Raw genomic sequence first — 57,671 nt, 5'->3', positions numbered from 1 at the left:
GCAGGCAGACCTTCATCAACCTCGACATGGAGGAGTACCGCGACCTCGACCTCACGATCGCGGTGTTCACCCGCATCCTCGAAGACCCGCGGCTGCGCGACCTCGAGGCAGGCATCGTGCTGCAGGCCTACCTGCCCGACGCCCTGCCGGCGCTGCGCGAGCTGACCGCCTGGGCGCGCGAGCGGGTGGCGCACGGTGGCGCGCGCATCAAGGTGCGTCTCGTCAAGGGTGCGAACCTCGCGATGGAGCACGTCGACGCCGTCATGCACGGATGGACGCCCGCGCCCTACGACACCAAGCTCGACACCGACGCGAACTATCTGCGCTGCCTCGACGAGGCGCTGTGGCCGCGGAACACCGAGGCCGTGCGGATCGGCGTCGCCGGGCACAACCTGTTCGACATCGCCTACGCCTGGCTGCTGGCGGGGGAGCGCGGAGTCCGCGAGTCGATCGAGTTCGAGATGCTGCTGGGCATGGCGCAGGGGCAGGTGAAGGCCGTCAGCCGCGAGGTCGGGCCGGTACTGCTCTATGTGCCGGTCGTCGCGCCCGCCGAGTTCGACGTCGCGATCAGTTACCTGGTGCGCCGGCTCGAGGAGAACGCGTCCTCGTCGAACTTCCTCTCCGCCGCGCTCGAGCTCGGCACCGATCCACGGCTGTTCGAGCGCGAGAAGATGCGGTTCCTCGACTCCGTCACCCGATCGCGCGACCATTCGCTGCGCATCGGCCCGCGTCGCACGCAGGACAGGTCGGCGCCCGCGCACGAGTCCGTGCGCCCGGCATACGCTGCACCCGCCGCCGACGCCGATCTGACCGGAGTCGTGCTCGGGATCGCCGCAGGCGCCGAGACGGATGCCGAGGACGACGACTACCTGCAGACCGCCGTGTACGCCCGGCGCGAGGCGACAAGGGCGCAGCAGGCGGACGGCCGGCGCAGCGGCCGACGCGGCGCCGAGCCGGGCGAGGGCGCGCCCGGCTTCGCGAACACCGTCGACAGCGATCCGTCGCTTCCGGCGAACCGGGAGTGGGCGCGCGGCGTGTTCGACCGCATCACCGCCGCAGGCGTGTCGCAGCTGGGGCTGTCGACGCTCGCCGCGGCACGTATCGACGACGCCGACGTGCTGGCAGGCACCGTCGGGAGGGTGCGGGATGCCGCGGCATCGTGGGGCTCCCGCTCCGCCGCCGAGCGCTCGGAGATCCTGCTGCGGGCAGCCGCCGCCCTCGAAGCGCGACGGGCGGATCTGATCGAGGTCGCCGCGATCGAGACCGGCAAGGTGTTCTCCGAGGGCGACATCGAGGTCAGCGAGGCCGTCGACTTCGCCCGCTACTACGCATCGACGGCCAAGGAGCTCGACGCGATCGCGGGCGCCGCGTTCACACCGGCGCGCGTGACCGTCGTCACCCCGCCGTGGAACTTCCCGCTGGCGATCCCGTCCGGAGGCGTGCTGGCCGCGCTCGCCGCAGGCTCGGGCGTCGTCTTCAAGCCCGCCCACCAGGCGCGTCGCTGCGCCGCCGTCATCGCCGAGTGCCTGTGGCAGGCCGGCGTGCCGCGCGACGTGCTGACGCTGGTGGACATCTCGGAGAGCGGGCTGGGCAAGCAGCTCATCACGCATCCCGACGTCGACCGGGTGATCCTGACCGGGTCGTGGGACACCGCCGCGCTGTTCCGCTCCTGGCGCCCCGACCTGCCGCTGCTGGCCGAGACCAGTGGCAAGAACGCGATCATCATCACTCCGACGGCCGACCTCGACCTGGCGGTCGCCGACCTGGTCAAGAGCGCTTTCAGCCACGCGGGCCAGAAGTGCTCGGCCGCCTCGCTGGCGATCCTGGTCGGGCCGGTCGGGCACTCCAAGCGGTTCGCCCGCCAGCTGGTCGACGCCGTGCAGTCGATGCACGTCGCCTGGCCCTCCGACCCCGCCGCGGAGATGGGCCCCGTGATCGAGAAGCCGCAGGGCAAGCTCGACTGGGCGCTGACCACGCTCGAGGGCGACGAGAAGTGGCTGATCCAGCCGCAGCGCGTGCCGGGCGATGACACCGGGAGGCTCTGGACACCCGGCATCCGCACGGGTGTGCGACCCGGCTCCCGAATCCACCTGGAGGAGTTCTTCGGGCCTGTGCTGGGCATCATGCACGCGCATACGCTGTCGCAGGCGATCGCCCTGCAGAACCAGGTGGCCTACGGGCTGACCGCGGGCCTGCACACGCAGGATCCCGACGACCTCGCGGTCTGGCTCGACCGGGTGCAGGCCGGGAACCTCTACGTGAACCGCGGCATCACCGGTGCGATCGTGCAGAGGCAGCCGTTCGGCGGCTGGAAGCGCTCCTCGGTGGGCGCGGGCGCGAAGGCCGGCGGACCGAACTACCTGATCGGGCTCGGCACGTGGCGGGCGCAGTCCCGCGGCAAGACCTCGAAGACTCTGCACCTGCGCGGGCTGGACAGCCGCATCTCCGCCGTGATCGAGGCCGCGCAGCCCTCTCTGGAGTTCGAGCAGTTCGAGCGCCTGCGTCAGGCGGCGCTGTCCGATGCCGTGGCGTGGGATCGCGAGTTCGGCCAGGTCCGCGACGTCTCCCGGCTGGTCGTCGAGCGCAACCTGTTCCGCTATCGTCCTGTGCCCGTCGCGGTGCGCGCGACGGCGGATGCCGGGCTCGCCGACGTGCTGCGCGTCGTGATCGCCGGCATCCGCGCCGGAGCGCCGTTCCTGCTCTCCGTGCCGGACGGTCTGCCCGCCGCGGTGCGCCGTTTCCTCGGCATCCTCGATCTGCCGATCTCGGTTGAGACGGATGCCGAATGGATCGACCGCATGCGCGGAGCGGATGCCGCGGAGCAGGAGGGCGCCGAGGCCGTGATCGAGCAGACGCCGATGCCCGGCCGGGTGCGGCTGGTCGGGGGTCGGGCGTCGGTCGCGGCGCTGCACCGCGCGCTGGCGGTCGCTGTCGCCGGCGATCCGGACATCGCGGTGTACGACGGCGAGGTCACGACGGCCGGCCGCATCGAGCTGCTTCCCTTCGTGCACGAGCAGTCGATCTCGATCACCGCACACCGTTTCGGCAACCCCGACGACTGGAGCGCCGGCATCATCTGATGTAAAAAATTCTTGACATCTACGCTGCGGCGGGTCTACCTTCCATGTAAAGAATCTTTGACATGGAGGTGCTGGTCATGGTGTACCAGGAACGCGTCGCGTGGGCCCAGCTGATCGCTTCGGTCATCACCCTCGCGGGCTACGTCGTCGTCGTGCTCGTGCAGGCCGACGGCGGCGATCTCGCGTCGGTCGACTGGCTGCCGCTGATGCTGTGGACGATCGGTGCGGGCATCGTGCTGAGCATCCTCATCTCCGTCGTCTGGGGGATCATCGCCGGGATGCGCGACCGTGAGGCCACCACGGCATCCGACATCCGCGACCGCGACATCAGCCGGCTGGGCGGACGGGTCGAACATGCGTTCCTCGTGATCGCGGGTCTCGGGGTCATCGCACTGTGCGGGATCGGCGCCGGCCTGTTCTGGATCGCGAACACGATGTTCCTCGGTTTCGCGGTGTCCGCTCTCATCGGCGGGATCGCGCGCGTCATCGCATACCGCCGCGGGCTGGTCTGATGGTCAAGCCCACCCTCGTGACCAACACGATCCGCGCTCAGCGCGAGCAGGTCGGGATGACCCAGGCCGAGCTCGCCCGCCTGATCGGCGTCACCCGGCAGACGCTCATCGCGATCGAGCAGGGGAAGTATTCGCCCACGCTCGAGATCGCGTTCCAGATCGCGCGCGCCTTCGACGTGCGCCTCGAGGACCTGTTCCAGTATCCGGAGGAATGACATGCCCGAGACGATGGATGCCTGGGTGCAGAACGCGTACGGACCCGCGGCGGCCATCCACCGCGCCGAACGGCCGACACCCGTCCCGAGCAAGGGGCAGGTGCTGCTGAAGGTGCGCGCCATAGCGCTCAACGCCGGTGACGTGCGGATCATGCAGGGCGACCCCATGCTGGTGCGCCCGGTGTTCGGCTTCGCGCGGCCGAGGCAGCCGATCCGGGGCATGGACGTGGCCGGGACCGTCGTGGCGCTCGGACCGGGAGCTGACGCCGTGCGCGTCGGCGACGAGGTCGTCGTCGAGCTCCCCGGCGGGGGAGGGCTCGCCGAATACGCCGTGGCGCCCGCAGCGCGGCTGGTTCCGCGCCCGTCATCGGTGTCGCCGAGGGATGCCGCCTGCCTGCCCATCGCCGCCGGCACGGCCCGCCAGGCGCTCGACGCCGCAGGTATCGCAGCAGGCGGTCGCGTGCTCGTCATCGCCGCATCCGGCGGCGTAGGCACCTTCGCCGTGCAGCTCGCGGCGTCCGTCGGCGCCGAGGTGCACGCGACGTGTGCGGCCCGCAACGCCGCCTCGATCGGACGACTCGGGGCGACGACGGTGCTCGATCGCGACCAGCCGCTGCGGGAGCTGCCCGCCGGGAGCTACGACGCCGTGATCGACATCGCCGGCACAGCGCCGCTGCGCGACCTGCAGCGGCTGATCGTGGACGGCGGCCGTGTCGTGCTCGTCTCCGGGCAAGGCGGCCGTGTGCTCGGACCTGTCGGCCGGATGCTGCGCGCGGCCGTGCTCTCGGTCGGCTCGCGCCGGCGGATCCGTCCGCTCTCGGCGGTGGCGAAGCCCGAGATGCTGCGCGAGCTGCTGGCGCTCGTCGAGGCCGGCACGATCTCCCCGCTGATCGAGGCCGAGTACCCGTTCGATGAGGCCGGGGCGGCGCTCGCACGCGTCGAGGCCGGTCATGTGGTGGGCAAGATCGTCGTCCACGGCGTGTGAGATCCGTCGGCCGGGGTGTTGGCGTGCAGAGCATCCGTCGTGCGAAAATGGAGCATGGCGTGCCCTCGCGCATCTTCCCCGGCTCTGAGTCGAGTACGGGTCGAACTTCCGCCGGGCCCCTGGACAGCGTCCGCCGCATCCTGATTTCGAGGAGCACCCATGTCCACGCCTGAGACCGCGACCGCCGTCGCACCGGCGCGCATCGCCCACCACCGTCGCTACCTGATGTGCCGTCCCGAGCACTTCACGGTGAACTACAGCATCAACCCGTGGATGGAGCCGGCCAACCCGACCGACACGGCCAAGGCCCTCGAGCAGTGGCAGAAGCTGTACGACCTGTACCTCGAGCTGGGCCACGAGGTCGAGCTCATCGAGCCGCTCGCCGGCTACCCCGACATGGTCTACACCGCCAACGGCGGCTTCGTCATCGACGGCCGCGCCTACGTGCCGGACTTCTACTACGAGGAGCGCAAGGGCGAGGCGCCGGCGTTCGCCGAGTGGTTCCGGGCGAACGGCTTCGACACCGTCATGCCCAAGGAGATCAACGAGGGCGAAGGCGACTTCCTGCTCGCGGGCGACGTGATCCTGGCCGGCACCGGCTTCCGGTCCGCCGGTGACAGCCACCGCGAGGTGCACGAGGTGTTCGGCCGTGAGGTCGTCACGCTCACCCTCGTCGATGCGCGCTTCTACCACCTCGACACCGCCCTGACGATCCTCGACCCCGTCGTCGAGCCCGGCCAGACCGCGGGCATCGCCTACCTGCCGCACGCCTTCGACGAGGCATCGCAGAAGATCCTCGCGGAGCGCTTCCCCGACGCGATCCTCGTCGCCGACGAGGACGGCGCGGTGTTCGGACTGAACTCCGCCAGCGACGGCTACAACGTCATCATCTCGCCGCGCGCCACCGGCTTCGAGAAGCAGCTGCGCGAGCGCGGCTACAACCCGCTCACGGTCGACCTGTCCGAGCTGCTGCTCGGCGGCGGCGGCATCAAGTGCTGCACGCTCGAACTGCGCGGTGCCTGACATGGGCGGCATCGTGGACACGGCACTCGAACCGCACGTCGCCACCAACTACGCGCCGTTGCCGGTCGTCATCGCGCGCGCTGAGGGCGCGTGGGTGACGGATGTCGAGGGCAAGCGCTACCTCGACCTTCTGGCCGCCTACTCGGCCGTGAACTTCGGCCACCAGCATCCGGCCGTCGTCGCCGCGCTCACCGAGCAGCTCGGACGGGTGGCGCTCACCAGCCGCGCGTTCATGAACGACCGGCTGGAGCCGTTCGCCGCGGCGCTCTCCCGGCTGAGCGGCAAGGAGATGGTCCTGCCGATGAACACCGGCGCCGAGGCTGTCGAGACCGGCATCAAGGTCGCACGCGCCTGGGGCTACCGGGTCAAGGGCGTCGAGGACGGCAAAGCCCGCGTCGTCGTCGCCAAGGGCAATTTCCACGGTCGCACCACCACCATCGTCAGCTTCAGCGACGACGAGGAGGCGCGCGCGCCGTTCGGACCGTTCACGCCCGGTTTCGACCAGGTTCCCTACGGCGATGCGGATGCCATCGCCGAGGCCATCACCGACGACACGGTCGCCGTTCTCGTCGAGCCGATCCAGGGCGAGGCCGGTGTCATCATCCCGCCGGAGGGCTACCTGCGCCGCATCCGCGAGATCTGCGACGAGCGGAACGTGCTGTTCATCGCCGACGAGATCCAGTCCGGCCTCGGCCGCGTCGGCGAGACGTTCGCCTGCGACCGCGAGGGCGTCGTGCCCGACCTGTATCTGCTGGGCAAGGCGCTCGGCGGCGGAATCCTGCCCGTGTCGGCCGTCGTGGGCAACCGCGACGTGCTGGGCGTCATCCGCCCCGGCGAGCATGGTTCCACCTTCGGCGGCAACCCGCTGTCGGCCGCCGTCGGTCTGCGCGTGGTCGAGATGCTCGAGACCGGCGAGTTCCAGGAGCGCGCCCGCGCGCTCGGCGAGCACCTCGCCGGCGCGCTGCAGCCGCTGATCGGTCACGGTGTGACCGCCGTTCGCATCGCTGGCCTCTGGGTCGGCGTCGACATCGACCCCGCCCGCGGCACCGGCCGCGAGGTGGCCGAGAAGCTGATGGAGCGGGGCGTGCTGGTCAAGGACACGCACGGTCAGACCATCCGCATCGCCCCGCCGCTCGTCGTGCGTGCCACCGAGCTGGACTGGGCCGTCGAGCAGCTCCGCCTGGTGCTGGAGGGCTGACCACCCGTCATCCGACCGCGAGAAACGCCTCCCGGCGCGAGACAGGTGCGCATACACCGTTTCTCGCGCCGGGAGGTGTTTCTCGGCGAGGCGCGGGGTCGTTCAGGCGGGAGTGTCGTCGGGGTCGAGGCTCTTCAGAGCATCGGCTTCGACGGCGTTGTCCGCCTCCAGCTGCTCCTCGGTGTTCTCATCGCCGCCCAGCGGCGCATCCTGGTCATCGCCGGGAAGCTCCTCCTGGCCGCCGCCGAAGCGTCCGTCCGGAGCGGTGTTGTGTGCGGGGTTGTCCTCGGGAACGCCGGAGTGGCTGCCGGGCAGGCGGGGCTCGCCGCTGCCGAGCGGATCCTGGCCAGGGGTGTGCGGATACTGACCGGCATCCCGGTTTCCCTTGCTCTGCTGATCACTCATGGCTGGACGGTAACCGCTGTCGCCGGCGCCGGACAGGGCGTTGACAAAGTGCGTCCGTCGGCCTGCTGACCCGGTGCATCCCCGCCGGCCGCGTGCGCCGCCTGCGACGCTCGCGTACCGGGTCGATGCGTCTGTGCCGGGCGGATGCCGCGGTCGGTGCGGCGGGGCGCCGACGCCGGCCGTACCGCTCAGTCCTTGAGGAACGGGCCGGTGTCCTGCTGCGGAACCGTCGGATCGTCGAGGCCCGCCAGTTCGTCTTCGCCGACCAGCTCGTCGACGTCGAGCGTGGACGGGCTCGCGTCTCCATGGCTCTCCGCCGACAGCGCGCCCGCGGTGATGCGGATCGGTTCGGTCGGGGCGACCGGGAGTCCGAAGCGGCGCTGCATGCGCCGCACCCAGCGCGGCTGCGCGCCCAGCACGCCCTTCTCGTCGTGCGACTCGACCTCGAGGCCGTAGTACTCGCCGATCCGGTCGATGAACTGCGCGCGCTCCGCCTTCGCATATGCGCGCCGCTCACGGGTGAACGCGACGACCGTCGACCAGCACATCAGCAGCATCACCACGCTGAACGGCAGCGCGATCGTGATCGCCGCGGTCTGCAGCGCGGTCAGCCCGCCGGAGAGCAACAGCGAGATCGCCAGCAGCGCGGTGATCACGACGAAGAACGTGCGGATCCAGCGTTTCGGCTCGGGCTTGCCGCCGGTGGCGATCATGCCCATCACGAGTGCCCCGGAGTCGGCTGAGGTGATGAAGAAGATCGCGAGCAGCAGGATCGCGCCGACGCTGACGATCGCCGATCCGGGCACGTTCTGCAGCATCTCGAACAGTGCGCCCTGCAGGTCGACCGAGCCGTCCGGACCGGTGAGCGTGCCCGGGTTCGCCAGCTCCATCGCGAGCGCGGACCCGCCCAGCACCGAGAACCACAGGATGCCGAGCAGCGTCGGCACGAGGATGACGCCGACGACGAACTCGCGCACCGTGCGGCCCTTCGAGACCCGCGCGATGAAGATGCCGACGAACGGCGCCCACGAGATCCACCAGCCCCAGTAGAACGAGGTCCATGATGCCTGCCACTGCTCGCCAGCCTCGCCCTGGAAGGCGCTGACGTTGAAGGACAGCCCGACGAAGTTCTGGATGTAGTAGCCGATCGACTGCACGAAGTCGCGCAGCAGGAACTCGGTGGGGCCGACCGCGAGCAGGTACAGCACGAGAAGGCCCGCGAGCACGAGGTTCGCGTTCGAGAGCCACTTCATGCCCTTGGTCACGCCGGACAGCACCGACATCAGCACGAACACCGAGATGATCAGGATGAGGATGACCTGGGTCGTCTCGTCGGGGTCTGCGATGCCGGCGGTGTGCAGGCCCGAACTCATCTGCAGCACACCGAGGCCGAGTGAGGTGGCGACGCCGAAGAGCGTGCCGATCAGCGCGATGATGTCGATCGCATGCCCCCAGCCGCCCTCGACGCGCTTGCCGAGCAGAGGCTCGAGCGTCCACCGGATCGACACCGGGCGGCGCCGTCGGTGGATGGCGTACGCGAGGGCCAGGCCGATCACGACGTAGATCGACCAGGCATGCACGCCCCAGTGCAGGTACGTCTGCCCGAGTGCGGCCTGGGCCAGCTGCTCGGGGGTGCCCGTGACGCCGGGGCGCGGGTTCGCGAAGTGGCTCAGCGGCTCGCTCACGCCGTAGAACACCAGCCCGATCCCCATTCCGGCTGCGAACAGCAGCGAGAACCAGCTCATCAGTGAGAATTCGGGCTCTTCGTCGTCGCGGCCGAGCTTGATGTCGCCGAACCGGCTGAAGCCGAGGAAGAGGCAGAACGCGACGAAGAAGGCGGCGATCAGCACGTAGTACCAGTTGAAGGCGTTCACGATCGTCGTCTGGATCGTCTGGAACAGCGCTTCGGCGACCTTCGGGGCCAGAAGAGCGAACAGCACGAACAGCACGACGATCGCCGCGGACGGCCAGAACACCCACCCCAATACCTGTGGTTCATGGGGCGACCGCTGCGCGGTGGCCTTCGGACCTGATCCGTTCCCGTTGCCGCTCATTCCTCCACGCTATCCCGCGGGCACAGGGTGCGACAGAGGAATCCCTGGTCAGTCGGTGAGTCGGCGCTCGGCCCGCAGCATCTCCCACTCGTCGACGAGTTCCGGCATCCGCCTGGCCATGAAGCGGAAGAACTCGGCCATCTCCTCGGCGCGCTCCGTGGCTGCGTGGTCGGCGGAGTGCGCGGCGCCGATCGACTCGATGCTCGTGGCGAGACGCTCGTAGGTGGGCGCGTTGTTCGTCATCAGGCCGTACCAGGTGTCGGGGATGATCTCGTAGCGCGCCAGGCGATGGTCGGGGCGGGAGACCCGACGGATGACCATCACCGTCTGGAGATACCGGACGGCCCCGGAGACGGCCGCGGCGCTGACGCCGAGGCGCTCACCCAGTTCGGAGGCGGTGTACCCGCCGGCCGGTGCGGCGATCAGCGCCATCATGACTCGCGCGGGCATCCGGGGGAATCCGACCGCGGTGAGGATGGCTGCCGCATCCTCTGCGGCATCGACGGCGACGTGTCCGGCGTCGTCCTGCTCGGCCGTCATGTCGCTCTCCATGAGTCGATCCTCCCAAGGATTCCCTCGCTCCGCCGCGCGGAGGCCGTGCGGCGGAGCCGTGCTGTCATCACCCCGCCGGATGCAGCTCGCGCCGGCGCATCAGGCCGAGGGATGCCACGGCGGCGACCACCGCGGTGGCCGTGAGCCACCAGACGCCCTTGAGGTCGATGTCGCCGTTCCCCCCGAGCTCCGGCGTCTGGGTGAACGGCGACAGCCCGGTCAGCCAGTCCGGCAGCGAGAACAGCGGACCGAACATGCCGATGATCAGTCCCACCAGCACGAGCACCCAGCCCGCGACGATCGTCGCCCGCGGGACCAGGACGAAGACGAGGGCGGTGATCGACAGGAAAACGCAGGCGGCGATGCCCTGTCCGAGGCCGGCGACCACGGCGTCGTTCATGAGTTCGGAACCGGTCTCGCTGCGCGCGGCGCCGAGGGTCGAGCCGAGCAGCGCGCCCGCGATCGTGAGCACCACAGCTGCGAACGCGACCACCAGGTATCCACCCAGCCAGCGCACCCGGTCGACGGCCGACGCGAGCACGGGCTCGGCGGTGCCGTGCACCTCTTCCTGGCGGGCGCGGCACACCGTCTGCACGGCGGCACAGGCCGCGAGGACGCCGGCGATGATGTAGAAGATCACGACCATGCCCGACTCCAGACCGCCCTGCTGGGACAGCGATTCGAAGATCTTCTGCACCGCCTCGATCTTCGTGCCGATCTCGTTCACCACTGCGGCCAGGCTGGTGGCGAGCAGCCCGGTCAGGAACCCGCCGATCGCCCATCCGAGCACCGATCCGCGGGTGAGGTGCCAGACGAGGCCGATCGGGGTGCCGAGCGACGCCGGTGCCCAGCGGCGACCGTGCCGCTGGGGCACGATGCCCTCGCCGAGGTCGCGCACGGACTGCACCGCGAAGGCGACCGCGGTCAGCAGCGCGCCGACGCCGATGCCGAGCAGCGCCGGCCATACGGCGTCGTCGGCGTACGGGCGGGTGTTCTCCGCCCAGCCGAACGGCGACAGCCAGGCCAGCCAGCCGCTCTCCATGCGGGTGAGGTCGTCGCTGGGCGTGCCGAGTGCGTTGCCGAGTCCGGCCATCACGTAGGTCGCGACGAGGATCCACACCGCGAGGGAGTTCGCGCCGCGGGATGTGCGCATCAGCTGGGCCGAGAGCAGTCCGACCCCGAGGAAGCACAGCCCGACCGACGCGGTGGCGAGGCCGACGATCCACGACCCCGCCGCGGGATAGCCCGAGCCGAGGTACACCAGACTGATCAGCAGCCCGAGCACGACGTTCGCGAGCATTCCGTGCACGATCGTCGCCGCGAGCGGGGTGACCCGTGCAGCGGGCGTGGCCGAGATCAACTCGGCGCGGCCCTGTTCCTCCTCGGCGCGGGTGTGCCGCACCGCGAGGAACGTGCTCATGAAAGCGGCGAGCATGGCCAGGAACGGCAGGATGAGGAACAGGGCGACCTGCGCCTCGCCGGCACCGGAGGGCAGTCCGCGGAACATCAGGATGACGGGGTTGGCCATCACCGTGGCGAGCACGGCAGTGCGGTCCGCGAGGTCGCCGTACGATTCGGTGACGCCGCCGACGGCGGTCGCCGCGAGCGCGACGGTGCCGAGGATCCACAGCAGCAGCTGCACGCGGTCGCGCCGAAGCCGCTGACGCAGCAGCGCGTTCACTTCAGCGCCTCCTGTTCCTTCCGTTCGCGACGGGTCGCTGCGCCGTGGCCGTTCTCCAGCGCGTTCAGGTCGTCACCGTAGTGACGCAGGAACAGCTCCTCGAGGGAGGGCGGCTCGACACGCAGGCCTTCGACGCTGCGGCGCGCCAGTTCGGGGAGCACCCCGGCGACGCGGTCGCTGTCGACGGTGAATCGGGCGCGCCCTTCCGTGACGGTGCCGTCGTGCGCGTCGGGAATGCCCGCCAGAGCCTCCGCCGACGACGCATCGAACGAGATCTCGGTGCGGGTCAGGTGCCGCAGCTCCGCGAGGGTGCCGGTCTCGACGATCCGCCCCTCCCGGATGATCGACAGCCGGTCGCAGAGCTGCTCCACCTCGCTCATGATGTGACTGGACAGCAGCACGGTGGCGCCGGCGTCCCGCACCCGGGTGATCTCGCGGCGGAACATCACCTCCATCAGAGGGTCCAGGCCGCTGGTCGGCTCATCGAGGATGTACAGGTCGGCGGGCACGGCGAACGCCGCGACGAGGGCCACCTTCTGCCGGTTGCCCTTGGAGTACGAACGGCCCTTCTTCTGCGGGTCGAACTGGAAGGCTTCCATGAGTCGCAGCTTCTCGGTGCGGTAAGCCGGGTCCTTGGTGTGCGCGCCGCGCAGCCGGGCGAGGAAGTCGATGGCCTCGCCGCCGGACAGGTTGGGCCACACGCTCACGTCGCCGGGCACATAGGCGATGCGCCGGTGCAGGCGGGATGCCGCGTGCCAGGGCTCCTCGCCGAAGACGGATGCCTCGCCGCCGGACTTGCGCGCGAGTCCGAGCAGGATGCGGATGGTCGTGGACTTTCCCGCGCCGTTCGGGCCGAGGAAGCCGTGCACCTGGCCGGCTTCGACCTCGAGGTCGAGTCCGTCGAGCGCGTGCACGCGACCGTAGGTCTTCGTCAGACCGCGCGTGCTGATGATGGTGTTCATGAGAGGCGACGGTACGCCCATTTCATGAATTCGTGAACTATGTGAACGCGATCCTCGCGAAACCCTGACGGTGTGCGGAGCTTCCCCAGCTCCGGTCCCACTCGTTGCGGGTGTTCCGGGCGCGGCACCCGCATCCGCCCCGACCGGAGCCGCTGGGGATCGAGATCACGAGACGGTCACCGTGACCTCGTGCCAGCCGGTCGCGCCGTCGGGCGCCGGGGGAGCGGAGTCGCCGGTCTGGGGCTTCCCGTCGGAGCCGATCGCGCGGCACCGGAGCGTGTGGTCGCCGGCATCCGCGTCCCACAGCATCCGCCACTGCACCCAGGTGTCGTCGGAGATCGCTGCGGCGAGATCGGCGGCCCGCCAGGGGCCGTCGTCGATCTGCACCTCGACGCCGGCGACGCCGGAGTGCGGCTGCCAGGCGACGCCGGCGATCATCGTCTCGCCGGCGGGTATCGGAGTGCGCGGGCGCGGCACGTCGATGCGGGACTGAAGTTTGATCGGCCCCTTCGCCGACCAGCCGCGGTCGGTCCAGTACGCCGTCGCCCGGTCGAACCGGGTGACCTCGAGGTCGGTGACCCACTTCGTCGCCGACACGTACCCGTACAGGCCGGGGACGACCATCCGCACCGGGAACCCGTGCTCGAGCGGCAGCGGCTCGCCGTTCATGCCGATCGCGAGCAGCGCGTCGCGGTCGTCGGTGAGAACCTCGAGGGGTGTCCCGGCGGTGAAGCCGTCGGACGAGGTCGACAGCACCATGTCGGCGTCCGGGTCGGGCTGCGCCCGCTTCAGCAGCTCGCGGATCGGGTAGCCGAGCCAGACGGCGTTGCCGACGAGGTCACCGCCGACGGTGTTCGACACGCACGAGAGCGTGACGGCCCGCTCGACCAGGGGCAGGGCGAGCAGCTCGTCCCAGGTCAGCGTCACCTCCTGCGCGACCAGGCCGTGGATGCGCAGCCGCCAGTCCGCAGGGTCGACGGAGGGCACGACCAGGGCGGTGTCGATCCGGTAGAACGCGGTGTTCGGCGTGATCACGGGGGTGAGGTTGGGGATGCCGAGTTCGGCATCCGCCGGGATCGCCGGGGCGGGGGATGCGGCGCGGGGCAGTCGGATGGCCTCGCGGACCGCAGTCACGGCGGTCGATCCGGCGCGGGCCAGCCCGCCCGCGAAGGCCATCAGGACGCCGGCCGCGGCGGTGCCGCCGGCCCATGCGAGGAAGCGCCGACGGGAGGGGCCCTCGGATGCCGTGCCGGCTGCGACGGATGCAGGGACGTCGTCATCTCTGTCGGCGGACACGCCGGGGTTTCGGCCTGCAGGCGTACTCCCTGCCTGCATCCGTACCGGGGCGACGCGCATGAGCAGTCGCAGCGCGGTCGCGGCCACCACGCCGGCGATCACCGACGGCACCCAGGCCGAGAATCCGGCATCCGGCCGGGTGAGCGCCAGGATGCCGACGCCCACTCCGAGAACCGCGAACGCGATGACGCCGGAGCGCGGCCGGCGGGCCTCGGCGAGGCCCGCGAGCGCGGCCGCCGCGAGCAGCACGATGCCGATCCCCACCAGCAGGGCGGCCTTGTCGGCGGTGCCGAACCACGCGATCGCGGTGTCCTTCGCCCAGGCCGGCGCGACGTCGATCAGGGCGCCGCCGATGACCGCGAACGGGCTCGACGATGGCGCGAGCAGTGCGGCGACGAGTTCGCCGGCACCTGCGCCGACGACCGCCGCTGCGATTCCCGCCACGGCTGCGGTCCCGCGTGATGCTCCGTTCATGTCCTCAGCGTACGAGCGTCGCGACGCGGGCATCCCGTTTCTCACCGACTCGTAAGATCCGCTGTTCCGCACCCGCCCCGGACGCTCCGGTCTCAGCGGATGCGGGTCGGGCAGCGACACGCACCCGCAACGAGTGAGACCGGAGCCAGAGGCGGGTCAGCCGTGCGATGCCGAGCCGGATGCCGGGCGGCTCGTCGCCAGCGTCAGGACCAGCGCCGCGACGAGGGCGGCGACCATCGTCGCGCCGAGCAGCGTCGCGGAGACGCCGAACGACGACACCAGCGGCGGCACGAGCGCCCCCACCAGCAGTGTCATCGTGCCGAGCACCGCCGAGGCCGATCCTGCACCCCGCGTGATCCGCCCGAGTGCGAGCGCGGTCAGGGCGGGATTGTTCACGCCGTGCGTGGACACGGCGACGAACAGCGGCACGAGCAGCCACGGCAGTGCCGACGACGTCGCGGCCGCGAGCACCACGGCGATCGCGGCCGCGAGGCCGACCGTGAGCGCGAGCCGCACCATCCGCTCGCCAGGCACCCGCCCGGCCATGCGCCGGTTCAGCTGGGCGGCACCCAGGATGCCGAGTGAGTTCACCGCGAACACCGCCGCGAACCCCTGCGCGCTGAGCCCGTACTGCTCCTGCAGCACGAACGGCGACAGCTGCAGGTAGGTGAACAGCACGATCCCGGCGAGCGAGAGCGTCAGCGCGGTGAGCATGAAGCCGCGATTCGTCAGGGCAGCCCCGATCCCGCGGAAGTCGTTCCGGATGCCGCCGTCGGTGCGCTCGCCGCGGGGCAGCGACTCCGGCACGAGCAGTGCCGACACCGCCAGCAGCAGCGCGCCGATCACCGCGAGCGCGACGAAGACCCCGCGCCAGTCGCTGAACGTCACGATCGCACCGCCGAGGAGAGGCGCGAGCACCGGCGCCACGCCCATCACCGCGGCGAGGGTCGAGAACGCGGCCATCGCGTCGGCCCCAGAGAACAGGTCGTGCACGACCGCGCGGGCGATCACCATCCCGCCCGCGCCGCAGAGCCCCTGGATGAGCCGGATCGCGATCAGCGCGCCGATCGTCGGCGCGAGCGCGCACAGCACCGAGGTGATCACGAACCCGGCGACGGCGATGATCAGCGGCATCCGCCTGCCGTACCGGTCGCTGATCGGCCCCCACAGCAGCTGCCCCACCGCGAGGCCGATCATGCACGCGCTCATGGTGAACTGCGTCAGCGATTCGGATGCCCCGAGGTCGGCGCCCAGCTGCGGCAGGGAGGGCAGGTACACGTCGAGCGAGATCGGGCCGAAGGCCGTCAGGGCGCCGAGCGCCAGCATGAGGGAGCGGGGATGCCGGGTGGCCATGCGTCAGGCTTCGGAGGGCTCGGGGCCGGCCTTCGGCGCACGGCCCGGTTCCGTCTCGGGAAGGCGCAGAGGCGTCGTCGACGCGGCGGGATCGCTGTAGGAGGTCGGCTCCATCGCCCGCACCACCGAGACCGGGCGGGTCTCGTCGAGCGTGAGCAGGAACCGGGCGTCCTCGCGGCGGTGCAGGCGGCCCGACCACAGCATCCAGCCGACGCCGATCGCGCAGGCGAGCAGGCCCGCGACGCCGCCCACGACGATCGCGGTGCGCGCTGAGAACGTGTCGACGACCCACCCGGCGATCGGCGCGCCGATGGGTGTCGATCCCATCACGACCGCCATGTACAGCGCGAGTACGCGTCCGCGCAGCGCCGGGTCGGTCGTGGTCTGCACGTAGCCGTTTGCCGTGGTCAGCATGGTGACGGTCGAGAACCCGACGAAGGTCAGCACGACCGCGTACGCCCCGTAGGTGGGCATCATGGCCGAGATGATGGATGCTGCGCCGAACCCGCCTGCGGCGATCACGAGCACGCGCACCCTGGCGCGGTCGCGCCGTGCGGCGAGCAGCGCACCGGCGAGCGATCCGATCGCGAGCACCGAGCTGAGCAGGCCGTAGCCGTCGGCGCCGCGATGGAACTCGAGCGCCATGGTGGACGCGAAGATCGGGAAGTTCATGCCGAAGGCTCCGATGAGGAACACCATCACGAACACGACCTTCAGGTCGCCGCGGCCCATCACGTACCGGAAGCCGGCCGCCAGGCCGCCCCCACCGCGCCGGTTCTTCGCGCGCGGGATCAGCTCGCCCTTGCGGATCAGCAGGAGCGCCACGAGCATCGCCAGGAAGGTGATCGCGTTCGCGATGAACACCCATCCGGAGCCGATCGCCACGATGAGCACGCCGCCGACGGCGGGACCGATCAGGCGGGCCATGTTGAACGACGCGGAGTTCAGGGCGACGGCGTTCGACGTGTCCTCGAGGCTCACCATGTCGGACACGAAGGCCTGCCGGGCCGGGGCGTCGAAGGCGTTGGTGATGCCGAAGCACAGGGCGAACAGGAACATCAGCGGCAGGGTCATCACGCCGGTCAGCAGCAGCACGGCGACCGCGACGGCCAGCGTCATGAGGGTGGTCTGCGTGGCCAGCAGCACCTTGCGCCGGTCGAAGCGGTCGGCCACCCAGCCGGTGAGGCTGACCAGCAACAGCGGCGGACCGAACTGCAGGGCCATGGTGACGCCCATCGCGGTGGCATCGTTGTCGGTGAGCTCGGTCAGCACCACCCAGTCCTGGGCGGTGGCCTGCATCCAGCCGCCGATGTTCGAGATGACGGCGCCGAAGAACCAGGTGCGGTAGTTGAAGGTCGCGAACGACCGGAACATCTGGCTCATCGCTCGGCGACCTTCCGCATCAGGGCGCTGGCGTCGCGCAGAGTCTGCAGTTCGGCCTCGGTGAAGTCGAGTCCGGCCAGGGCGACGGCGAGAGCGGTGTCGCGCTTGTTGATCGTGTCGGCGACGACGGCGTTCCCCTCGTCGGTGATGTCGATCTGCACGCGGCGGCGGTCATCCTCGTCGGGCACGCGCACAACGAGGCCGGACTCCTCGAGGCAGTTCACCGTGCGGTTCATCGACGGGGCCGAGACGTGCTCGCGTTCGGCGAGCGATCCGAGCGTGGCCCGCCCGTGCGCCCGGAGGGTGGCCAGCACGGCGAACTGCGCGTCGCTCATTGAATCGACCGCGCGCTCGCGGCGCAGTCTCCTGGCCAGGCGGAAGGTCGCCAGCCGGAGGTCGACGGCGGCGGCGTGGAAGGAGTCTTCGGAAGCAGTCACTATTTAGCTAGTCTAACTAAATGTTGCCCGGAAAGCGATGTCCGATCTGAGATCGTGGTGCGGCCGCATGGACAGGAACCGGTTTCTCGACTACCGTGATGCGAGTGAACCTCGTCGACGATGCGAGCCGGTACCGCAACCCGATCATCGATTCCGACGTGCCCGATCCGGATGCGATCCGCGTCGGTGACAGGTTCTATCTGGTCGCATCGAGCTTCCACCGCGCACCGGGACTGCCCGTCTTCGAGTCGCGTGACCTGGTCGACTGGACCCGCATAGGCTACGCCCTGGAGCGCAACGAACCGGCAGCGTGGTTCGGGCTGCCGCGGCACGGCTGCGGCGTCTGGGCGCCGTCGATCCGCCACCACGACGGACGGTTCCACATCGTCTTCCCCGACCCCGATCAGGGCATCTTCGTCGTCACGGCCGAGAACCCTGCGGGCCCGTGGACGCCGCCGCGTCTGCTGCTGGCGGGACTCGGCCTGATCGACCCGTGCCCGCTGTGGGACGACGACGGCCGCACCTATCTCGTGCACGGCTGGGCCCGCTCGCGGGCGGGTCGCAAGAACGTGCTGACGGTCGTCCCGGTCGACGCCGGACTCACCGCGCCGACCGGACCCGCGGTCGACGTCATCGACGGCGACCTGCTCGACGGCTTCACGACGCTCGAGGGGCCGAAGTTCCACAAGCGCGACGGGGAGTACTGGATCCTCGCGCCGGCCGGCGGCGTGGCCACCGGCTGGCAGACGGCCTTCCGCGCAGACAGCCCGTTCGGCCCGTACCGACACCGGATCGTGCTCGCACAGGGCGACACCCCGGTCAACGGGCCCCATCAGGGGGCGTGGGTGGACGACGGCGAGGGCGGCGACTGGTTCCTGCACTTCCAGGACCGCGGCGTGTTCGGGCGGGTGCTGCATCTGCAGCCGATGGCCTGGGACGCCGACGGCTGGCCGCTCATGGGCCGCGCCGTCGCCGGCGGTCCGGCGGAACCCGTGCTCGACCACCCGGCACCGCTGCGCGGCAGGCAGGGCGCCCGCAGTCTCGCCCGCTCCGACGACTTCGCCGGCGGACTGCCGGGCGCCCACTGGCAGTGGGAGGCCGACCCCGACCCGCGCGCGATCGTGACGCAGGGCGAGGAAGGCTGGCGAGACGACGCCCTCACCCTGCGCGGCAGCCCCGACGGCGGCAGCATCCGCACCCTTCCGCGCGTGCTCTCGCAGCCGCTGCCCGGCTGGAGCAGCACCTCCTCCGTCGACATCGAACTGCCTGATGTGGCACCCGGCGCCCGCGCCGGGATCGCCGTGCTCGGCCTCGACTACGCCTGGGCGGGAGTGCGATGCACGGCGTCGGGCCCGGTCGCGGTCGTCGCCGTGCGGAGCCGCGACGACCAGGAGGAGCGCGTCGTGGCATCCGTGCCGCTGCGCGAGTCGCGCGTGCGCGCGACGTTCGACGTGGGCGACGATGCCCACGTGCGCGTGAGTCTGCAGGCGGACGGTGCCAGGATCGACGTGGACCCGCAGTTCCACGCGGTCCAGGGGCAGTGGGTCGGCGCGGCGATCTCCCTGTTCGCGGCTGGGGCTCATGGCGCGGACGAGACGATCGCCCGGTTCGCCGATTTCCGCATCACGACGGGAGATCGATGACCATGGCAGGCAAGCGTGCACGCACGACGCCGACTCGCGAGACGACGATCATGGACATCGCCCGCGCCGCCGGGGTGTCGAAGGCCACGGTGTCGCGGGTGCTGAACTCGGTGCCGACGGTGAATGAGGAGATCGCGCAGCGAGTGCGGCAGGTGATCGACGAGCTGGGCTACACGCCCAGCCAGACGGCCCGCTCGCTCTCGCTCGGCGTCAGCCGCACTGTCGGCGTGCTGGTGCCCGATCTGGGCAACCCGATGTTCCACCAGGTGCTGCACGGCTTCAACCGCGCCGCAGCCCGCGACGGCTACCGGGTCGTCGTCGCCGATGCGTTCGAGGATGCCGAGAGCGAGGCCGAGCTCGCCAGGGACCTGCGCGACCGCACCGACGCGGTCGCCCTGTTCTCGCCGCGGATGACCCGCGCCGAACTGCTCGAGCTGCTGCCGCGGGTCGGGCCGGTGGCGGTGTTCAACCGCACCACCGGACTGAACGCCGGTTCGGTGCTGATCGACTATCACGAGGGCGTCATGGTGCTCGCCCGGCACCTGATCTCGCTCGGCCACCGCAGGATCGCGTTCCTCGTCGGGCCCGCCTACGCGCGTGCCAACTGGGAGCGCGAGCGCGGGCTGCAGGAGATCCGCGAGCAGCACCCCGAGGTGGAGATCGTGGACGTGCCCTGCGGGCACTCCTTCGAGGACGGCTACATCTCGTGGCCGGCGATCCGCGAGACCGGGGCGACCGCGGTGATCGCGTACAACGACGTGGTGGCCCTCGGCCTGCTCGGCAGGCTCTCCGAGGAGGGCGTCGCCGTTCCGGCGGAACTGTCGGTCGCCGGCTTCGACGACATCCCGTTCGCGCGCTACTCGTCGCCGTCGCTGACGACCATGACGTCGCGGCTGGCCGAGATCGGCGAGCGGATCTGGACGGTGCTGCGCGCCGAGATGACGGATGCACCAGAGCGCGAGCCGATCATGTTCTCGCCCGAGCTCGCCGTGCGCGGCAGCACGAAGGAGTGCCCATGACGATCGACCTGCTGCCCTCCGGCGCAGTCCGCTATCACGAGGGAGCCGCGGTGCGGCGGGGGCTGTCCCCGCGTCCCTATCTCACCGCGACGGCACCGGGCGGTGCGCCCGCCACCGAGGTGTCGCCCGATGATCACCTGCACCACCTCGGGCTGAGCCTGGCGCTGCCCGACGTGAGCGGTGCATCCTTCTGGGGTGGCAGCACCTATCGGCGCGGCGAGGGCTCAGTCATGCTCGACAACCACGGCATCCAGCAGGTGACGGGGCGCGACAGCGCGCCGGGTCGCGTCGACGAGCGCCTGGTCTGGCGGGCCAGGGACGGGAGCGCCCTGCTGCACGAGGAGCGCACGATCAGCGCGCAGGCGGATGCCGGTCAGGTGATGGTCTCGTGGACCACCCGGCTCACCCCCGCCGCCGGAGGGGTCACGTTCGGCAGTCCCCAGACCAACGGGAGGCCCGGCGCCTTCTACGGCGGCCTGTTCTGGCGCACCGCGCTGCGCACCGCACGTGTCCGCACGGCGGACGGCGACGGCGTCGACGCCGCACACGGCTCGACGTCGCCGTGGATCGCACTGGACGGCGAAGACGCATCATTCGTCGCGGCGACCAGCACCGGGATGCCGTGGTTCGTGCGCTCCGAGGGGTATGTCGGCTTCCTGCCCGCCGTCGCCGTGGAGGAGCGCAGGGTGCTCGCCCCGGGGGAGACGCTGCTGCTGGACCTGGTCGTCGCGATCGCGGATGACCCGTTCGCCGATCCGGCGGATGTCGCCGGTCGGCTGCTCTCCGGCATCCGCGACGCGGTATGAACGCGCAGGAGTTCCTCGACGGGGCCGCGCAGCTCGGCATCGCGGTGCGCCACCTCTCGGTGAGCGTCGGCGGTCGGTGTGTCGTGCGCTTCGGTTCGGACGAGCCGCACCGAATGTACTCGGTGTCGAAGTCGCTCACCGGGCTCGCGATCCTGCTGCTCGCCGAAGAGCGGATGCTGCGCCTCGACGATCCGATCGTCATGCACTTCCCGGAGATGGTGCCGGTGCACCCCTGGCTCGCCGCGACCCGCATCGACGACATGCTCGCCATGACCGGCCCGCACCAGCGCACCACCTACGACGAGAACACGGCCGGCTGGCTGGAGTCGTACTTCCGGGTGCCGCCGGTGCGGCCGCCCGGCATCCGGTTCACCTACGACACCAGCGCGTCGTACACGCTGGCCGCACTGGTGGAGCGCCTGGCCGGCATGCCGCTGCTGGAGTATCTGCGCCCGCGGCTGCTCGATCCGCTCGGCATCGGGGCGGAGGCGCGGTTCGTCACCGGCCCCGAGGGCATCAGCCACGGCGGATCAGGGCTGATCATCCCACCCGGTGACATGCTGCCGGTCGCCGAACTGCTGAACGCCGGTGGTGGCGACGTGCTGCCGGCCACGGTCGTTTCCGCGCTGCTCGAGCGCCGCAGCGACCCGTCGCCGCAGAACTGGGGCATCCCGTTCCTCGCCGGCTACGGCCGGCAGACCTGGCTGCCCGGCGACGGCGCCTGGATGATGTTCGGCATGCACGGGCAGTTCGTCTACGGCGATCCGGCCCGCGAGATGGCAGTCGTCGTGGCATCCGATCCGCTGCCGGGGATGGCACCCGGCGCCGACCGGCGGGTCGCGCGGATGCTGTGCGAGGGGTTCGCCGTGCCGCTCAGCCCTTGACCGACCCGATCATCGCGCCCTTCACGAAGAAGCGCTGTACGAACGGGTAGACGATCAGCATCGGCAGGGTGGCGATGAAGATCACGGCCATCCGCACCGATTGCGCGGGCGGCACGACGTCCACCGCGGAGTCGTCGGCGTTCATGCCGCTCGCGACGATGACGATCTGGCGCAGCAGCACCTGGATCGGCCACTTCTCTGAGCTGTTGATGTACAGGATCGCGCTCTGGTAGGTGTTCCAGTAGTACACCGCGTAGAACAGGCCGATCGTCGCCAGCGAGGCCATCGACAGCGGCAGCACGATGCGCCAGAACACGCCCATCTCGGTGCATCCGTCGATGCGTGCGGCCTCTTCGAGGCTCTCCGGCATGGCCTGGAAGAAGCTGCGCATGATCACGAAGTTGAACGCGTTGATAGCGACCGGGATGATCAGCGACCACAGCGAGTCGATCATGCCCAGGCTCTTCACCACGATGAACGTGGGGATCATGCCGCCGCTGAAGAGCATGGTGAACACGACGAGGAAGTTGACGACCCGCCGCCCCTTGAGGTGCTTCTTCGACAGCGCGTAGGCCATGAACGCGGTCAGGATGAGGCTGATCATCGTGCCGCCGATCGTGACGACCGCCGAGACGCCGAGCGCCCGGAAGATCGTCGGCGTCGACAGGATGTACCTGTACGCGTCGAGCGAGAACTCGTGCGGCCACAGGATGAACGGGCGGGTCGCCAACTCACCCGGTGTCGCCAGCGAACTGGCCAGCACGTTCACGAACGGCAGCACGCAGACCAGCGCGAAAGCGGTCAGCAGCAGCGCGTTGACCACGACGAACACGCGGCGTCCGGGAGTGATCCGGCGGCGCTTGCGGTTCTCGCGGCGCACCTGGATCGGGATGGTCGCGCTGTCCACGCGAGGGGTGCTGGTCATCTCGGTCTCCGCTCTGCGGCGGGGCGCAGGCGCACAGCGGCTTCGGGTGCCGTGCTGTGCGCCTGCGTCCGGGTCATGGTCGGTTTACTTGCTGTCCTCGTACGACGCGGTGAACTCGTCGACGACCTTGTCCAGGCCCTTGCCGCCGAGATCCTCGATCGCCGCCTCGTAGCCGTCCATGTCGAGCTGGCCGACCATGAACTTGTTGTACGCGTCGTTCGCGCCCTGGGCGATCGTCGACCAGCTCTGGTCGAAGGTCGCCGACGAGAGCGGCAGCGACGGGTCGATGATCGCGAACTCGGTGTTCTCGTCCATCAGCTTCTGCGCCTCGTCGACGTACGGCGTGCTGCTCTTGAATGTCGTCACGATGTCAGACGGACGCGACGAGCCGTAGGGCTGCACCTCCGCCTCCCAGGTGGGCTGGTCGCTGATGGTGATCACGCCGTCGGCGTCGATCGTGTAGTGCTCGTCCTCGATGCCGTTGGTCATCAGGCCGAAGGCCTCCTCGTCGAGGAGCTTGTCGATGAACGCGAGCACCGACTTCAGCTCGTCCTCGCTCTTCACCTTGGTGGTGGAGATGCCCAGCCAGCCGCCGAAGCCGCCGTTGGTGTCGGACAGGATGCGGCGCGGCACGTCGTCGTAGGTCATGTCATTGACCAGCGCCCACGCCATCGGAGTGTTCGGGTCTGCGCTGGTGGCGAGGTTCATGTAGTTCTTCGCCTCGAACAGGCCGGTCACCACGATGCCGCCCTTGCCCTGGGCGATGGCGTCCTGCTGGTTCTGCTTCTGCATGGTGACGAACTCGTTGTTCACCGCGCCCTGGTCGTAGAGATCGCGATACCACTCCATGGCGTCCTTGAACTCGTCCGTGGTGAAAGTGGGGACGACCTCGCCGTCGTCGTTCACCTCGAAGTTGTTGCCGGCGCCGAAGTAGCCGGCGATCATCTTGAAGCCGAGCTTGAAGCTCTCGGCTCGGTCGATGAACCCGGTGGTGTCGTCCTTGCCGTTGCCGTCGGGGTCGTCGTTCGTGAACGCGACGGCGACCTTCGCCAGGTCTTCGAGGGTGTGCGGCGTCTCGAGGCCGAGGTTGTCGAGCCAGTCCTGCCGGATCAGCACGCCGTAGCGCGCCATCTGCTTCTGGAACGGCACGCCGTACAGGTGTCCGTCGACGCGTGCCGAGGCGATGGTCTGCTCGTCGATCTTCGACAGGTTGGGGTAGTCCTTCAGGTACTTCTCGACGTCCCAGAACTGGCCGGACTTCAGCGCCTGGCGCACCGAGGTGTTGGAGATGTTGGTGAGCGAGGTGATGTCGGCGAGCGAGTCGGATGCCAGGGCCGCGTTGATCTTCTCGTCCTTCGAGGCGTCGGGCACCCACTGGAACTCCAGCGTCGAGCCGGTGTACTTCTCGAGCGCCGTCTGGATCGGGCCGTCGGACTCAGGGGTGGTCGGCGTGTGCAGCATCGCCATCCAGCTGATCTTCTCGGCGGTCTTCGGCTTCTCCGCGCTCGTGTCCGCGTCGGCCGATCCGCACGCGGTGAGCGCGAGTGCGGCGACGGCGACGGAAGCGACGGCGATTCCGAGCCTGCTGTGGTTCCTCATTCTGATGTTCCTCTCGCAAGGTGGACACGGGCATGCGCGCTTTCGCGAGCCCTGGGGGGTGAGGTCTGGGGGTCGTCCTCGGTGAGCGCGCCGAACACGACGCGGGTGACGAATCCGATCGCAGCGGCCGGGATGCCGATCCCGAACAGCACCAGCGCGGGAAGGGCGCAGGTGGCCAGCAGCCACACGGTGCCGGCGACGGCGGCTCCGGCGATGATGGTCCACTGCAGCGAGCCGATGCCGAGCATCAGCGCCGCCGCGATCTGGCGGAGCGGGCCGCGGATGTCGGTGGCGGCCATCACCGGGAACACGTAGGCGGCGATGATGCAGATCACCACCAGCGCGACGATGTTCGCGAATCGCAGCATCCAGGTGCCGGCGCCGAGGATGTTGGTGCTCACGATCAGCGCCGCCGCGGTGAGGATCCAGCCCATCGCAGCGGCCCGCCAGTACTGCGCGCGGAAGTGGCCGAGGAACGCCCGGGTCACCGGCGGCGTCTCACCGAACCGGAACCAGCGGTCGACATACGCGGCGACGGCGTAGGAGGCGGGGCCGATGCCGAACAGCACCAGCCCGGCCAGGGTGGCCGCGATCCACAGCAGGTTCAGGTACGCCAGCTTGTAGGCGCCCCGCAGGAAGAGGTTGAGCTTGACGAAGGCTTCGAAGGAGAACATCAGAACACGCCCTCCTCGCCGAACTTCTTCGCCATCCGGTTCGCGCCGACCACGAGCACCAGTCCGACGAGTCCCTTGAACAGGCCGACGGCGGTGGCGTAGCTGAGTTGCCCGTTCTGGATGCCGGCGGTGTAGACGTAGGTGTCGAAGATCTCGCCGACCTCGCGGTTGAGCGAGTTCAGCATCAGGAACATGTGCTCGAAGCCCAGTTCGAGGAAGTCGCCGATCGCGAGGATGAACATGACGATGATGACGGGGCGGATCGCCGGCAGCGTGATGTGCCAGGTCTGCGACCAGCGTCCGGCGCCGTCGATCTCGGCGGCCTCGTAGAGCTGCAGGTCGACGCCGGTCATCGCGGCGAGGTAGATGATCGTGCCCCAGCCGGCCGTCTTCCAGATCTCCTGCATCGTGTACAGCGGACGCAGCCAGTTCGGGTCGGTGAGGAACGGGATCGCGGGCAGCCCCCAGGACTGCAGCAGCTGGTTGACGCTGCCGCCGTCTGTGGTCAGCAGCACGTAGAACAGCGACACGACGATCACCCACGACATGAAGTGCGGCAGATAGATGACGGTCTGGATGCTGCGCTGGAAGAACTTGAGGCGCAGCTCGTTCAGCATCAGCGCCAGGATGATCGGCACCGGGAACGAGAAGATCAGCAGCAGCAGCGAGATGACGACCGTGTTGGTCAGCAGCATCCCGAACGTGTCCTCGGTGAAGAACCGTACGAAGTGGTCGAAGCCGACCCACGGGCTGCCGGTGATCCCGCGGAACGGCGAGTAGTCCTGGAACGCGATCACCAGACCGGCCATCGGCACGTACTTGAAGATGATGAAGTACGCGATGCCGGGCAGCGCCATCAGGTAGAGCGCCTTGTGGCGCCAGATGTGCTGCCACCAGGTGCGGCGGCGGTGCTGCGGGGGCAGGTCGGCGGGCGGCAGCTCCGCGTCGGCGCGAACGCTGGTCGGTGCGAGATCGATCGCCATCGAGGGGCCTCTTCCTGCGCTCATCTTCGAGTCGGGGTGCGGGGTGCGGTGCTGAGAAAACGCTTCTTCAGTAACCGGTTTCCCGAGAGTAGCACGGGACCGGGGCGGCAACAACCATTGGTTTCGCACGGGATCTCCAACGTTATCCGAGAGCGCTCCCATCCATATCTGCGGCGGTCGCGCTCCGCGCTTCGGGGCGCGACGGGCCAGAATGGAACCCGTGACCATCGCGCTCGAACTCGCCGTCCAGGACACCGCCGGAGTGCGCATCGCCCGGGAGATCGGCGCGGCGCGCGTCGAACTCACCCAGGCGCTCGCGCTGGGCGGGCTCACCCCGTCGCCCGCGACGCTCGACCGGGCGGTCGAGGCCGCCGGGGGAGAGGTCGAGGTGCATGTGCTGGTGCGCCCCCGCGCCGGCGGCTTCCGCTACGACCACGACGAGGTCGCCCTGATGGCGCACGACGTCCGGCACGCGATCGCGGCCGGCGCCGCGGGCGCCGTGATCGGATGCCAGGGCGCTGACGGCGCTCTCGACCGCGACGCGCTCGCACGGCTGGTGGATGCTGCAGGCGGGGCATCCGTCACCCTGCATCGCGTGATCGACGTGACCCCCGATCCGCTCGAGAGCCTTCGCGTCGCGCGGGAGCTGGGGCTGCGGCGCGTGCTCACCTCCGGCGGCCGATCGGCGGCGATCGACGGCGTCGACCTGCTCGGCGACCTGGTCGCCGAGGCGGCCGGCGGCATCGAGATCATGGCCGGCGGGGGGATCGACGCCTCGAACGTCGTCGAGATCGCCAGGGTCGGCGTCGACGCCGTGCACTTCTCGGCGAAGAGGACGGTGTTCGCGAACGACGACGTGAAGCTGGGGTCGTCCGACGACGGCGGCCACGAGGTGACCGACCCGCAGGCCGCTCTCGCGATCGTCCGCGCGCTCGGCCTCTGACGCCTCCGTAGACTCGAGCGCATGGTTGCAGAGGCGAGGACGACGGAGTTCATCGACGGCGACGGCATCGCGATCGTCTACGACGTGTATCAGGCGCAGGGCGCCGCACGCGGCGTCGTGCAGCTGCTGCACGGGGTCGGCGAGCATGCCGGGCGCTACGGCACTCTGATCGAGGCGCTCACCGGCGCCGGGTTCCACGTCTACGCCGACGACCACCGCGGGCACGGGCGCACCGGCATCCGCCAGTGGAACGGATCCGCGAAGCTGGGCCACCTCGGCAAGGGCGGGATGCGGGCCGCGGTCGACGCGCTCTGGCAGCTGACCGGGATCATCAAGGCGGAGCATCCGGACCTTCCCCTCGTGCTGCTCGGGCACTCCTGGGGGTCCTTCCTGTCGCAGAAGCTTCTGAACGCGCATCCCGAGGCCTATGACGCCGTGATCCTCAGCGGCTCCGCGCACCTCACGCCGCTCGACCTGAACGCGCTGCCTCTGAACGCGAAGTGGAACGGGCCCGATGCGGACGGTCTGGAGTGGCTCTCGCGCGATCCCGAGGTGTGGCAGGACTTCCACGACGATCCGCTGACGACCGAGGTGCCGCTGCTGAAACTGTTCGGGTTCGTCAACGCAGCGCGGCTGTACAGCAGGCCGGGCAAGGACCTGGGGCACGACGTGCCGGTACTGCTGATGGTCGGTCGCGACGACCCGGTCGGCGGACCGCACAGCGTGCACAAGCTGGCGGGCGGCTACCGCAAGCGCTCCGGCCTCACGGATGTCACGACGCTGGTGTACCCCGACGGGCGGCACGAGATCTTCAACGACCTCGACCAGGAGCAGGTCCGCGCCGATGTGCTCGCCTGGCTCGAGAAGCACTTCCCGCGCGCTCAGTAGGCTGGATCCATGCACGGTGAGTACAAGGTCCCCGGGGGCAAGCTGGTCGTCGTCGACCTCGAGGTGCGCGATGACGTGATCCGCGACTTCCGCCTCGCCGGCGACTTCTTCCTCGAGCCCGACACCGCTCTCGACGACATCAATGCCGCCGTCGAGGGGATGCCGGTCGAGGCGGATGCCTCCACGATCGCCGCCGCGGTCCGCGGTGCCCTGCCCGACGGCGCTCAGCTGCTGGGGTTCTCGCCCGAGGCGGTCGGCACAGCGGTGCGCCGCGCCCTGGTCACCGCACCGGGCTGGCGCGACTTCGACTGGGAGATCGTGCACGAGAAGGCCGTGTCGCCGCGCATGAACCTCGCACTCGACGAGGTGCTCACCGGCCGCGTCGGCGAGGGGCGCCGCAAGCCCACGCTGCGCATCTGGGAATGGGACGAGTCGGCCGTCGTGATCGGGTCGTTCCAGTCCTACCGCAACGAGGTCGACCCTGAGGGGGCCGCCAGGCACGGGTTCGACGTCGTGCGCCGGATCTCCGGCGGCGGGGCGATGCTGATGGGCTCCGGGCAGATCATCACCTACTCGCTGTACGTACCGGCATCCCTCGTGCAGGGCATGACCTTCGCCGACTCGTACGCCTTCCTCGACGACTGGGTGCTGCAGGCGCTTCGCTCGCTCGGCATCGACGCGACCTACCAGCCGCTGAACGACATCGCCTCGCCGACCGGCAAGATCGGCGGCGCGGCGCAGAAGCGCCTCGCCAACGGCGGAGTGCTGCACCACGCCACGCTCTCGTACGACATCGACGGTCAGATGATGACCGAGGTGCTCCGCATCGGCCGCGAGAAGCTCAGCGACAAGGGCACCACTTCGGCGGCCAAGCGCGTCGACCCGCTGCGCAGCCAGACCGGTCTGCCCCGTGCCGAGATCATCGAGCGCTTCAAGGACACCTTCCGCTCACTGACCGGCGCCGAGGACGGCAGCATCACCGCCGACGAGTACGCCGACGCCGAGGCGCTCGTCGAGTCGAAGTTCGCCACAGATGCGTGGCTGCACCGGGTGCCGTGAGCACGACTCCGGTTCGGGTCCCTGAGCCTGTCGAAGGGTCGAGCGACGACGCTTCGACAGGCTCAGCGACCCAGGCGGGTTCCGCGACCCGGGCGGGCTCCGCGACCCGGTCGGGCTCCGCGACCCAGACAGTCACAGCCGAACCGGGCCCCGTCGAGATCATCGAGGGTGACAACCTCGGGGTCGCCGAGTCCCTGGCATCCGGCTCGTTCACGCTGATCTACCTCGACCCTCCGTTCAACACCGGTCGCGCGCAGACGCGCGAGCGCGTCGTCGCGACGCGCGCCGAGGACGACGATGAGGCGGATGCCGCATCCGCTCCCCGCGCCGAGGTCAGCCGCGGATTCCACGGCCACCGCTACGAGAAGGTGCGCAGCATGCTGCACGCCTACGACGACCGCTTCGACGACTACGGCGACTTCCTGATGCCGCGGCTGCAGGAGGCGTGGCGGCTGCTCGCCGACGACGGCACGCTCTACCTGCACCTGGACTACCGTGAGGCGCACTACGCGAAGGTCATGCTGGACGCGGTGTTCGGGCGCGACGCGTTCCTGAACGAGCTGATCTGGGCCTACGACTACGGCGCGAAGTCGCGGCGGCGCTGGCCCACCAAGCACGACACGATCCTCGTCTACGCGAAGACGCCCGGCGGGCACTTCTTCGACTCGGATGCCGTGGACCGTGAGCCCTACATGGCGCCGGGGCTGGTCACGCCGGAGAAGGCGGCGCGCGGCAAGCTGCCCACCGACGTCTGGTGGCACACGATCGTGCCGACCACCGGGCGGGAGAAGACCGGTTACCCGACCCAGAAGCCGGAGGGCGTGCTGCGCCGCATCGTGCAGGCGTCGTCGCGGCCGGGCGATCGCGTACTCGACCTGTTCGCCGGATCCGGGACGACCGGCGCCGTGGCATCCGCCCTCGGCCGCTCGGCCGTTCTTGTGGACTCGAACCCGGAGGCGATCCGTGTGATGCGGGAGCGGATGCCGCATGCGGTAGTGCGCACTGGAACCCAGAACCCAGGCTCTCGCAACTGAGTCCCACGGGCGCTAGGCTCGCTGGCAACGACGTGCGCACCCGTCGCACGTGGGTCCCAGCGCAAGGCGGCGACTGGAACCAGGACGACTTCGTGGTGAACTACGAGGCCGCGATCTCGGCCTACCCGACCGCGAACCGCATGCCGGTGATCGTCGGAGAATGGGGCGTTCCGAACTCGCGCACCCCGGGTAACGCGGCTCTCGTGGCCGCGCAGGTCGACGCCATGGAGCGCTTCGCGAGCGGCTGGGCGCTGTTCTACTTCTGCGCCAGCGACGGCGGTGGCTACTGCGCGATGGGTGCCGATCGCCAGGCGGCCCCAGGCAACGAGCCGGCGTACGGGCCGTACGCACGGGCGATCGCGGGGACCCCGAACGCGGAGCACTTCGATGCGGCGACCGGTCAGTACTCCGCGACCTACACCGCCGCCGCGGGACGGAGCGAGATCTGGGTGCCGTCGTCCGTGTACGTTCCGCTGCCGACGTGTCGGTCACCGGAGGCAAGGCGCACTACAACGCGAAGAAGCAGACACTGGGCATCACGGCGAAGCCCGGATCGACGGTGACGGTGACGCTCACGAGGTGACCGTCCCGCAGCTCCGGTCTCAACGGTTGCGGGTGCTGCGGCGCCGGCACCCGCATCGAGTGAGACCGGAGCTGTTCAGGGGCGTCGGAGCACGGTCACGCCTCAACCGCGGGCGGCGAAAGCCTCGGCGAGGGCGTCGCGGACGACGCGGATGCGGTCGTCGTCGCGCGCGGCGGTGCGCACCGCGGTGAAGACCTCGCGCACCGGATGCCCCGGAAGATCCGCCAGGGTCGTCGTCGGCTGCGATGAGCCCCAGATCAGATCGGGGATCATCGCCACGGCGTGACCGGCCTCGACCAGGCGCACATGCGCGGTGAGGTCGTCGGCCTCGAAACGAACATCGGGTTCGAAGCCCGCGGCCCGGCACTGCTGCACCGCCCACTGGCGCACGGCGGTTCCCGCGGGTTCCATCACCCACGCGCGATCGTGCAGGGTGCGCAGCGTCGACGGCTCTTCGGACGGCGGCATGGCGATGCGGATCGGGTCCTCGCCGAGCAGGTCGTGCTCGACGCCGACGTGGCGTTCGCGGGTGTGGCCCGGATACTGCTCGGCGATCACCAGGTCGAACCGCCGCGCGGCCAGCTCGAACAGGCTCTCCTCCGGCGGCAGCTCGGCCAGCTCGACCCGCAGCTGCGGCATCCGCTCGGCGAGGATCGTGAGCGCGGCGGGGACGATCGTCTCGGCCGCGGTCGGCATGGCGGCGATCCGCACGGGTTCGAGAGCCTGCAGGTCGGTGTTCAGCGCGGCGCGCGCCGCCTCGTCGAGCTCGAGTGCCCGGGCGGCGTGCTCGGCCAGCATCCGTCCCGCGGGGGTGAACCGCACCCGCCGGCCGTCCGGTTCGAGCAGGGCGACGCCGGCTTCTCGCTCCAGCAGCGACAGCTGCTGCGACACGGTCGAGGGCGAGTAGGCGAGGGATGCCGCGACCTCGGCGATCGTGCCGCGCAGCGCAAGTTCGTGCAGCATCCGCAGCCTGCGCAGTTCGAACATCGTGGCCCTTCGTCCTGTTCCGGTCTCACTCGTTGCGGGTCCTCGCCCTCAGCACCCGCAAGCGCTGGGACCGGAGCCGGAGAAGCATCGGCTATCCCGAACATTATCCATCGAAAACGTACGCTTTTCATAGACGGTCGGAGCGCGCACACTGAGATCATGACCACCCCTGTGCCCGCTGCCGAAACATCCGTCTCCGACCTCTCGGACCTCGCCGACGACGCCGTCGCGCTGGTGCGCCAGTGGCTCGTCGAGAGTCGCGAGGTGCCGACGGATGCCGCCGGCGAGCGCCTCGCCGGTGTGCTGCGCGACCCGAACGGCCTCGACTTCACCGTCGGCTTCGTCGACGGCGTCGTGCGCCCCGAAGACACCAAGGTCGCCGCCCAGAAGCTCAAGGAGCTCGTGCCGCTGACCCCGAAGTTCCTGCCCGGCGTGATGCGCGGTGCGATCGGCCTCGGCGGCGCGACCGCGACCATGCTGCCCGGCATCGTGGTGCCGTCGGCCCGGGCTGTGCTGCGCCAGATGGTGCGTCACCTCATCGTGGACGCGCGCGACGAGAAGCTCGGCGCCGCGATCAAGCACATCCGCGAGACCCAGGGCGTGAAGCTCAACGTCAACCTGCTCGGCGAGGCGATCCTCGGCCGCGACGAGGCCGTTCGCCGTCTGGAGGGCACCCGCCGCCTGCTGCAGCGCGACGACGTCGACTACGTCTCGATCAAGGTCTCCTCGACCGTCGCCCCGCACAGCCCCTGGGCGTTCGACCACGCCGTCGCCGACGCCTCCGAGGCGCTGCTGCCGCTCTACGACATCGCTGTCAAGGGCGACAAGTTCATCAACCTCGACATGGAGGAGTACAAGGACCTCGATCTGACGATCGCGGTGTTCACCGGCATCCTCGACCGTCCGCAGTTCAAGAACCTCGAGGCCGGCATCGTGCTGCAGGCCTACCTGCCCGACGCCCTGGCCGCCATGATGCGCCTGCAGGAGTGGGCGGCAGCCCGCGTCGCCGACGGCGGGGCCCCGATCAAGGTGCGCGTCGTCAAGGGCGCGAACCTGCCGATGGAGACCGTCGACGCCGAGTCGCACGGCTGGGAGCTGGCGACCTGGTCGACCAAGCAGCAGTCGGATGCCTCGTACAAGGCCGTCCTGGAGTACGCGCTGCGCCCCGAGCACATCGGGAACGTGCGCATCGGCGTCGCCGGCCACAACCTGTTCGACATCGCCCTGGCCTGGCTGCTCGCGAAGCGCCGCGGGGTCGAGAGCGGCATCGAGTTCGAGATGCTGCTCGGCATGGCCACCGCTCAGGCGCAGGTCATCAAGCGCACCGTCGGATCGCTGCTGCTCTACACCCCGGTCGTGCACCCCGACGAGTTCGACGTCGCGATCGCCTACCTGATCCGCCGCCTCGAAGAGGGCGCGAGCCAGGAGAACTTCATGTCGGCGGTCTTCGACCTCGACGAGGACCCGAAGCTGTTCGAGCGCGAGAAGGAACGATTCCTGGCGTCCATCCGCGACATCCCGACCGAGGTCCCCGGCCCGAACCGGGTGCAGAACCGTCAGCTGCCCGCGCCGGCGATGCCGACCGACGGCTTCGTGAACACCCCCGACACCGACCCGTCGCTGTCGGCGAACCGCATCTGGGCGGACGGCATCCGTGCCCGCATGGCGGGTTCCGAGCTCGGCAACGAGACCGTCGCCGCGAACACCCTGTCGACCTCGGAGGAGGTCGCGGAGCGCATCGCGACCGCCGTCGCCGCCGGCGAGGCGTGGCGCGCACTGGGCGCCGAGGGTCGCGCCGCCATCCTGCACAAGGCGGGCGACATCCTCGAGGCGCGTCGCGCCGACCTGCTCGAGGTGATGGGCTCTGAGGCCGGCAAGGTCATCGAGCAGGGCGACCCCGAGGTCTCCGAGGCGATCGACTTCGCGCACTACTACGCCGAGAGCGCGAAGAACCTCGCCGACGTCGACGGTGCGCAGATGCACGCCGTCGGCCTCACCGTCGTCACCCCGCCGTGGAACTTCCCGGTCGCGATCCCGGCAGGTTCCACCCTGTCGGCCCTGGCCACCGGCTCTCCGGTCATCATCAAGCCGGCCCGTCAGGCCCGCCGCTCCGGTGCGGTCATGATCGAGGCGCTCTGGGAGGCCGGCGTGCCCCGCGACGTGCTGCAGTACGTGCAGCTCGACGGCCGTGACCTCGGCACCCAGCTGGTGAGCGACCCGGCCGTCGGCCGCGTCATCCTCACCGGCGGCTTCGAGACCGCCGAGCTGTTCCGCGGCTTCCGCCAGGATCTGCCGCTGCTCGCCGAGACCAGCGGCAAGAACGCCATCATCGTCACGCCCTCCGCGGACCTCGACCTGGCGGCCAAGGACGTCGCCTACTCGGCGTTCGGTCACGCCGGTCAGAAGTGCTCGGCCGCCTCGCTGGTCGTGCTCGTCGGCTCGGCCGCCAAGTCGGAGCGGTTCCGCCGCCAGCTGGTCGACGCCGTCAGCGCATACGACGTCGGCTCGCCGGTGGACGGCTCGAACCGCATCGGCCCGCTGATCGGACCCGCTGAGGGCAAGCTGCTCTCCGCACTCACCACGCTGCACGCGGGTGAGTCGTGGATGCTCAAGCCCGAGAAGCTCGACGAGGACGGACAGCTCTGGCGCCCCGGCATCCGTGACGGTGTGAAGCGCGGCAGCGAGTTCCACCGCGTGGAGTACTTCGGCCCGGTGCTCGGCATCATGACCGCCGACACCCTGGACGAGGCGATCGACATCGTCAACGACATCGACTACGGCCTCACCAGCGGCATCCACTCGCTCGACGAGGATGAGGTGCAGCAGTGGCTGGCCCGCATCGAGGCCGGAAACGTGTACGTCAACCGCGGCACCACCGGTGCCATCGTGCAGCGCCAGCCGTTCGGCGGCTGGAAGAAGGCCGCCGTCGGCGCCGGAACCAAGGCCGGCGGCCCGAACTACCTCGTCGGCCTGTCCGAGTGGACGGATGCCCCGGTGCAGTCGTCCACCGAGCTGGACGAGCTCGGCTCGTCGGCCGTCGCGCTCGTCGACGGTGCGGATGCCGAGTGGCTGCGCGGTGCGCTCGCCACCGACGTCGACGCCTGGGCGTCGGAGTTCGGCGTCGTGCGCGACGCGACGGGGCTGACCACCGAGCAGAACGTGCTGCGCTACCAGGCTGTGCCGGTCACGGTGCGCTACGAGGGTTCTCGTGTGTCGGAGCTGCTCCGCGTCGCGGCCGCCGGTCGTCGTGCCGGTTCCCGCGTGACCGTGAGCACCGCCTCGGTGCTGCCCGCGGCCGTCGCCACCTGGCTCGGCGCGCACGACGTGGTCGTCGCCTACGAGGACGGCACCGCCTGGGCCGCGCACGCGCAGCGCCTGGCGGCCACCGACGGCCGGGTGCGCCTGATCGGGGCATCCGCGGCCGAGACCGCCGCCGCCGTGAACGGTTCGCCGAGCCTCGCGCTGTACGCGAACCCGGTCGTCGCGGCCGGTCGCGTGGAGCTGCTCACGTTCCTGCGCGAGCAGGCCGTGTCGATCACCGCGCACCGCTTCGGCACCCCGCACCGCTACGACGTGCCGCTGCTGCAGCCCGTGCGCTGAGCGCCCGGCTCCCCATCTTGAGGGGTCAGAATCTGCGAAGTCCCGCTCCTTGGATGCCGCAGATTCTGACCCCTCTTGTGCGAGGAGGGAGCTCAGGAGTGCAGCGAGAACTCCAAAGTCTCGCCGGCGGTGCCCGAGACGTCGATCGTGAGGCGTACGCCGTCGCCGTGACGGGCGAGCGAGACCCGTCCGGCATCCGCGCCCTTGACCCGTGACACGGCCGTGCCCGCGACATCGACGACCAGCGTCGACGCCGACTGCGTCGGGTCACTCACCGACATCCGCGCCATGCCGGGCGTCTTCCGCGCGATCACGCACGCGGCACGGTCGGCGGTGAGATCGCCCGCCGAACCGGCCCGCCAGAACGCGGCGGCGGTGACGAACGACGAGTGCCGGATCGCCTGGGCGACCTCGTCGTTGCGGATCACCTCGGCCTTCGGCGCAGCCGCCGCCACCTGCGTCGCCGCAGCATCCGCCCCGGGCAGCACGAGATAGGCGTAGCCTCCGGATGCCGCGGCGCCGGCGCCGTGCGTGATGTGCAGCGTGCCGTACGAGCGGCGCTGCACGACCTCGGTGCCCGCGGCGGTGCCGGTGTTGATGCCCCGCCAGCTGCCTTCCCTGGTGGCGACCCCGGCGACGAGTCGGGCGTCGTCGAGGAACACGTAGCCGCCGGTGCCGTCCAGGTGCGCCCATCGCGGATTCGAGATCGACGTCTCCGCGGTGACCTCCGCGCCGTCGACGAGCAGGTGTCGGGCCGAGGTGCCGAGATTGCGGTGTTCGACGACCGTGCGCACCTCGCCGGAGCTGTCGGTGGAGATGGCGGCGCCGAGAGCCACGATCCCGTCGGGCAGGGTGAACCACGCCTTGCGGGCGACCAGGCCGGTGCCGCCGGGTGCCACCAGGTGCATCGCCGCCAGGGCGGTGTCCTCGAAGGTCACGCCACCGGTCCACTCGTTCGCCGGCGTCGTCCCGCCCCACTGGCCCTCCGGGTTGCGGGGGAGAGGCGTGAGATCGACGGTGGTGCCGGGAGGCGCGGCGAGGTCGGAGGTCGGCCAGAACTCGTCGTCGAAGTGGTCGTCGTCATCGCGCAGATACAGGTAGGTCATGCCCTGGCTGGTCTTGACGCCCGTGAAGTTCTCGGCGTCAGTGCCCTCATGCCAGGCGATCCGATTCGAGCACATCGCCACGCACAGCGCCCAGGCGCCGTCGGCGGAGCGGTGCACGAGCCGGTCCATCGCGGGGAAGAACCGCGGTCCGGTGGGGTCGGCGACGGGTACGACATCCGAGCCGAGCAGCTCGGTCACCAGCGAGAGCCGCACGATGCTCGTGGTCGTGGTGATGTTCGCGGCCGTGTTGCCCTCGATCCACTGCCGGCACAGGCCGCGCCAGCGTGCCGCGGTGACGGGGTCGGAGGACTGGGCGAGGCGCAGCGTGTGCTCGATGAGGTCGTTGCCGTCGGTGACGCTGCGCTCCGCGAAGCGGGACACCGCGCGCCCTCGTACGGCGTCCATCATCTGGCCGCGGTACATCAACGGGGCGAACGAGCGCTCCACGACGCCGGTGATGTTGCTGCGGGTGGGATCGGTGACGTCGAACGAGGTGCCGGACAGCAGCGAGAACAGCTTCGCGAGTCCGCCCAGCAGCACCAGTCCGTAGGTGCCCGTGTAGCCGATCGTGGAGTGCTGGATGAACGAGCCGTCGCGGAAGAAGCCGTTCCCCTCCGTGACGTACTGCCAGGTGTCGCTCAGCGCGGAGACGGCGCTGCGCAGCAGCTCCTCGTCGGGCTGCACGATGGAGCGCACGATGATCGACTGGCAGATGTCGACGCGGTTGGCTCCATCGGACAGCTGCACGCCACTGGGGTGCTGCTGCTTGCGCGGGTCGCGCTCGGGCAGGAAGTGATCGATCGCCGCACTGTAGGCGTCGATCTCGGACGGGTCGAGCTCATCGTGCAGGATCGCCATCGCGTTCGCGAGCGGCTGCGGGGCGCCGATGTTCCACGACCACCAGTTGCCCCACCACGTGGTCCCGGTGTTGTAGATCTGCTCGTGCATGTGCGCGAGTCCGTTGCGGGCGGTGTCGAGCACGGCCTGGGAGCCCTCGTGCTTCGATCCGGGGGTCGCCCACGACACCGCCAGGGAGAGGATTCCGACGTAATTCATCCTCATCGCGTTGGACTTCGCGATGTCGGTGGCGCCGATCGCCCAGTCCTGATCCGAGAAGAATCGGGTGGCGGTGGGACTCACCTTCGCGAGCAGCGCATCCGCCGCCCTGTCCTGGCGTGCGATGGCGCCGGCGAAGGCTGCGGGGTTCGCCGCGATGATGCTGCGCCCTGTCAGCGTCTCGACCCAGCGCAGGCGGAGCGCCTCGATCTCGGGCACGTCGACAGCGAGCGGACGGATGGCGGCGGAGGCGGACAGCGGGCCGGTCTGGGCGAACAGGACGGCCGCCGCGGCGAGGCCGCCGAGCTGCAGCACATTCCTGCGGGAGGGGGTGAACATACGATCTCCTTCGGTCGATGTCAGCGACGCTAGGAGGAGGAAAGACGAGGAATCAATGTTGATTCCTCGTGTTCCAAGCGCATTGACTGAGCAGGTGACTGACAGACCGGACATCCTCGTGGTGATGGCGGACCAGTTCCGCGCGATGGCGATCGAGCCCGGCGGCGACCCGGTCGCCACCCCTCACCTGGATCGGCGCGCCGCGGATGGATGCCGGGTCACGCAGGCGGTCAGCTCGTATCCGGTGTGCAGCCCGCACCGGGCGATGTTCCTCACCGGTCTGCGGCCGGAGCAGAACGGAGTGACCCTCAACGTGCACTCCGAGTCGGCGGAGGACGGCGTCGGTCTGCGTGACGGTGTGGCGACGTGGGCGAGCGTGCTGCGGGATGCCGGGTACCGCACCGGCTACATCGGCAAGTGGCACCTCGAGTCGCCGGTGCCCGACGACGAGCGCTTCGGCGAGGGGCGCCGAGACGACGGAAAGGTGTGGGACGCGTGGTCGCCCCCGGAACGCCGGTTCGGCTTCGACTTCTGGCACTCCTACGGCGCCGCCGACCGGCACCTCGCCCCGCACTACTGGACGGCGGATGCCGGCCGCGACGCCCGTGTCGATGTGGACGCCTGGTCGGCCGAGCACGAGGTCGATGTCGCGCTCGACTTCCTGGCGACACCGCGCGAGGAACCGTATGCCCTGATGGTGTCGCTGAACCCGCCGCACCAGCCGTTCGATCAGGTGCCGGAGTGCTACCGCCGGCTGTACGCGGATCGCACCGCGGAAGAGCTGCTGGTGCGCCCGAATGTGCCGCACGGCACGGCGGTCGCGGCGGAGGCCGAGGAGATCGCCCGAGATTATTTCGCGGCCGTCACGGGCGTCGACGAGCAGATCGGTCGGTTGGCCGCAGCGATCGAGGCATCCGGCCGGCCCACGGTGCTGCTGTTCACCGCCGATCACGGGATGCAGTTGGGCAGCCACGGGCTGCTCTACAAGAACGTCGCCCATGAGGAGTCGATGCGACTGCCGTTGATCGTGCACGCACCCGGCATCGTGCCGCCCGGCGTCTGCGACGCGACCGTGTCGTCACTGGACTTCGCCCCGACGATCCTGGGGTTGGCGGGACTGGATGCCGGGACCTTCCCAGGGCACGATCGCGCACCGCAGTTGCGCGGCGAGGCGGGCGCGGCCGACGATCCGGTCGTCTACTACCGGTACGCGTCGCGCAGCGACCCGTCCAGCGCCCGTGGCCTGCGCACGCCGGACGCCAAGCTCGTCGCGACGTGGCATCCGGATGACGGCCTCTCCGTCGAATACTGCGACCTCGTCGCCGACCCGTACGAGCTGCACAGCAGGTCGGATGCTCCGGAGGCGGCGCACCTGGCCAGGGCGCTGCTCGCCGAACTGGCCGCCGGCGGCGACGCCTGGGCCGGCCACGCTGCGCTCGCCGCGACGTACGCGGACTGAGCCTCACAGAGCTGAGACGAGGGACGGCGCTCTGGTCAGCCCCGCGCAGGCAGTCCCACCTCGGTGCGCCAGCGCTCGTGCGCCTCGGTCAGCTCGCGGACCAGTTCGGGTCTGGCATCCGCAAGGTTCCTCGCCTCGCCGCGGTCGGCGGACAGGTCGATGAGGAACAGGCCGTTCCCGGTGTCGGTGTGCTCGGTGCGCGCCACGTACAGCGCCGTCGGGTCGTCGCCCGAGACCGAGAGCAGCTTCCATGGCCCGCGGCGCACCGCCCACTGCCATCCGCAGTCCCAGTGCAGCTCGCGATCGGCCTCACCGGCAGCATCCGCCAGCGTCCGCCGCAGATCGACGCCGTCACCGGCGTGCGCGGTCTCGGCCGCCGCGGCGAACGTCGCCGCGAGATCGAGAGCGCTGACCGGCTCGGAGACCACCGATCCGGCCTTCGTGACGCCGGGCCAGCGCACCAGGAACGGCACGCGGATGCCGCCCTCCCAGAGTGTGTACTTCGTGCCGCGCAGATCGCCGTTGTCGCCGTAGTTGCACTGCGACCCGCCGTTGTCGGTGAGGTAGACGACGATCGTGTCCTGGCCGTCCACGGCGTCGAGCAGGCGTCCGATCGCGCGGTCCATCAGCTCGAGCTGGGCGAGGTAGTACGCCCGCCCGTCCGGCAGGTTCGGGCTGATCGCGCCGTCGTACCAGTCGAGGTACTCGGAGGCGCCGGGGTGCCAGTCCTCGAAGCCCTGCAGGCCGCGGGCGGCCAGCTCCTCCTCCGGCAGCTGCCAGCAGAAGTTGTGCACGGCGTTGAACGCGACCATCGCGAAGTACGGCCCGTCACCGGCGCCGCCGATGAAGTCGATCGCGCGATCGGCGATCTCATCGGTGGTGAAGCCGTCGAATTCCGCCGGTTCCTCGCCCGACCAGAACGGCTGCACGCCCATCGGTCGCGCCGCCTCGCCGTACTCCTCGACCGCGGCGGCGGAGTGGTGCTGGTAGTGCAGTCGGCCCATCGACTGCCCGGCCAGGCCGTAGAACGACTCCTCGAAGCCGTGGTGCGGCGGGGCGCCCCGGTCGGCGGAGGTCTCGTCGCCGTAGTGCACCTTGCCGAAGTATCCGGTGGCGTAGCCGGTTTCGCGCAGCGTTTCGGCGATGGTCGGCTCGGTGCCGATGTGCGCCGAGTCGAACCACAGCCCGCCCCAGCGCTGCTGGTACTGCCCGGTGATCATGCCCGCGCGCGACGGCGAGCAGATCGGCGCAGTGACATAGGCGTCGGTGCACGTGGCGCCCTCCGCGGCGAGCCGGTCGAGCACCGGGGTCTTCACGCCGGGCGTGCCGTGCGCGGATATGTCGGCGTAGCCGTGGTCGTCCGAGACGATCAACAGGATGTTCGGGCGGGTCACGGTGCCTCCTGGCGAGTCGACGGTTCTGTTCAGCGTACGGTGGCCGCGCCGTCCCACCCCGGCGGGGCGAAGGCGCCCGCCGGGTCGTCGCCGAGCGGTGTCAGCTGGCCGGCGCCCCAGACCGGCAGTGCCGATCCGTCGGCATCCGGCGTGGCGTGCTCGGCGAACCAGCCGTGCATCCGCTGCCTCAGCTCGGCGACCGCCGCGGTGTGCTCCGGGTCGTCGATCAGGTTCTCGCGCTCGCCGGGGTCCGCCTCGAGGTCGTAGAACTCGTGCGGACCGTACGGGAAGCGGTGCACGTACTTGCGGCGCCGGGTGCGGATCATCCGCACCGGGCCGTACTCGCTGTGCACCACCACGGCGCGGTCTTCGTCGGCGGTCTCGTCGGCCCCGTCCTCGAGCAGTGTCGCGAAGCTGCGGCCAGGTCCCTCCTCGAACGCGGCGCCGTCGATCCCCGCCAGTTCGAGCAGGGTCGCCGGGAAGTCGTAGGCGCTGAGCAGGTCGTGCACGACGCGGCCCTCCGCCACCCTGCCGGGAGCGAAGACGATGAACGGCACCAGCACCGACTCGTCGTACATGTTCATCGGGAACGTGCCGTTGCCCTTGCCCCAGATGCCGTGCTGGCCGCAGTTGAAGCCGTTGTCACTCAGGAAGACCACGATGGTCTCCTGCTCCAGGTCGTGTGCGCGCAGTCGCTCGAGCACCCGTCCGATCGCGGCATCCATGGCGGTGACCGCGGCGAAGTAGCCGATCAGGGCCTCGCGGGCGTCGGGTTCACCGCCGATCGGACCGCCGCCGAGCGTCTGCAGCCACGGATGCGGCTCCTCCTGCGGGCAGCTCTCGAAGGCGCAGTCGCGGTACGGCTCGGTGTACTCGTCCGGATGCTGCCCGGCGAACGGCTTGTGCGGGGCGGTGAAGTTCACCGCCAGGAAGAACGGGGCGTCCTGCCCGGCCTCCGCGTCGAGGAATGCGATCGCGTCATCGGCGATCGCATCCGTGAGGTAGCCGGAAGCGACCTCGGGCGTGGCGCCGCGCAGCATCGGGGCGTCGTGGTACGGACTGCCACCGCCCTCCAGCGCGTACCAGTGCACGAATCCGCGCCGCGGCACGTCGCTCGCGCCGAGGTGCCATTTGCCGGAGAGGCCGAGGCGGTATCCGGCATCCGCCAGCGCATCCGTGTACGACGGCTGCCCGGCGAGGAGGTCGACGCTGTCCGGCCCGGTGTTCGGGCCGTCGAGATAGTCGTGCACGCCGTGCGCGGAGGGGATGCGGCCGGTGAGCAGACTGGCCCTGGCGGGGGAGCACACCGGCGAGGTGCAGAAGAACCGGTCCAGGCGGGTGCCGCGGGCGGCCAGGTCGTCGAGGACCGGGGTGCGGATCTCGGTGTTGCCGGCCGCACCGAGCGCCCATGGCCCCTGGTCGTCGCTGAGGAAGACGACGATGTTCGGGCGGGCGCTCATGCGGGCACCCGGCCGAGGATGCTGGTGGTGCCGGTCTCGGCCGAGCGATAGCTCGCCAGGATCAGCTCGACGACGTGCCGGGCGTGCTCGAGCGGCACGGCCGGGGTGCCGCCGTCGATCACTTGCAGGAAGTCGGCGAGCTGCGCCGTGAACCCGGTCTGGATGTCGTGCTCGGTCGGTGCGTGCAGCACGCGGGTGCGCCCGTCGATCCGCACCGTCGTGCCCGCGCGAGGGTCGGCCTCCACGACGCCCTGCTCGCAGACCACGGTCAGGCTGTCACTGCGCGTCGGCGGGTCGCTCACCACGGCGATCGCGATGCCGACGCCGTTTTCGAGCCGCAGTCGCAGGACGCCGTCGGTCTCGACCGGCGAACCGAAGCGGTTCGCCACCGATGCCGAGATCTCGGAGGCGCGCGCGCCGCCGAACCAGAGCGAGCGGTCCAGGCAGTGCGCGCCGATGTTGAACAGGGCGCCGCCGCCCGCCACTTCGCGGGAGAAGAACCACGGCGAGCGGGTGCCGGGGCGGTAGTCGGTGCTGCGGTTGTCACGCACCAGCTGCACTGCACCGAGCTCGCCGGAGGCGATGAGGGCGTGAGCGGCGGTCTTGTCGGGCAGGAAGTGCTGGATGTGCCCGACGGTGAGCGCGACGCCGGCCGAGGCGCAGGCCGCGGCGATGCGGTCGCAGTCCTCGACACTGGTGGCCATCGGCTTCTCCACCAGGACGTGCTTGCCCGCCTCGGCCGCCTCGATCGCGATCGGCAGGTGCAGGGCATGCGGGGTGTTCACGATCACCGCGTCGACGGCGTCGTCCTCGAGCATCCGGCGATGGTCGGTGAACACGCGGGCGCCGGGGGCCAGGTGAGCGGCGCGTCGCGCCGCACTCTCGTCGATGTCGCAGACCGCCGCGAGCTCCGCTCCCGCCAGCACCGACGCCGCCCGCACGTGGAAGGGCGCCACGGCGCCCGCTCCGATCAGACCGATGCGCATGCTTCTCCTTGTTCCGTGGTCCTGTGCCTCAGGCATCGCGCGCGCCGCAGGAGCGGCGGATCACGATCCTGGGCCGGAGCCTGATCTGATGCAGGGGGCAGTCGTCGCCCTCGATGAGCCGTCGCAGCAGCACGTCGGCCGCCATCCGCCCGATCCTGTACTTCGGCGGTGCGACCGCGGTCAGCGGCACCTCCGCGAGGTCGGCGACCTCGTCGTCGTACGACACCAGGGCGATGTCCTCGGGCACACGCAGGCCGTCGCGCCGGATGGCGCCCTCCAGCAGCGTCGCCTCGCGGTCGCCGAAGACGAGGGCGGCGGTCGCCTCGAAGTCCCGGATGCTGCGATAGGCGGACTGCGCCGAGTCGGCGATCCAGTCCGCTTTGGACTGTGCGAACTCCAGCGACCCGGCCAGCCCGAGATCGGCGACGGCGTGCCGGTAGCCGCGCACCACGCCCGCCTCGGTCGGGGTGCGCTCGCGAGTGAGCAGAGCGATGCGGGTGTGACCCAGGCCGGCGAGGTGCCGTACGGCGTCGTAGGCGCCCCCGCGGTGGTCGGAGCAGACGTGCTCGGTGGTGTCGGCGGGGCCGAGGTCGGGCAGGCTGCGCTCGACCAGCACGACCGGCACCGGCAGCTCCATCAGCTCGCGTGCACGCGCGGCCGGATCGTCGATGCCGGTGAGCGTGGGAGCGATGAGCAGCCCGTCGATGTCGGCGTCCAGCAGCGAGGCGATCGCGGAGTCCTCGCGCTCGGGTTCGTAGCGGTACGTGGACAGCTGCAGAGTGGCCCCCGCAGCGGACAGCGACTCGTCGATGCCCTGCAGCACGCGCGGGTAGTACAGCTGCGTGTCGGGCAGCAGCACGCCGATGCGCCGACGGGACTTCTCGTCACGGGGACGGATGTGCGCCACGAAGCTGCCTGCACCCTGGCGGCGCACGACGATCCGCTCGGCGACGAGCTCGTCGAACGCCCGGCGGACGGTGGTGAGCGAGAGGCCGGTCTCGGTGGCGAGCTGCTGCTCCGTCGGCAGCTTCTCGCCGGCGGTCCAGGTGCCGGCGAGGATGCCGCGCCGCAGCTGGTCGGCGAGCATCTCGAACTTCAGACCCTTGGCGTCGGCGTCGCGCACCACGGATCCTCGTCGATCGGTCATGGTGCCTCCTCTCGTGGCAGTCCTCTCATTCTTCTGTCCAGGAAGAGAGGAATAAAGAGGGATTCTGTGACCAGCTCAGGATTCCTCTGCTGCACCCGGCGCCGTCCGCACAGAACCGAGGACGCGCAGGAGAGGAATCTTCGCAATACTCATTGATTGCTCCTTTCCTGGCGGGTGATAGTCGTGCTCGGAGCGGCGACGTGGCCCTCCCGATCGAAAGGAAACCCGATGGCGAAGATCCGAAAGCTCTCCGCACTCGTCGTTGTCGGCGCGCTGGCGCTGACCGCCGCGGGCTGCGCATCCACCCAGGGCGGCGACTCGAGCGAGGGCGGTTCGCTCACCTACTGGTCGATGTGGAAGGAGGGCGAGGCGCAGCAGAAGGTCCTCGCCTCCGCCATCGACGACTTCCAGAAGGAGACCGGCATCACGGTCGACGTGCAGTGGCAGGGACGTGACAACACGAAGAAGGTCGTCCCCACGCTGAACACCAACAAGGTGCCCGACCTCATCGACGGCTCGTTCGCCAAGCTCGCGCCGGTGCTCGCCGAGAGCGGCCAGGCGAAGGCGCTCGCCGACGCCTACGCCGCCGACGTCGACGGCGAGAAGGCCGCAGACCTCATCCCGAAGGCCTACCTCGCCGGCGACATCCTCACCCGCAAGGGCGACGACGCCCCCTGGATGCTGCCCTACTCGCTCACCAGCGACGCCGTCTGGTTCAACGCCGCCACGCACCCCGACCTCGTCTCGGCGCCGCCGGCAGACTGGGACGCCTTCATCGCCGAGCTCGACAAGCTGAAGGCGGCGAACGAGGTGCCGATCGCGATCGACGGCGACGTCGCCGGCTACAACGCCTACTGGTACACCGCGGCCATCGTGCACATCGCGGGCCCCGGCGCACTGCTCGAGATCGCCTCCGACAAGAGCGGCAAGGCCTGGGACGAGCCCGAGGCGCTCGAGGCCGCCGAGATGGTGCAGCAGCTGGTCGACGGCGGCTACTTCATCTCCGGCTACAACGCCAGCAAGTGGCCGGCGCAGCAGCAGGCATGGGCCGACAACAAGGCCGCCCTGATGTTCAACGGCACCTGGATCCCGACCGAGACCGGCCCGTACGCGGCCGACGGCTTCGAGTACTCCTCGTTCCCGTTCCCGACGGTCGACGGCGGCGAGAAGGTCGCCCGCGCCGACTTCGTCGGCTTCTCAGTGCCCGCCAGGGCCAAGAACGCCGAGAACGCGCAGAAGTTCGCCACCTTCTTCCTGCAGAAGAAGTACCAGGACGCACTGGGCACCGACGCCAAGATCCTGCCTGTGCGACAGGACGCTGCGACCAGCCCCGAGATGGAGACCGTGAAGGCCGCGCTCGACTCGGCCGACGCGTTCTACCAGCAGAACGACGGCATCTCGTTCCCGGGCTACACCGAGAAGCTGCTCTGGCCGGCGATCAACGACCTCGTGCTCGGCAAGGTCACCGCGAAGGAGTTCGTCGCCACCATGGAGTCGGGTCAGGCCGACTACTGGAAGCAGAACTCATGACCCAGACGGCAGCGATGCCGGGTGTCGCCGGGCGGGGTGCCTCACGGGCATCCCGCTCCGGCGGCAACGCCATCGACCGGGCACGGAAGCGGCTGTTCGTCCCCTTCGTCGGGCCGGCGCTGCTGTTCTACAGCCTGCTGTTCGTGGGACCGGCGGTCTACGCGATCTGGATCAGCTTCACCAAGTGGTCGGGCGCCGGCCCGATGGAGTTCGTCGGGTTCGGCAACTACATCCGGCTGTTCTCTGACCAGCTGTTCCTGAAGTCGTTCGGCAACACCCTGCTGCTGCTGTTCGTCGTGGGCGCGGCGATCTTCATCGTCTCGTTCGGTCTCACCCTGGTGCTGCGCGACATGGCCGGGCGCAAGATCGCCCGTTCGGTGATCTTCTTCCCGCACCTGGTGAACGCGATGATCTTCGGCGTGCTGGCCGGATTCGTACTGAACCCCGGCGGCCTGGTCAACACCCTGCTGGGCTGGCTCGGCGTGACCGACCCGCCCGCGTGGCTGGCGCAGGACAACCTGTTCCCGCTGATCATGGTGATGCTCACCTGGATCACCACCGGTTACTACACGACCATCCTCATGGCGGGGGTCGACCGCATCCCGCCGTACTACTACGAGGACTGCGCGCTGGCCGGCGCCAACGCCTGGCAGCGGCTCCGATACGTGATCCTGCCGCTCACCTGGGACGTGTTCGGCACCTGCGCGGTGCTGTGGACGATCTCCTCCGTGAAGATCTTCGAGATCATCTGGATCTTCGGCGGATCCACCGGCCAGGGCATCCCGCCCACCCAGACCTGGAGCACCGCGGTGTACACCTACGTCACGGCGTTTTCCGGCGAGTCCATCCCCGCGTACGGCATGGCCAGCGCCTCCGCGATCCTGTCGCTCGCGCTCGTGTCGGTGCTCGTCGTCCTGCTCCGTCGCGTGATGAAGCGCGACGCGATCGAGTTCTAGGAATGACCATGACCTCTGCAGACGTGCTTCCCGAAGAGATCACGACCCGGGCTCTCGTGACGCCCCCGACCCGCCGCCCGTCGCGTCCGCGCCGGCGCGGCGCGGCGATCGGCCACGACCGCAGCCTGCTGCGCGGCATCGGCCTGGTGCTGCTGTGGGCCTTCGTCGTGCTGAACATCGCCTGGATGGTCTGGATGGTGATCCAGGCGTTCCGCGACACCCGTTCGATCCTCAGCGACCCGTGGGGACTGCCGACCTCGCTCGACCCGGTGAACTTCGTCACCGCCTGGACCGTGGGCGACTTCGCCACCGCCACCCTGAACAGCGTCGTCACCACCGTCGTGTCGTCGTTCCTCACCGTCGCGATCGCGGCGCCCGCCGCCTATTACCTGGGCCGAGTGGAGAACAGGTTCACGAACTCGCTCACGATGTACTTCGTGCTCGGACTCGGCATCCCGGCGCAGGTGATCCTCATCCCGCTGTTCGTGATGCTGAACGAGGTGTACCTGACCGACAGTCTGCTCGGGTTGAACCTCGTCTACATCGGCGTCTCGATGCCCTTCACCGTGTTCCTGCTCATCGCGTTCTTCCGGTCGCTGCCGGCCGAGCTCGAGGAGGCCGCGGCGCTGGACGGCACCACCGCGTTCGGCACGTTCTGGCGCATCACCCTGCCGCTCGCCAAGGGCGGCATCCTGACCGCCTTCGTGCTGCAGATGATCTCGCACTGGAACGAGACGCTGCTCGCTCTGACCCTGCTGCAGTCCACGGACAAGTACACCCTGCCGGTGGCGCTGATCTCGTTCATCCAGCAGCAGACGTACTCGGGCGCGGACTGGGGCGGGCTGTTCGCCGGTCTCTGCATCGTCGTGCTGCCGATGCTCGCGATCTACCTCTGGCTGGGGCGTCGCCTCACCGAGGGGCTCACCCTGGGCATGGGCAAGTGATGTCGGCGGATCAGGCCAGCGGCAGCGCGTCGTCGTAGGCCGAGCGCGAGAGCGCGGGCACGTCGCCGAACACGCGGGACATGCCCGGCTCGGTGCGCCAGGTCGGCCAGCCGGGGTCGGCCCGCGTCGTGAATGCGACGGCCGCCGAATGCATGTCGTCCGCGAGCCCTTGCGGCGGATGGTCTCCGGCCAGCGCGGCGACGCGCTCCGAGCCCAGGCAGTCCCACCAGAACGGCACGTCGAGGCAGTGGCTCGACCAGCCGGTCTTCGGGGACGCCCACGCGAAGCGGTATACCCAGGTGGCGGCATCCGCTCTCGCCTCGGCGACCCGCACGACCAGCGAGCGGAAGACCGTGTCGGTGACGAAGCGGCCGAAGGTCGCCGCGGTGCCCTTCCGGCGCTGCGGCCGGTTCGCGACGAGCCAGGAGCGGCGCAGCGCCCTGGCCGGACGGAGCAGCCGCAGGGCGAGGGACGCCGGCACGAACCGCAGGGCGCGCGGTGCGGCATCCATCGCCGGGGTGAACTCGTCGTCGGTGGCGCCCAGCAGCAGCGGCTTGCCGGCGCCGACACCCGCGGCGAGCGAGTCCACCGTCGGACGCGTGATGAGCTCGCCGTCGATCACCGGCCCCCACGGCAGCCCGTCCATCAGCACGGCGGTGGTGGCCTTCAGACCGGTCTTCCCCAGCAGTGAGGCCTCGTACTGCTTGCGGGTCAGCGCCCGCTCGGTGACCGAGCGGAATCCTTCCAGCGTGGGCTCGACGCCGACCATGTCGGCCAGCAGCGCGCTGCGCCTCTCGACGAGAGAGCGCGGCAGATCGCCGAGGGCCCCGGAGATCGAGATCGCGGAGTGGAACAGGTGCTGCGCAGCCGGCATGCCCAGCAGAGTGAGCACGGCCCCGCCGCCGGCGGACTGCCCCGCGATCGTCACCCGACCCGGGTCGCCGCCGAACGCGGCGATGTTCCGCTGCACCCACTCCAGGGCCGCCAGCCAGTCGCGCACGCCACGGTTGTCCGGCACCCCGTCGATGACGCCGAAGCCGTCGAAGCCGAGCCGGTACGAGACGGTCACGGTGACGACGCCGTCGCGGGTGAACGTGCGTCCGTCGTACCAGGGGCTGGCAGGGGAGCCGGAGGAGTACCCGCCGCCGTGGATCCAGACGAGCACCGGAGCCGAGCCGGCGAGGCCGGGCGTGAACACGTTGACGTTCAACGTCGACGCGCCCTTCACCGACGGCTCCGGGATGAGCGCGTTCGGCTCCTCGCGCCGCTGCGGCGTCGCGCCGTAGGCGGTCGCGTCGCGCACCTCGGTCCACGGCGCGACGGGCTGCGGCGGCAGGAACCGGCGCCGGCCGGTCGGCGGCGCAGCGAACGGGATGCCGAGGAACGCGGCATCCTGCTCGCGACGGATGCCCCGCACAGGACCGGACTCGGTCTGGACGATCGGTGCTTCGCTCATCGCCTCCAGTATCCCGCGCCCGAGTACGACGCGAAGTGTCGCGGCATCCGAGGGGCTGTGCCAGACTGTTCCGGACGAAACGCGAGGATGCACGTTGACCAGACCTCTTGCAGGCCCCCAGACCCTGCTGCGGACGATGAACGCACGCGCGATCCTGGAGGCGCTCGCCAGACGGGGCGCGCTCACCAGGGCCGAGCTGATGACCGAGACCGGGCTGTCGCGCACGGCCGTCACGCAGGTGCTGCGGATGCTGGAATCGCGCGACGCCGTGGCATCCGCCGGGGTGGAACGCGCCACCAAGGGACCCGCAGCGACCCGCGTCGGACTGAACCCGCGGCTGGGTGTCGCCGCCGCGATCCACATCGATCATCACGACATCCATGTGGTCCTGCTCGATGCCACCGGGGCGATCCGCGCCGAGGCGCACGGCCCCCTGCCGGTCGTGGGCGATCGCGTCGAGGCGATCGCCGCGCTGCTGGACGAGTGCCGCGCGACGACGACCGCGCCGGTGCTGGTCGCGGTCGTCGCCGTGCCCGGGATCGTGCGCGCAGACGGCGAGATCCGTGACGACCAGGGCCCGGACGGCGGAGCCTTCCGCGCTGCGCTCGCCGAGCGGCTCGGCTGCCCCGTGCGCATCGAGAACGACGTGAACCTCGCGGCGCTCGCCGAGCTGTCCGGACCGGTCGGCGCCGAGCAGCAGGGCTTCGCGCTGCTGCTGCTCGACGACGGACTCGGAGCCGCCTACATCGTGGACGGCGCACTGCACCGCGGCGTCTCCGGCATCGCCGGTGAGATCAACTACCTACCGCAGACGCCGCTGCCGGTCGGGGCGCCGGTGCTGGGACACGCGGTCACCGCCGATCTGGCGCTGGTGGCCGGCCGCGACTCGTCGCTGCCGCTCCCGGCCCATCTCGAGGCCGCGGCATCCGGCGACGAGAGCGCGCGTGTCATGGCTGCGGAGATCGCCCGCCGGCTGGTGCTCATCGCCGGGTCGATCACGCTGGTGATGGACCCCGGGCTGATCGTGCTCGCCGGCGACGCCGCACACCCGGTGCTCTTCGAGGCCGTGCGTGGCGCCGCCGAGGAGTTCGACGCGCAGCTGCCGCTGTCGTTCGCGCTGTCCGCCTTCGGCGCGGAGGCCCCGCTGGTCGGGGCTGTCTCCCAGGCGACCGAGGCCCTGCGTGCCACCCTGTTCACCCGCATCGTCACACCCGCATCCAGCAGAACGTAGAGATCATGCCCGTACCTCTCACCGATCGCCTCGGCCTGCCCGCCGGCGCCAGGGCGATCATCCTCAACGCCGACGACTTCGGCATGTGCCGAGCCGCGAACCGGGCCATCACCGGCCTGCTCTCGACGGGACACCTCGACTCGACCACCCTGATGATGCCGTGCGCCTGGGCACCGGACGCCGCCGCGTTCGCGGCATCCCGCACCGACCTCGACATCGGGGTGCACCTCGTGCTGACCAGCGAATGGAGCGGGTACCGGTGGCGCCCGCTCACCGGCAGCAGCACCTCGCTCACGGACACCGACGGATACTTCCCGCACACCTGCCTCGAGGTGGAGCAGCAGGCGACTGAGGCGGACGTCGCGGCCGAGCTCGCCGCCCAGCTCGAGGCGGCGCTCGCCGCCGGCATCGACGTCACGCACCTCGACAACCACATGGGCTCGGTCTACGGGCTCGAAACAGGGCGCGACTTCCTCGCGCAGGTGCTGCCGCTCGCCGCCGCGCACGGGCTGCCGTTCCGGCTGCCGCGTTACGGCACGGGCCTCGAGGCGGATCCGGTCATGCAGCCGCTGATCGACCAGGCGGCGGCCGCCGCGGATGCCGCGGGGGTGGTCATCCCGGATCGCACCTGGACGCACCCCTTCGAACTGGCCGGCGAGGGCACCGACGACGAGGAGACCTACGAGCAGGTGCTCTCCGGTTTTCTGGAGCTGCTGCGGGCCGTGCCGACGGGAGTGACAGAGATCTTCCTGCATCCGATGGTCGATGACGACGAGCTGCGCGCGACGGTCGACTATGCGGCGCCCAAGCGCGGGCATGAGCTGCGGCTGCTCGCCGACCCGGCGGTCGCCGCGGTGATCGCCGACGAGGGCCTGGTGCGGGTGGGCTGGCGCGATCTGAGGGACGTGCAGCGGGCATGACCCTCGTCACCGGCATCCGCGACCGCCGTCTCGACGGCGCACCGGCGCGCGCGCAGAGCATCGCCTTCGGAGCATCCGGCTTCCCGATCCAGCTGATGTCTCAGACGTTCTCGGCGTTCGTCGTGTACTTCTACGTCGCGCACCTCGGTGTGCCCGCGGCATGGGTCGCGGTGGCGATGATCGCGCACGGCATCCTGAACGCGGTGCTGAATCCCGTGGTCGGGGCGCTGTCCGATCGGATGCGCACCCCCTGGGGGCGACGCGTGCCGTGGATCGGGCTCGGGATCGTGCCGCTCGTGGTCGCTTTCGCCCTGATCTGGATGCCGCCGGCGCTGCCGGTCGGCGGGCTGATCGCCTGGTTCATCGTGATCGTCGCGGTGTACGACGTGGCGTTCGTCGTGGTCGTGCTGAACGTGTCCGCGCTGTTCCCCGAGATCTTCCGCACCACCGCGGAGCGAGCCTCGGGGAACGTGCCTCGGCAGATCTTCGGCATCCTCGGCATGGTGCTCGGCACCGCGATCGCCCCGACGATCTACGGGTCGCTGGGCTGGCCCGCGATGGCGCTCATCCTCGGTGCGGTGTGTCTCGGCGTTCTGACGTGGTCGTTCGTCGGGGGAATGGTGGAGCGGTCTTCGTCGCCGTCTGTGCATGCGGAGATGTCCTGGCGCGACCAGCTGCGGTACACCTTCGCGAACCGCGCTTTCGTGCCGTACGTGCTGGGCTCGCTGATGGTGCAGACCTCGGTCGCGATCATCATCGCGGCGATCCCGTTCTACGTGCGGTATTCATTGCACGCGGCCGAGGGCGAGGCGAGCATCCTGCTCGGGGCGATCTTCGCGGCGGCCATCCCATCGATCATCGGGTGGAGCGCCTTCGTGCGGCGCACCTCGCCGCGCACCGCCGTGCTCGTCGGCGTCGCGATCTTCGGGATCGCGGTGCTGTGCTTCCTGTGGCCGTCCTCGGTGCTCGGGGCTGCGCTGGTCGGCCTGGCGGTCGGTGTCGGCGTCGGAGGACTGCTTCAGCTGCTCGAGATCATGCTCGGACAGATCATCGACGATGACGCGGCCCGCACAGGGCATCGGCGTGAGGGTGTGTACTTCGGAGTGAACGGCTTCGTGGTGCGCGGCTCGGTGGTGCTGCAGGCGGTCGTCGCGGCCTGGGTGCTGACCGCATCGGGGTTCGACGCCTCGCTCGGTGATGCCCAGCCGGCGTCGGTCGACGGCGCCGTGCGCATCATGCTCGCGGTCGTGCCGCTGGGGTTCACGGCCCTGGCCTGGCTGTGCTTCTGGCTCTACCCGATCCGCACATCCGACGCCGGGCGCCCGGCCGCCTGACCGGTGCGGCTTCGCCCCCTGCTCCGGTCGCTCACTTTGCTAGTGCGAGCGCTTCGGGACTAGCCAATCGAGCGACCGGAGCGATGTCGGTACTCTGCTCCGGTCGCTCGCTTTGCTAGTCGAACGGCCCCGGGACTGGTCAACTGCGCGACCGGAACAGCGATCGGCCCGGGCGGCGGGCTTCGATCGCGCGGCGGACACGGTACGCGAGCTGCTTCGGATGCTGCAGAAGCTCGGCTGTCACCTCGATGACGATCCAACCCGCGGCGCGAAGAGCGTCGAATCTCTCGACATCTTTCGCATACCGCTCCGTGTGCAGGACGCTCTGGTACTCGATCGCGATCTTCAGATCGGGGTAGGCGAGGTCGACGCATCCGAGGAACCGCCCCACGTGGAAGATGTCCACGTTCAGCGCCGGTTCGGGAAGGCCCCACTGCCACAGCACGACACGGACGGCGGATTCACGGGGTGACCAGGCATCCTCCCGCACCAGCTCGACGGCCTCGCGCAGCCGCACGATGCCGACCCGGCGCCCCGCCGTGATCGCGCGGCGCAGATCGCCGACCGTCGCGATCGGAGCCCTACCGACGTCGGGGCGTCCGCGTCCCTCGCGCCACACTCGACAGAAGTGGTCACCGACCGCGACCAGGTCGGCGAGAGGGAGGTGACCGAGGGAAGCCCAAGTGCTGGCCGGCGAGGTCACCGCGATCCCGTCGATCTCGACGACGTCCGCGAGTCCCTTGCGGTCACGATGCCCGTGCACGCCTTCCCCGCGGGGTATCGGCCCGGCTCCGACGGCACTGACGTGCACCGGCGCGTGAGCGAGGTCGGCCACCTGGTCGTTCTGAAATTCGAGCGGTAATGGTGCGCGATGCATCGCAGCAGCTGATTCGTGGCTGACGAACTGATCCGGCAGGAGCCGGGGTGCCAGATCCCGAACCCGGTCGCGGCGCTGCGCCGCCTGGAGGGCATACGGATCGGCTTCGGGATCGGCCTCGACTGCTCGATCGACGAGTGCGCGCACTCCGTAGAACGGCGCATCGAGGTCGGCAGCACGGAGGCGATGTCTACCGGTGCCGTGATCGATTGCCGCGGCGGTGGTGAAGCGCGTGTCGAGAGAGGGGGAGAGTGGGCGCCGTGCGGTCATGTCGGCCAACGTGCCATGACGGGCCCACTCGAGAATCGGTTCTCCACAGCCTCCCTGCTCCACTCACGCTGCTCCGGTCGCCCAGTTGCCCAGTGTTTCCGGGGTCGTACTGGCTAATTGAGCGACCGGAGCGGAAGGAAATCGGATATCTGTGGAGGGTGAGTCGCAGTCGGGACCGAAGTGCCGATCGGAGAGAGGCTTTGGGTCAGATCAGTCGCTTGACGCGGCGGCGCTCGAAGAGTCGCAGGTGCGGGCGCTCCTCGACCTTCGTCGCGCCGTCCGCGATCCAGCCGTGCCGCTCGTAGAACGTCGCGGCGCGCTCGTTGCCGTCCAGCACCCAGAGATAGGCGACCGGATGCCCGTCAGCCTGCAGCGCCTGCTCGACGGCGGCGATCAGGGCGTGTCCGACGCCGGTCCCGAAGGAGTCCGGATGGGCGTAGATGCCCCACAGCTCACCGGCATCCGCGATCTCGTCCTCGCGCGGATCGCCGAACGACGCCCAGCCCAGCACGCGGCCGTCGACCTCGGCGACGATCGTGCGGGAGGTCGGGCCGTCTGCGCGCCGATGTGGCTCCAGCAGGCGCCGCCAGCCCTTCGCCCGCTCGGTGACCGACAGGTCGTCGAGCACCGGCTGGGGCAGCAGCCCGCGATAGGCCGCCTGCCACGACCGCACGTGGACCACCGCGATGCCGTGCGCGTCGTCGGGGGTGGCGGGGCGGATCAGCATCCGGCCATCCTACGATCCGTTGCCGCTCTGTTCCGGTCTCAGCGGTTGCGGGTGAGGGGGCGAAGGCACCCGCAACGAGTGAGACCGGAACAGCGAGAGGCAGAGGCGGGCTCGATCAGGCGTCGCGGCGCGGGCCGGCGGAGGGGGCGACCGCGAAGATGTGCGGCGCCAGGTATCCGGCATCCGCGAATGCCGACTCGACAGCATCCGTCACCGCGGCGACGTCCGCGTGCGAGACGAGCGCGATCGCAGCGCCGCCGAAGCCGCCGCCGGTCATCCGAGCGCCGAGCGCGCCGGCCTCCAGCGCCGCGTCGACCGCGGTGTCGAGTTCGGCGACCGAGATCTCGAAGTCGTCGCGCATCGACGCGTGCGATGCGGTGAGCAGATCGCCGATCGCGCGCGGGCCGTCGGACCGCAGCGCGGCGACGGTGTCGAGCACGCGCTGGTTCTCGGTGACGATGTGCCGCACCCGGCGGAACGTCACGTCGTCCATCAGCTCCGCCGCCCGCGGCAGGTCGTCGACTGTCACGTCGCGCAGCGCGGGCACGCCCATCAGTGCGGCGCCGCGCTCGCAGGCATCCCGCCGGTCGCGGTAGCCGCCGGTGGAGTGCGCGTGCTTCACGCGCGTGTCGATCACGAGCAGCTCGAGTCCGGCATCCGTGAAGCCGGTCGGGATCGACTGCGTCTCGAGCGTGCGGCAGTCCAGGAAGGTCGCCGCGTCGGCGACCCCGAGCATCGACGCCATCTGATCCATGATCCCGGTCGGCGCGCCGACCGCTTCGTTCTCGGCGCGACGTCCGGCTCGCGCGAGCGCGACCGGATCGAGGCCCAGATTCCAGAGGTCGTTCAGAGCGGATGCCACGGCCCCCTCGATCGCCGCGGAGGAGGACAGCCCCGCACCGACCGGCACATCGGACGCGATCGCGATGTCCGCACCGCGGATGCCGGGGGCGGACGGATCCAGGTCGCGCAGTGCCCAGGCGACACCCAGCGCGTACGCCGACCATTCCGGCACGCGCAGGTCGCCCTCGCTCGGGAACAGGGCGGACAGGTCGGCGAGCGCGACCTCGACCGGTTCCTCGGCGAACGTCGACGAGACGCGGATACGGTCGTCCTCGCGCAGCCGCGCCGCAGCAAAGGTGCGATGCGGAATCGCGAAGGGCAGCACGAAGCCCTCGTTGTAGTCGGTGTGCTCGCCGATGAGGTTCACCCGGCCGGGCGCAGACCAGATGCCGTCGGGGTCGGTGCCGAGCAGGTCACGGGCGGCGGTGAGTGCGGTCATGAGGTTCTCCAAGTGCGTCAAGTCGCAGAAGTACTCGATGTCGCAGCGGGACGCGGGAGAGTCTGCGACATCCGGTATTTCTGCGACGTCGGGCGTGGGTCAGGGGGCGGGGACCGAGGCGATCGCGTCGCGCAAGCGCGCGGCGGCATCCTCGGGGAGGATCTCCGCGGTCCAGGCCGACATCGCGGCCTCGGATCCGGCGAGGAACTTCAGCTTGTCGGCGGCGCGGCGCGGGCTCGTCAGCTCGAGCCGCATCCGGACGGCATCGCGGCCGACGTGCACCGGGGCCTGGTGCCACGCGGCGATGTACGGCGTCGGCGACGAGTAGAGGGCGTCGACGCCGCGCAGCAGGTGCAGGTAGAGCGGGGCGAGTTCATCGCGCTCTGCGGCGGTCAATTCTGAGAAGTCGGCGGCGTGCCGGTGCGGCATCAGCTGCACCTCGAGCGGCCAGCGCGCGGCGAAGGGCACGAACGCGGTCCAGTGCTCGCCCTGCAGCACGACGCGCGACGACGCCTGTTCGGACTCGAGGATGCGCGCGAACAGATCGGGCGAAGCGACCTCGAGCAGCCGCTGCGTGCGCGGCGTCACGTACGGGTAGGAGTAGATCTGTCCGTGCGGATGCGGCAGCGAGACGCCGATGGCCTCGCCGCGGTTCTCGAACGGGAACACCTGCTCGATGCCGGGCAGGGCGGACAGGGCGGCGGTGCGGTCGGCCCAGGCCTCGATGACGGTGCGGGCCCGCACGGGCGACAGCGTGCCGAACGAGCCTGCGTGCTCGGGGCTGAAGCAGACCACCTCGCACCGTCCGATGCTGGTGCGCGAGCGGCCGATGCCGATCGCGGTCAGGTCGTCGAGACCCTGCGGCGGATCGATCGCCGCGGGCGCGCCACCGGACGCGGATGCCAGGGCGGGACCGAACGCGGGGGAGCGGTTCTCGAACACCGCCACGTCGTAGAGCGACGGCACCTCGGAGGGGTTCGTCGGGGTCTGCGGGGCGAGCGGGTCCGCGTCGGCGCCGGGCATCAGCACGCGGTTCTGGCGCTTGGTGGCGAAGGTGATCCAGTCGCCGGTGAGCACGTCCTGCCGCATGGTCGCGGTCTCGGGGCGCGGGTCGAGGTCGCGGGCGTCGATGCTGCGCTCGGCCGGCAGCGTCGTGCCCGGGTCGTCGTAGTAGATCAGCTCGCGGCCGTCTGCGAGGCGGGTGTCGCGCGCGATGACGCCGGCGCCGAGAGTGCGGATGTTCACGTCAACACGGTAGCGCGCCCCCGTGGTAACGTCAACATTCAACGGGAGAGGAACCGGATGACCGAGCAGAGACGCGTATCGATGGCGATGGTCGCCGCCCGCGCCGGGGTCTCCGGGCAGACCGTGTCGCGCGTCGCCAACGACAGCCCGAAGGTCGACCCCGACACCCGGGCGCGGGTCGAGCTGGCGATGGCCGAACTCGGATACCGCCCGAACCGGGCAGCACGCGCCCTGCGCACTGGCCGCACCCACACGCTCGGGCTCGTCGCGCAGACCCTGGCCACGGTCGGCAACTCCCGGATGCTGCAGGCGGTGGCCGAGGCCGCGGCGTCCCGCGGGTACGCCCTCACGGTCGTGACCCTCGGTGCCGACGGCGACATCGCGGCGGCCTTCGACCGGCTGCACGATCAGGGCGTCGACGGTGCGGTCGTGCTGAACGAGGCCACGGCGCTCGCCCGCGATGCTGCGTCCGCCGGGCTCCGGCTGGTCGTCGTGGACTCCCCGCCGGATGATCGCTTCACGATCGTCGGCACCGATCACGCCGCCGGCGCCAGTGCCGCGACCGAGTACCTGCTCGCCGCCGGGCATTCCGTCGTGCATCACCTCGCCGGTCCCGCCGGCTCGTACGCGGCAGCCGAGCGCGAGCGCGGCTGGCGCGACGCGCTCGCCGCCGCCGGCGTCGAGGCGCCCGCGGTCGCGCGCGGCGACTGGTCGG

At 70.2% G+C, this 57,671-nt stretch carries 48 protein-coding genes (1 of these 48 running past the window's edge); 24 read left to right on the top strand and 24 right to left on the bottom strand.

Annotation, left to right across the window (positions count from 1 at the left end; translation table 11 throughout):
* The 6 genes from DY023_RS01210 to rocD all read left to right on the top strand — a co-directional run.
* On the top strand, positions 1-3,080 hold the 3' portion of the coding sequence (locus tag DY023_RS01210) for a bifunctional proline dehydrogenase/L-glutamate gamma-semialdehyde dehydrogenase (RefSeq protein ID WP_116240518.1). 676 nt of this gene lie to the left of the window's left edge; the window shows 3,080 of its 3,756 coding nt (coding positions 677-3,756); the start codon falls outside the window, past its left edge; the stop codon is at positions 3,078-3,080.
* A gap of 62 nt (positions 3,081-3,142) precedes the next feature.
* On the top strand, positions 3,143-3,592 hold the full coding sequence (locus DY023_RS01205; protein WP_245958530.1) for a hypothetical protein: 450 nt from the start codon (positions 3,143-3,145) through the stop codon (positions 3,590-3,592).
* Entirely contained in the window at positions 3,592-3,807 is a 216-nt protein-coding gene (locus DY023_RS01200) for a helix-turn-helix transcriptional regulator (RefSeq protein ID WP_116240517.1), read from the top strand. The genes DY023_RS01205 and DY023_RS01200 overlap by 1 nt, the downstream gene beginning before the upstream one ends.
* A gap of 1 nt (position 3,808) precedes the next feature.
* Positions 3,809-4,792, top strand: a complete 984-nt coding sequence (locus DY023_RS01195; protein ID WP_116240516.1) for an NAD(P)-dependent alcohol dehydrogenase — start codon at positions 3,809-3,811, stop codon at positions 4,790-4,792.
* A gap of 159 nt (positions 4,793-4,951) precedes the next feature.
* Complete coding sequence (ddaH, locus tag DY023_RS01190; protein WP_116240515.1) at positions 4,952-5,815, top strand: dimethylargininase; 864 nt, start codon at positions 4,952-4,954, stop codon at positions 5,813-5,815.
* Between the two features lies 1 nt (position 5,816).
* Positions 5,817-7,013: an ornithine--oxo-acid transaminase gene (rocD, locus tag DY023_RS01185; protein ID WP_116240514.1), complete on the top strand. Its 1,197-nt coding sequence runs from the start codon at positions 5,817-5,819 to the stop codon at positions 7,011-7,013.
* A gap of 102 nt (positions 7,014-7,115) precedes the next feature.
* Here rocD and DY023_RS01180 read toward each other — a convergent pair whose 3' ends face one another.
* The 9 genes from DY023_RS01180 to DY023_RS01140 form a co-directional block, all read right to left on the bottom strand.
* Entirely contained in the window at positions 7,116-7,418 is a 303-nt protein-coding gene (locus DY023_RS01180) for a hypothetical protein (protein ID WP_116240513.1), read from the bottom strand.
* A gap of 188 nt (positions 7,419-7,606) precedes the next feature.
* Positions 7,607-9,472 carry a BCCT family transporter gene (locus tag DY023_RS01175; protein WP_116240512.1) on the bottom strand — a complete coding sequence of 622 codons (1,866 nt, stop codon included), beginning with the start codon at positions 9,470-9,472 and terminating at the stop codon, positions 7,607-7,609.
* A gap of 48 nt (positions 9,473-9,520) precedes the next feature.
* The gene (locus tag DY023_RS01170; protein WP_245958529.1) at positions 9,521-10,024 is read right to left on the bottom strand and encodes a GbsR/MarR family transcriptional regulator; all 504 of its coding nucleotides are present in this window, start codon (positions 10,022-10,024) and stop codon (positions 9,521-9,523) included.
* 67 nt (positions 10,025-10,091) lie between these two features.
* Positions 10,092-11,705 carry an ABC transporter permease gene (locus DY023_RS01165; RefSeq protein WP_116240511.1) on the bottom strand — a complete coding sequence of 538 codons (1,614 nt, stop codon included), beginning with the start codon at positions 11,703-11,705 and terminating at the stop codon, positions 10,092-10,094.
* The gene (locus DY023_RS01160; RefSeq protein ID WP_181905668.1) at positions 11,702-12,667 is read right to left on the bottom strand and encodes an ABC transporter ATP-binding protein; all 966 of its coding nucleotides are present in this window, start codon (positions 12,665-12,667) and stop codon (positions 11,702-11,704) included. The genes DY023_RS01165 and DY023_RS01160 overlap by 4 nt, the downstream gene beginning before the upstream one ends.
* Before the next feature lie 165 nt (positions 12,668-12,832).
* Positions 12,833-14,437 carry a molybdopterin-dependent oxidoreductase gene (locus tag DY023_RS01155; protein WP_116240532.1) on the bottom strand — a complete coding sequence of 535 codons (1,605 nt, stop codon included), beginning with the start codon at positions 14,435-14,437 and terminating at the stop codon, positions 12,833-12,835.
* Between the two features lie 156 nt (positions 14,438-14,593).
* Positions 14,594-15,790 (bottom strand): multidrug effflux MFS transporter, encoded by a 1,197-nt coding sequence (locus tag DY023_RS01150; protein ID WP_116240510.1) that lies wholly within the window; start codon positions 15,788-15,790, stop codon positions 14,594-14,596.
* 3 nt (positions 15,791-15,793) lie between these two features.
* Positions 15,794-17,164, bottom strand: coding sequence for an MFS transporter (locus tag DY023_RS01145; protein WP_116240531.1), 1,371 nt, complete (start codon positions 17,162-17,164; stop codon positions 15,794-15,796).
* A gap of 5 nt (positions 17,165-17,169) precedes the next feature.
* The gene (locus tag DY023_RS01140; protein WP_245958528.1) at positions 17,170-17,610 is read right to left on the bottom strand and encodes a MarR family winged helix-turn-helix transcriptional regulator; all 441 of its coding nucleotides are present in this window, start codon (positions 17,608-17,610) and stop codon (positions 17,170-17,172) included.
* 104 nt (positions 17,611-17,714) lie between these two features.
* On the opposite strand from DY023_RS01140, the gene DY023_RS01135 reads away from it, so the two are divergent.
* Genes DY023_RS01135 through DY023_RS01120 form a run of 4 tightly spaced genes read left to right on the top strand, consistent with a single transcriptional unit; the run spans position 17,715 to position 21,962 of the window.
* Positions 17,715-19,253 carry a glycoside hydrolase family 43 protein gene (locus DY023_RS01135; RefSeq protein WP_181905667.1) on the top strand — a complete coding sequence of 513 codons (1,539 nt, stop codon included), beginning with the start codon at positions 17,715-17,717 and terminating at the stop codon, positions 19,251-19,253.
* Positions 19,250-20,272 (top strand): LacI family DNA-binding transcriptional regulator, encoded by a 1,023-nt coding sequence (locus DY023_RS01130; RefSeq protein WP_181905666.1) that lies wholly within the window; start codon positions 19,250-19,252, stop codon positions 20,270-20,272. Before DY023_RS01135 ends, DY023_RS01130 begins: the two co-directional genes overlap by 4 nt.
* Positions 20,269-21,078, top strand: coding sequence for a DUF6807 family protein (locus tag DY023_RS01125; protein ID WP_116240506.1), 810 nt, complete (start codon positions 20,269-20,271; stop codon positions 21,076-21,078). The genes DY023_RS01130 and DY023_RS01125 overlap by 4 nt, the downstream gene beginning before the upstream one ends.
* Positions 21,075-21,962 carry a serine hydrolase domain-containing protein gene (locus DY023_RS01120; protein ID WP_116240505.1) on the top strand — a complete coding sequence of 296 codons (888 nt, stop codon included), beginning with the start codon at positions 21,075-21,077 and terminating at the stop codon, positions 21,960-21,962. Before DY023_RS01125 ends, DY023_RS01120 begins: the two co-directional genes overlap by 4 nt.
* On the opposite strand, the gene DY023_RS01115 is transcribed toward DY023_RS01120, so the two are convergent.
* The 4 genes from DY023_RS01115 to DY023_RS01100 all read right to left on the bottom strand — a co-directional run bounded on the left by DY023_RS01115 (position 21,952) and on the right by DY023_RS01100 (position 26,143).
* On the bottom strand, positions 21,952-22,887 hold the full coding sequence (locus DY023_RS01115; protein WP_116240504.1) for a carbohydrate ABC transporter permease: 936 nt from the start codon (positions 22,885-22,887) through the stop codon (positions 21,952-21,954). The two genes, DY023_RS01120 and DY023_RS01115, sit on opposite strands and share 11 nt — an antisense overlap.
* An 84-nt stretch (positions 22,888-22,971) precedes the next feature.
* Positions 22,972-24,486: an extracellular solute-binding protein gene (locus tag DY023_RS01110; RefSeq protein ID WP_116240503.1), complete on the bottom strand. Its 1,515-nt coding sequence runs from the start codon at positions 24,484-24,486 to the stop codon at positions 22,972-22,974.
* A complete protein-coding gene (locus DY023_RS01105) occupies positions 24,483-25,160 on the bottom strand; it encodes a YesL family protein (RefSeq protein ID WP_116240502.1) in 678 nt (225 codons plus the stop codon). Before DY023_RS01105 ends, DY023_RS01110 begins: the two co-directional genes overlap by 4 nt.
* Positions 25,160-26,143, bottom strand: coding sequence for an ABC transporter permease (locus DY023_RS01100; protein ID WP_116240501.1), 984 nt, complete (start codon positions 26,141-26,143; stop codon positions 25,160-25,162). The genes DY023_RS01105 and DY023_RS01100 overlap by 1 nt, the downstream gene beginning before the upstream one ends.
* Before the next feature lie 211 nt (positions 26,144-26,354).
* Between DY023_RS01100 and DY023_RS01095 the strand changes: the two genes are divergently transcribed.
* The 5 genes from DY023_RS01095 to DY023_RS01075 all read left to right on the top strand — a co-directional run bounded on the left by DY023_RS01095 (position 26,355) and on the right by DY023_RS01075 (position 30,630).
* Entirely contained in the window at positions 26,355-27,086 is a 732-nt protein-coding gene (locus DY023_RS01095) for a copper homeostasis protein CutC (RefSeq protein WP_116240500.1), read from the top strand.
* A 21-nt stretch (positions 27,087-27,107) separates the two neighbouring features.
* On the top strand, positions 27,108-27,974 hold the full coding sequence (locus DY023_RS01090) for an alpha/beta hydrolase (RefSeq protein ID WP_116240499.1): 867 nt from the start codon (positions 27,108-27,110) through the stop codon (positions 27,972-27,974).
* Positions 27,975-27,983: 9 nt separating this feature from the next.
* A complete protein-coding gene (lplAB, locus tag DY023_RS01085) occupies positions 27,984-29,033 on the top strand; it encodes a lipoate-protein ligase LplAB (RefSeq protein ID WP_116240498.1) in 1,050 nt (349 codons plus the stop codon).
* Positions 29,034-29,191: 158 nt separating this feature from the next.
* Positions 29,192-30,067: a DNA-methyltransferase gene (locus tag DY023_RS01080; protein WP_181905671.1), complete on the top strand. Its 876-nt coding sequence runs from the start codon at positions 29,192-29,194 to the stop codon at positions 30,065-30,067.
* A gap of 32 nt (positions 30,068-30,099) precedes the next feature.
* Positions 30,100-30,630, top strand: coding sequence for a hypothetical protein (locus tag DY023_RS01075; protein WP_116240497.1), 531 nt, complete (start codon positions 30,100-30,102; stop codon positions 30,628-30,630).
* Between the two features lie 122 nt (positions 30,631-30,752).
* Here DY023_RS01075 and DY023_RS01070 read toward each other — a convergent pair whose 3' ends face one another.
* Positions 30,753-31,637 (bottom strand): LysR substrate-binding domain-containing protein, encoded by an 885-nt coding sequence (locus DY023_RS01070; protein WP_116240496.1) that lies wholly within the window; start codon positions 31,635-31,637, stop codon positions 30,753-30,755.
* 159 nt (positions 31,638-31,796) lie between these two features.
* Here DY023_RS01070 and DY023_RS01065 point away from each other — a divergent pair, with 159 nt between their 5' ends.
* On the top strand, positions 31,797-35,237 hold the full coding sequence (locus tag DY023_RS01065; protein ID WP_116240495.1) for a bifunctional proline dehydrogenase/L-glutamate gamma-semialdehyde dehydrogenase: 3,441 nt from the start codon (positions 31,797-31,799) through the stop codon (positions 35,235-35,237).
* 92 nt (positions 35,238-35,329) lie between these two features.
* Here DY023_RS01065 and DY023_RS01060 read toward each other — a convergent pair whose 3' ends face one another.
* A complete protein-coding gene (locus DY023_RS01060) occupies positions 35,330-37,738 on the bottom strand; it encodes a polysaccharide lyase 8 family protein (RefSeq protein WP_181905665.1) in 2,409 nt (802 codons plus the stop codon).
* Positions 37,739-37,832: 94 nt separating this feature from the next.
* On the opposite strand from DY023_RS01060, the gene DY023_RS01055 reads away from it, so the two are divergent.
* Positions 37,833-39,197 (top strand): sulfatase family protein, encoded by a 1,365-nt coding sequence (locus DY023_RS01055; RefSeq protein WP_181905664.1) that lies wholly within the window; start codon positions 37,833-37,835, stop codon positions 39,195-39,197.
* A gap of 35 nt (positions 39,198-39,232) precedes the next feature.
* Here DY023_RS01055 and DY023_RS01050 read toward each other — a convergent pair whose 3' ends face one another.
* From DY023_RS01050 to DY023_RS01035, 4 genes are read right to left on the bottom strand one after another with little or no spacing between them, the layout of a single operon-like run.
* Positions 39,233-40,591, bottom strand: coding sequence for a sulfatase family protein (locus DY023_RS01050; RefSeq protein ID WP_116240493.1), 1,359 nt, complete (start codon positions 40,589-40,591; stop codon positions 39,233-39,235).
* A 29-nt stretch (positions 40,592-40,620) separates the two neighbouring features.
* Positions 40,621-42,051 carry a sulfatase family protein gene (locus DY023_RS01045; RefSeq protein WP_116240492.1) on the bottom strand — a complete coding sequence of 477 codons (1,431 nt, stop codon included), beginning with the start codon at positions 42,049-42,051 and terminating at the stop codon, positions 40,621-40,623.
* The gene (locus DY023_RS01040) at positions 42,048-43,037 is read right to left on the bottom strand and encodes a Gfo/Idh/MocA family protein (RefSeq protein ID WP_181905663.1); all 990 of its coding nucleotides are present in this window, start codon (positions 43,035-43,037) and stop codon (positions 42,048-42,050) included. The genes DY023_RS01045 and DY023_RS01040 overlap by 4 nt, the downstream gene beginning before the upstream one ends.
* A gap of 28 nt (positions 43,038-43,065) precedes the next feature.
* Positions 43,066-44,184 carry a GntR family transcriptional regulator gene (locus tag DY023_RS01035; protein ID WP_116240490.1) on the bottom strand — a complete coding sequence of 373 codons (1,119 nt, stop codon included), beginning with the start codon at positions 44,182-44,184 and terminating at the stop codon, positions 43,066-43,068.
* A gap of 228 nt (positions 44,185-44,412) precedes the next feature.
* Between DY023_RS01035 and DY023_RS01030 the strand changes: the two genes are divergently transcribed.
* From DY023_RS01030 to DY023_RS01020, 3 genes are read left to right on the top strand one after another with little or no spacing between them, the layout of a single operon-like run.
* Positions 44,413-45,714: an ABC transporter substrate-binding protein gene (locus tag DY023_RS01030; RefSeq protein WP_116240489.1), complete on the top strand. Its 1,302-nt coding sequence runs from the start codon at positions 44,413-44,415 to the stop codon at positions 45,712-45,714.
* Entirely contained in the window at positions 45,711-46,670 is a 960-nt protein-coding gene (locus tag DY023_RS01025) for a carbohydrate ABC transporter permease (RefSeq protein ID WP_116240488.1), read from the top strand. Before DY023_RS01030 ends, DY023_RS01025 begins: the two co-directional genes overlap by 4 nt.
* Positions 46,671-46,678: 8 nt before the next feature.
* On the top strand, positions 46,679-47,614 hold the full coding sequence (locus tag DY023_RS01020; protein WP_116240528.1) for a carbohydrate ABC transporter permease: 936 nt from the start codon (positions 46,679-46,681) through the stop codon (positions 47,612-47,614).
* Positions 47,615-47,624: 10 nt separating this feature from the next.
* On the opposite strand, the gene DY023_RS01015 is transcribed toward DY023_RS01020, so the two are convergent.
* Positions 47,625-49,070, bottom strand: a complete 1,446-nt coding sequence (locus DY023_RS01015) for a carboxylesterase/lipase family protein (RefSeq protein WP_116240487.1) — start codon at positions 49,068-49,070, stop codon at positions 47,625-47,627.
* Between the two features lie 94 nt (positions 49,071-49,164).
* On the opposite strand from DY023_RS01015, the gene DY023_RS01010 reads away from it, so the two are divergent.
* Genes DY023_RS01010 through DY023_RS01000 form a run of 3 tightly spaced genes read left to right on the top strand, consistent with a single transcriptional unit; the run spans position 49,165 to position 52,555 of the window.
* On the top strand, positions 49,165-50,301 hold the full coding sequence (locus DY023_RS01010; RefSeq protein ID WP_116240486.1) for an ROK family transcriptional regulator: 1,137 nt from the start codon (positions 49,165-49,167) through the stop codon (positions 50,299-50,301).
* Between the two features lie 5 nt (positions 50,302-50,306).
* Entirely contained in the window at positions 50,307-51,221 is a 915-nt protein-coding gene (locus DY023_RS01005) for a ChbG/HpnK family deacetylase (RefSeq protein ID WP_116240485.1), read from the top strand.
* The gene (locus tag DY023_RS01000) at positions 51,218-52,555 is read left to right on the top strand and encodes an MFS transporter (protein WP_116240484.1); all 1,338 of its coding nucleotides are present in this window, start codon (positions 51,218-51,220) and stop codon (positions 52,553-52,555) included. Before DY023_RS01005 ends, DY023_RS01000 begins: the two co-directional genes overlap by 4 nt.
* 139 nt (positions 52,556-52,694) lie before the next feature.
* Here the strand turns inward: DY023_RS01000 and DY023_RS00995 are convergent, their stop codons facing one another.
* From DY023_RS00995 to galT, 4 genes are all read right to left on the bottom strand, one after another.
* Positions 52,695-53,702: a hypothetical protein gene (locus DY023_RS00995; RefSeq protein WP_116240483.1), complete on the bottom strand. Its 1,008-nt coding sequence runs from the start codon at positions 53,700-53,702 to the stop codon at positions 52,695-52,697.
* A gap of 205 nt (positions 53,703-53,907) precedes the next feature.
* Positions 53,908-54,429 (bottom strand): GNAT family N-acetyltransferase, encoded by a 522-nt coding sequence (locus DY023_RS00990; protein ID WP_116240482.1) that lies wholly within the window; start codon positions 54,427-54,429, stop codon positions 53,908-53,910.
* A 115-nt stretch (positions 54,430-54,544) separates the two neighbouring features.
* Positions 54,545-55,711, bottom strand: a complete 1,167-nt coding sequence (gene galK / locus DY023_RS00985; protein ID WP_116240481.1) for a galactokinase — start codon at positions 55,709-55,711, stop codon at positions 54,545-54,547.
* Between the two features lie 99 nt (positions 55,712-55,810).
* Positions 55,811-56,956: a galactose-1-phosphate uridylyltransferase gene (gene galT / locus DY023_RS00980; RefSeq protein WP_116240480.1), complete on the bottom strand. Its 1,146-nt coding sequence runs from the start codon at positions 56,954-56,956 to the stop codon at positions 55,811-55,813.
* A 57-nt stretch (positions 56,957-57,013) separates the two neighbouring features.
* Here galT and DY023_RS00975 point away from each other — a divergent pair.
* A partial coding sequence (locus tag DY023_RS00975; RefSeq protein WP_245958526.1) for a LacI family DNA-binding transcriptional regulator occupies positions 57,014-57,671 on the top strand: 658 nt, incomplete at its 3' end.

The organism is Microbacterium bovistercoris, assembly GCF_003387575.1.
GTDB classification, from domain to species: Bacteria; Actinomycetota; Actinomycetes; order Actinomycetales; family Microbacteriaceae; genus Microbacterium; species Microbacterium bovistercoris.
Note: the sequence above shows the minus strand (reverse complement) of the source record. Positions and strands in the feature narration are given on the sequence as shown.

Excerpts from the sequence above, each read along its gene's own strand:
- DY023_RS01205 (WP_245958530.1), top strand. The coding sequence starts at position 3,143 with ATGGAGGTGCTGGTCATGGTGTACCAGGAACGCGTCGCGTGGGCCCAG.
- DY023_RS01200 (WP_116240517.1), top strand. The coding sequence starts at position 3,592 with ATGGTCAAGCCCACCCTCGTGACCAACACGATCCGCGCTCAGCGCGAG.
- DY023_RS01195 (WP_116240516.1), top strand. The coding sequence starts at position 3,809 with ATGCCCGAGACGATGGATGCCTGGGTGCAGAACGCGTACGGACCCGCG.
- ddaH (WP_116240515.1), top strand. The coding sequence starts at position 4,952 with ATGTCCACGCCTGAGACCGCGACCGCCGTCGCACCGGCGCGCATCGCC.
- rocD (WP_116240514.1), top strand. The coding sequence starts at position 5,817 with ATGGGCGGCATCGTGGACACGGCACTCGAACCGCACGTCGCCACCAAC.
- DY023_RS01180 (WP_116240513.1), bottom strand. The coding sequence starts at position 7,418 with ATGAGTGATCAGCAGAGCAAGGGAAACCGGGATGCCGGTCAGTATCCG.
- DY023_RS01175 (WP_116240512.1), bottom strand. The coding sequence starts at position 9,472 with ATGAGCGGCAACGGGAACGGATCAGGTCCGAAGGCCACCGCGCAGCGG.
- DY023_RS01170 (WP_245958529.1), bottom strand. The coding sequence starts at position 10,024 with ATGGAGAGCGACATGACGGCCGAGCAGGACGACGCCGGACACGTCGCC.
- DY023_RS01160 (WP_181905668.1), bottom strand. The coding sequence starts at position 12,667 with ATGAACACCATCATCAGCACGCGCGGTCTGACGAAGACCTACGGTCGC.
- DY023_RS01155 (WP_116240532.1), bottom strand. The coding sequence starts at position 14,437 with ATGAACGGAGCATCACGCGGGACCGCAGCCGTGGCGGGAATCGCAGCG.
- DY023_RS01150 (WP_116240510.1), bottom strand. The coding sequence starts at position 15,790 with ATGGCCACCCGGCATCCCCGCTCCCTCATGCTGGCGCTCGGCGCCCTG.
- DY023_RS01145 (WP_116240531.1), bottom strand. The coding sequence starts at position 17,164 with ATGTTCCGGTCGTTCGCGACCTTCAACTACCGCACCTGGTTCTTCGGC.
- DY023_RS01130 (WP_181905666.1), top strand. The coding sequence starts at position 19,250 with ATGACCATGGCAGGCAAGCGTGCACGCACGACGCCGACTCGCGAGACG.
- DY023_RS01125 (WP_116240506.1), top strand. The coding sequence starts at position 20,269 with ATGACGATCGACCTGCTGCCCTCCGGCGCAGTCCGCTATCACGAGGGA.
- DY023_RS01120 (WP_116240505.1), top strand. The coding sequence starts at position 21,075 with ATGAACGCGCAGGAGTTCCTCGACGGGGCCGCGCAGCTCGGCATCGCG.
- DY023_RS01115 (WP_116240504.1), bottom strand. The coding sequence starts at position 22,887 with ATGACCAGCACCCCTCGCGTGGACAGCGCGACCATCCCGATCCAGGTG.
- DY023_RS01110 (WP_116240503.1), bottom strand. The coding sequence starts at position 24,486 with ATGAGGAACCACAGCAGGCTCGGAATCGCCGTCGCTTCCGTCGCCGTC.
- DY023_RS01105 (WP_116240502.1), bottom strand. The coding sequence starts at position 25,160 with ATGTTCTCCTTCGAAGCCTTCGTCAAGCTCAACCTCTTCCTGCGGGGC.
- DY023_RS01100 (WP_116240501.1), bottom strand. The coding sequence starts at position 26,143 with ATGGCGATCGATCTCGCACCGACCAGCGTTCGCGCCGACGCGGAGCTG.
- DY023_RS01095 (WP_116240500.1), top strand. The coding sequence starts at position 26,355 with ATGGAACCCGTGACCATCGCGCTCGAACTCGCCGTCCAGGACACCGCC.
- DY023_RS01090 (WP_116240499.1), top strand. The coding sequence starts at position 27,108 with ATGGTTGCAGAGGCGAGGACGACGGAGTTCATCGACGGCGACGGCATC.
- lplAB (WP_116240498.1), top strand. The coding sequence starts at position 27,984 with ATGCACGGTGAGTACAAGGTCCCCGGGGGCAAGCTGGTCGTCGTCGAC.
- DY023_RS01070 (WP_116240496.1), bottom strand. The coding sequence starts at position 31,637 with ATGTTCGAACTGCGCAGGCTGCGGATGCTGCACGAACTTGCGCTGCGC.
- DY023_RS01065 (WP_116240495.1), top strand. The coding sequence starts at position 31,797 with ATGACCACCCCTGTGCCCGCTGCCGAAACATCCGTCTCCGACCTCTCG.
- DY023_RS01060 (WP_181905665.1), bottom strand. The coding sequence starts at position 37,738 with ATGTTCACCCCCTCCCGCAGGAATGTGCTGCAGCTCGGCGGCCTCGCC.
- DY023_RS01045 (WP_116240492.1), bottom strand. The coding sequence starts at position 42,051 with ATGAGCGCCCGCCCGAACATCGTCGTCTTCCTCAGCGACGACCAGGGG.
- DY023_RS01040 (WP_181905663.1), bottom strand. The coding sequence starts at position 43,037 with ATGCGCATCGGTCTGATCGGAGCGGGCGCCGTGGCGCCCTTCCACGTG.
- DY023_RS01035 (WP_116240490.1), bottom strand. The coding sequence starts at position 44,184 with ATGACCGATCGACGAGGATCCGTGGTGCGCGACGCCGACGCCAAGGGT.
- DY023_RS01030 (WP_116240489.1), top strand. The coding sequence starts at position 44,413 with ATGGCGAAGATCCGAAAGCTCTCCGCACTCGTCGTTGTCGGCGCGCTG.
- DY023_RS01025 (WP_116240488.1), top strand. The coding sequence starts at position 45,711 with ATGACCCAGACGGCAGCGATGCCGGGTGTCGCCGGGCGGGGTGCCTCA.
- DY023_RS01020 (WP_116240528.1), top strand. The coding sequence starts at position 46,679 with ATGACCTCTGCAGACGTGCTTCCCGAAGAGATCACGACCCGGGCTCTC.
- DY023_RS01015 (WP_116240487.1), bottom strand. The coding sequence starts at position 49,070 with ATGAGCGAAGCACCGATCGTCCAGACCGAGTCCGGTCCTGTGCGGGGC.
- DY023_RS01005 (WP_116240485.1), top strand. The coding sequence starts at position 50,307 with ATGCCCGTACCTCTCACCGATCGCCTCGGCCTGCCCGCCGGCGCCAGG.
- DY023_RS01000 (WP_116240484.1), top strand. The coding sequence starts at position 51,218 with ATGACCCTCGTCACCGGCATCCGCGACCGCCGTCTCGACGGCGCACCG.
- DY023_RS00995 (WP_116240483.1), bottom strand. The coding sequence starts at position 53,702 with ATGACCGCACGGCGCCCACTCTCCCCCTCTCTCGACACGCGCTTCACC.
- DY023_RS00990 (WP_116240482.1), bottom strand. The coding sequence starts at position 54,429 with ATGCTGATCCGCCCCGCCACCCCCGACGACGCGCACGGCATCGCGGTG.
- galK (WP_116240481.1), bottom strand. The coding sequence starts at position 55,711 with ATGACCGCACTCACCGCCGCCCGTGACCTGCTCGGCACCGACCCCGAC.